At 56.0% G+C, this 57,671-nt stretch carries 48 protein-coding genes (1 of these 48 cut by a window edge); 40 read left to right on the top strand and 8 right to left on the bottom strand.

What is annotated here, in order from left to right:
* The 17 genes from K1558_RS17640 to K1558_RS17560 form a co-directional block, all read left to right on the top strand.
* Nucleotides 1–901 carry the 3' portion of an N-acetylmuramoyl-L-alanine amidase gene (locus K1558_RS17640; RefSeq protein ID WP_238652958.1) on the top strand. It extends 659 nt beyond the left edge of the window, so the window shows 901 of its 1,560 coding nt (coding positions 660–1,560); the start codon falls outside the window, past its left edge; the stop codon is at nucleotides 899–901.
* 197 nt (nucleotides 902–1,098) lie between these two features.
* Complete coding sequence (locus K1558_RS17635; RefSeq protein WP_238652957.1) at nucleotides 1,099–2,544, top strand: N-acetylmuramoyl-L-alanine amidase family protein; 1,446 nt, start codon at nucleotides 1,099–1,101, stop codon at nucleotides 2,542–2,544.
* A 107-nt stretch (nucleotides 2,545–2,651) separates the two neighbouring features.
* Nucleotides 2,652–3,296, top strand: a complete 645-nt coding sequence (locus K1558_RS17630) for a GerMN domain-containing protein (protein WP_238652956.1) — start codon at nucleotides 2,652–2,654, stop codon at nucleotides 3,294–3,296.
* An 82-nt stretch (nucleotides 3,297–3,378) separates the two neighbouring features.
* The gene (locus K1558_RS17625; RefSeq protein WP_238652955.1) at nucleotides 3,379–6,129 is read left to right on the top strand and encodes an S-layer homology domain-containing protein; all 2,751 of its coding nucleotides are present in this window, start codon (nucleotides 3,379–3,381) and stop codon (nucleotides 6,127–6,129) included.
* A gap of 209 nt (nucleotides 6,130–6,338) precedes the next feature.
* Nucleotides 6,339–7,046: an endonuclease III gene (gene nth, locus K1558_RS17620; RefSeq protein ID WP_238652954.1), complete on the top strand. Its 708-nt coding sequence runs from the start codon at nucleotides 6,339–6,341 to the stop codon at nucleotides 7,044–7,046.
* A gap of 2 nt (nucleotides 7,047–7,048) precedes the next feature.
* The gene (locus tag K1558_RS17615; RefSeq protein ID WP_238652953.1) at nucleotides 7,049–7,315 is read left to right on the top strand and encodes an NAD/NADP transhydrogenase alpha subunit; all 267 of its coding nucleotides are present in this window, start codon (nucleotides 7,049–7,051) and stop codon (nucleotides 7,313–7,315) included.
* A 299-nt stretch (nucleotides 7,316–7,614) separates the two neighbouring features.
* Nucleotides 7,615–11,289, top strand: a complete 3,675-nt coding sequence (locus tag K1558_RS17610) for a dynamin family protein (RefSeq protein ID WP_238652952.1) — start codon at nucleotides 7,615–7,617, stop codon at nucleotides 11,287–11,289.
* 149 nt (nucleotides 11,290–11,438) lie between these two features.
* Entirely contained in the window at nucleotides 11,439–12,632 is a 1,194-nt protein-coding gene (gene purT, locus K1558_RS17605) for a formate-dependent phosphoribosylglycinamide formyltransferase (protein WP_238653001.1), read from the top strand.
* A complete protein-coding gene (locus K1558_RS17600; RefSeq protein ID WP_238652951.1) occupies nucleotides 12,622–13,086 on the top strand; it encodes a GNAT family N-acetyltransferase in 465 nt (154 codons plus the stop codon). The genes purT and K1558_RS17600 overlap by 11 nt, the downstream gene beginning before the upstream one ends.
* 306 nt (nucleotides 13,087–13,392) lie before the next feature.
* Entirely contained in the window at nucleotides 13,393–15,354 is a 1,962-nt protein-coding gene (locus K1558_RS17595; RefSeq protein ID WP_238652950.1) for a WG repeat-containing protein, read from the top strand.
* A 219-nt stretch (nucleotides 15,355–15,573) separates the two neighbouring features.
* Nucleotides 15,574–16,338 carry a CAP domain-containing protein gene (locus K1558_RS17590; RefSeq protein WP_238652949.1) on the top strand — a complete coding sequence of 255 codons (765 nt, stop codon included), beginning with the start codon at nucleotides 15,574–15,576 and terminating at the stop codon, nucleotides 16,336–16,338.
* Between the two features lie 957 nt (nucleotides 16,339–17,295).
* Complete coding sequence (locus K1558_RS17585) at nucleotides 17,296–18,222, top strand: GDSL-type esterase/lipase family protein (RefSeq protein ID WP_238652948.1); 927 nt, start codon at nucleotides 17,296–17,298, stop codon at nucleotides 18,220–18,222.
* A 64-nt stretch (nucleotides 18,223–18,286) separates the two neighbouring features.
* Nucleotides 18,287–19,267 (top strand): ABC transporter ATP-binding protein, encoded by a 981-nt coding sequence (locus K1558_RS17580; RefSeq protein WP_238652947.1) that lies wholly within the window; start codon nucleotides 18,287–18,289, stop codon nucleotides 19,265–19,267.
* On the top strand, nucleotides 19,260–20,249 hold the full coding sequence (locus tag K1558_RS17575) for an ABC transporter permease (RefSeq protein WP_238652946.1): 990 nt from the start codon (nucleotides 19,260–19,262) through the stop codon (nucleotides 20,247–20,249). Before K1558_RS17580 ends, K1558_RS17575 begins: the two co-directional genes overlap by 8 nt.
* Nucleotides 20,250–20,318: 69 nt before the next feature.
* Complete coding sequence (gene parE, locus K1558_RS17570) at nucleotides 20,319–22,301, top strand: DNA topoisomerase IV subunit B (RefSeq protein WP_238652945.1); 1,983 nt, start codon at nucleotides 20,319–20,321, stop codon at nucleotides 22,299–22,301.
* Nucleotides 22,302–22,332: 31 nt separating this feature from the next.
* Nucleotides 22,333–24,774 (top strand): DNA gyrase subunit A, encoded by a 2,442-nt coding sequence (gene gyrA, locus K1558_RS17565; protein WP_238652944.1) that lies wholly within the window; start codon nucleotides 22,333–22,335, stop codon nucleotides 24,772–24,774.
* 264 nt (nucleotides 24,775–25,038) lie between these two features.
* Entirely contained in the window at nucleotides 25,039–25,482 is a 444-nt protein-coding gene (locus K1558_RS17560) for a MarR family winged helix-turn-helix transcriptional regulator (RefSeq protein WP_238652943.1), read from the top strand.
* A gap of 63 nt (nucleotides 25,483–25,545) precedes the next feature.
* Here K1558_RS17560 and K1558_RS17555 read toward each other — a convergent pair whose 3' ends face one another.
* Together K1558_RS17555 and K1558_RS17550 are read right to left on the bottom strand one after the other, a co-directional pair.
* Nucleotides 25,546–26,292, bottom strand: coding sequence for an RluA family pseudouridine synthase (locus K1558_RS17555; protein ID WP_238652942.1), 747 nt, complete (start codon nucleotides 26,290–26,292; stop codon nucleotides 25,546–25,548).
* Nucleotides 26,293–26,296: 4 nt separating this feature from the next.
* A complete protein-coding gene (locus K1558_RS17550) occupies nucleotides 26,297–27,160 on the bottom strand; it encodes a class I SAM-dependent methyltransferase (RefSeq protein WP_238653000.1) in 864 nt (287 codons plus the stop codon).
* Between the two features lie 204 nt (nucleotides 27,161–27,364).
* On the opposite strand from K1558_RS17550, the gene K1558_RS17545 reads away from it, so the two are divergent.
* From K1558_RS17545 to K1558_RS17530, 4 genes are all read left to right on the top strand, one after another.
* Nucleotides 27,365–28,180: an AraC family transcriptional regulator gene (locus K1558_RS17545; protein WP_238652941.1), complete on the top strand. Its 816-nt coding sequence runs from the start codon at nucleotides 27,365–27,367 to the stop codon at nucleotides 28,178–28,180.
* Between the two features lie 111 nt (nucleotides 28,181–28,291).
* Nucleotides 28,292–28,657: a VOC family protein gene (locus K1558_RS17540; protein WP_238652940.1), complete on the top strand. Its 366-nt coding sequence runs from the start codon at nucleotides 28,292–28,294 to the stop codon at nucleotides 28,655–28,657.
* 209 nt (nucleotides 28,658–28,866) lie between these two features.
* Nucleotides 28,867–29,319 carry a flavodoxin gene (locus tag K1558_RS17535; RefSeq protein WP_238652939.1) on the top strand — a complete coding sequence of 151 codons (453 nt, stop codon included), beginning with the start codon at nucleotides 28,867–28,869 and terminating at the stop codon, nucleotides 29,317–29,319.
* 50 nt (nucleotides 29,320–29,369) lie between these two features.
* A complete protein-coding gene (locus tag K1558_RS17530; RefSeq protein ID WP_238652938.1) occupies nucleotides 29,370–30,101 on the top strand; it encodes a hypothetical protein in 732 nt (243 codons plus the stop codon).
* A gap of 171 nt (nucleotides 30,102–30,272) precedes the next feature.
* Here the strand turns inward: K1558_RS17530 and K1558_RS17525 are convergent, their stop codons facing one another.
* Both K1558_RS17525 and K1558_RS17520 read right to left on the bottom strand, forming a co-directional pair.
* Nucleotides 30,273–31,130, bottom strand: a complete 858-nt coding sequence (locus K1558_RS17525; protein WP_238652937.1) for a GNAT family N-acetyltransferase — start codon at nucleotides 31,128–31,130, stop codon at nucleotides 30,273–30,275.
* A gap of 12 nt (nucleotides 31,131–31,142) precedes the next feature.
* Complete coding sequence (locus K1558_RS17520) at nucleotides 31,143–31,418, bottom strand: GNAT family N-acetyltransferase (protein ID WP_238652936.1); 276 nt, start codon at nucleotides 31,416–31,418, stop codon at nucleotides 31,143–31,145.
* Between the two features lie 151 nt (nucleotides 31,419–31,569).
* On the opposite strand from K1558_RS17520, the gene K1558_RS17515 reads away from it, so the two are divergent.
* From K1558_RS17515 to K1558_RS17465, 11 genes are all read left to right on the top strand, one after another.
* A complete protein-coding gene (locus tag K1558_RS17515) occupies nucleotides 31,570–32,472 on the top strand; it encodes an ArsR/SmtB family transcription factor (RefSeq protein ID WP_238652935.1) in 903 nt (300 codons plus the stop codon).
* A gap of 252 nt (nucleotides 32,473–32,724) precedes the next feature.
* Complete coding sequence (locus tag K1558_RS17510; protein WP_238652934.1) at nucleotides 32,725–34,479, top strand: ABC transporter substrate-binding protein; 1,755 nt, start codon at nucleotides 32,725–32,727, stop codon at nucleotides 34,477–34,479.
* 70 nt (nucleotides 34,480–34,549) lie between these two features.
* Nucleotides 34,550–35,503 carry an ABC transporter permease gene (locus K1558_RS17505; RefSeq protein WP_238652999.1) on the top strand — a complete coding sequence of 318 codons (954 nt, stop codon included), beginning with the start codon at nucleotides 34,550–34,552 and terminating at the stop codon, nucleotides 35,501–35,503.
* Nucleotides 35,504–35,516: 13 nt separating this feature from the next.
* Complete coding sequence (opp4C, locus tag K1558_RS17500) at nucleotides 35,517–36,440, top strand: oligopeptide ABC transporter permease (protein ID WP_238652933.1); 924 nt, start codon at nucleotides 35,517–35,519, stop codon at nucleotides 36,438–36,440.
* Between the two features lie 12 nt (nucleotides 36,441–36,452).
* Nucleotides 36,453–37,436, top strand: a complete 984-nt coding sequence (locus tag K1558_RS17495; RefSeq protein WP_238652932.1) for an ABC transporter ATP-binding protein — start codon at nucleotides 36,453–36,455, stop codon at nucleotides 37,434–37,436.
* Entirely contained in the window at nucleotides 37,429–38,394 is a 966-nt protein-coding gene (locus K1558_RS17490) for an ABC transporter ATP-binding protein (protein WP_238652931.1), read from the top strand. Before K1558_RS17495 ends, K1558_RS17490 begins: the two co-directional genes overlap by 8 nt.
* Nucleotides 38,395–38,636: 242 nt before the next feature.
* Nucleotides 38,637–39,251: a 50S ribosomal protein L25 gene (locus K1558_RS17485; protein WP_238652930.1), complete on the top strand. Its 615-nt coding sequence runs from the start codon at nucleotides 38,637–38,639 to the stop codon at nucleotides 39,249–39,251.
* A gap of 180 nt (nucleotides 39,252–39,431) precedes the next feature.
* Complete coding sequence (locus K1558_RS17480) at nucleotides 39,432–40,748, top strand: vWA domain-containing protein (RefSeq protein ID WP_238652929.1); 1,317 nt, start codon at nucleotides 39,432–39,434, stop codon at nucleotides 40,746–40,748.
* A 144-nt stretch (nucleotides 40,749–40,892) separates the two neighbouring features.
* A complete protein-coding gene (locus K1558_RS17475) occupies nucleotides 40,893–41,522 on the top strand; it encodes a DUF4004 family protein (RefSeq protein ID WP_238652928.1) in 630 nt (209 codons plus the stop codon).
* A gap of 67 nt (nucleotides 41,523–41,589) precedes the next feature.
* Nucleotides 41,590–42,276, top strand: a complete 687-nt coding sequence (locus K1558_RS17470; protein WP_238652927.1) for a cell shape determination protein CcmA — start codon at nucleotides 41,590–41,592, stop codon at nucleotides 42,274–42,276.
* Nucleotides 42,269–42,934 (top strand): hypothetical protein, encoded by a 666-nt coding sequence (locus K1558_RS17465; protein WP_238652926.1) that lies wholly within the window; start codon nucleotides 42,269–42,271, stop codon nucleotides 42,932–42,934. Before K1558_RS17470 ends, K1558_RS17465 begins: the two co-directional genes overlap by 8 nt.
* Nucleotides 42,935–42,936: 2 nt before the next feature.
* Here the strand turns inward: K1558_RS17465 and K1558_RS17460 are convergent, their stop codons facing one another.
* Nucleotides 42,937–43,584 (bottom strand): GyrI-like domain-containing protein, encoded by a 648-nt coding sequence (locus K1558_RS17460; protein ID WP_238652925.1) that lies wholly within the window; start codon nucleotides 43,582–43,584, stop codon nucleotides 42,937–42,939.
* Nucleotides 43,585–43,864: 280 nt separating this feature from the next.
* Between K1558_RS17460 and K1558_RS17455 the strand changes: the two genes are divergently transcribed.
* Nucleotides 43,865–44,779 carry a sensor histidine kinase gene (locus tag K1558_RS17455; RefSeq protein WP_238652924.1) on the top strand — a complete coding sequence of 305 codons (915 nt, stop codon included), beginning with the start codon at nucleotides 43,865–43,867 and terminating at the stop codon, nucleotides 44,777–44,779.
* Complete coding sequence (locus K1558_RS17450; protein ID WP_238652923.1) at nucleotides 44,772–46,178, top strand: response regulator transcription factor; 1,407 nt, start codon at nucleotides 44,772–44,774, stop codon at nucleotides 46,176–46,178. Before K1558_RS17455 ends, K1558_RS17450 begins: the two co-directional genes overlap by 8 nt.
* Nucleotides 46,179–46,192: 14 nt before the next feature.
* Here the strand turns inward: K1558_RS17450 and K1558_RS17445 are convergent, their stop codons facing one another.
* Nucleotides 46,193–46,636 (bottom strand): MarR family winged helix-turn-helix transcriptional regulator, encoded by a 444-nt coding sequence (locus tag K1558_RS17445; RefSeq protein ID WP_238652922.1) that lies wholly within the window; start codon nucleotides 46,634–46,636, stop codon nucleotides 46,193–46,195.
* Between the two features lie 169 nt (nucleotides 46,637–46,805).
* Between K1558_RS17445 and K1558_RS17440 the strand changes: the two genes are divergently transcribed.
* The 3 genes from K1558_RS17440 to K1558_RS17430 all read left to right on the top strand — a co-directional run bounded on the left by K1558_RS17440 (nucleotide 46,806) and on the right by K1558_RS17430 (nucleotide 49,824).
* Nucleotides 46,806–48,260, top strand: a complete 1,455-nt coding sequence (locus tag K1558_RS17440; RefSeq protein ID WP_238652921.1) for an MFS transporter — start codon at nucleotides 46,806–46,808, stop codon at nucleotides 48,258–48,260.
* A gap of 122 nt (nucleotides 48,261–48,382) precedes the next feature.
* Nucleotides 48,383–48,829 carry a carboxymuconolactone decarboxylase family protein gene (locus tag K1558_RS17435; RefSeq protein ID WP_238652920.1) on the top strand — a complete coding sequence of 149 codons (447 nt, stop codon included), beginning with the start codon at nucleotides 48,383–48,385 and terminating at the stop codon, nucleotides 48,827–48,829.
* 41 nt (nucleotides 48,830–48,870) lie between these two features.
* Nucleotides 48,871–49,824, top strand: coding sequence for a sigma-70 family RNA polymerase sigma factor (locus K1558_RS17430; RefSeq protein WP_420800442.1), 954 nt, complete (start codon nucleotides 48,871–48,873; stop codon nucleotides 49,822–49,824).
* 90 nt (nucleotides 49,825–49,914) lie between these two features.
* On the opposite strand, the gene K1558_RS17425 is transcribed toward K1558_RS17430, so the two are convergent.
* Both K1558_RS17425 and K1558_RS17420 read right to left on the bottom strand, forming a co-directional pair.
* Nucleotides 49,915–51,273: a PFL family protein gene (locus K1558_RS17425; RefSeq protein ID WP_238652919.1), complete on the bottom strand. Its 1,359-nt coding sequence runs from the start codon at nucleotides 51,271–51,273 to the stop codon at nucleotides 49,915–49,917.
* 25 nt (nucleotides 51,274–51,298) lie between these two features.
* The gene (locus K1558_RS17420; RefSeq protein WP_238652918.1) at nucleotides 51,299–51,568 is read right to left on the bottom strand and encodes an ACT domain-containing protein; all 270 of its coding nucleotides are present in this window, start codon (nucleotides 51,566–51,568) and stop codon (nucleotides 51,299–51,301) included.
* 238 nt (nucleotides 51,569–51,806) lie between these two features.
* Between K1558_RS17420 and K1558_RS17415 the strand changes: the two genes are divergently transcribed.
* The 3 genes from K1558_RS17415 to K1558_RS17405 are packed head-to-tail and all read left to right on the top strand — an operon-like array spanning nucleotide 51,807 to nucleotide 57,118.
* Nucleotides 51,807–53,435 carry a diguanylate cyclase gene (locus K1558_RS17415; protein WP_238652917.1) on the top strand — a complete coding sequence of 543 codons (1,629 nt, stop codon included), beginning with the start codon at nucleotides 51,807–51,809 and terminating at the stop codon, nucleotides 53,433–53,435.
* A 46-nt stretch (nucleotides 53,436–53,481) separates the two neighbouring features.
* A complete protein-coding gene (locus K1558_RS17410; protein WP_238652916.1) occupies nucleotides 53,482–53,856 on the top strand; it encodes a response regulator in 375 nt (124 codons plus the stop codon).
* Nucleotides 53,843–57,118, top strand: coding sequence for an ATP-binding protein (locus tag K1558_RS17405; RefSeq protein ID WP_238652915.1), 3,276 nt, complete (start codon nucleotides 53,843–53,845; stop codon nucleotides 57,116–57,118). The genes K1558_RS17410 and K1558_RS17405 overlap by 14 nt, the downstream gene beginning before the upstream one ends.
* The last annotated feature ends 553 nt before the right edge of the window (nucleotides 57,119–57,671 follow it).

Genomic DNA, 57,671 nt, shown 5'->3' with positions numbered 1-57,671 from the left:
TATCGCCGCAGCCGGAGGCGCTAAGCCTACAATTTCGAGGGCTACCAGTCCGGACCGTATTATCATTGATTTTCAGGGAGCGGTGTTTGCCCCTGATTTCAGCGGAAGCTTCCCCGGAGTATCGACAGGGGGCAGTCCTCAAGGCAAGCTGGACACAACGGGCTACCCGCTAGTCTCAGAGATCCGTTATGCTCTGTTCACAGGCGGTCCTTCGGCGGTCCGCTTCGTTATTCAGACGGCCGGCCACCAGAATTATGAGCTGATTACGGATGATATCACAGGACTGGTCACTATTGATCTCAACGCGCTAAGCAGCGGAACGGAAATGCCTGTGAATACAGGAGTGACAGGAAGACCGGTTATTGCGCTTGACGCCGGTCATGGAGGCAAACAATCGGGAGCGGTAAGCCTGACCGGCAAGCTGGAGAAAACCTTCAATCTGGCCGTGATCCTCAAGGCGGGAGCGATCCTGGAGCAGGAGGGCTGGGCGGATGTCGTCTACACGCGTACTACGGATGTTACGCTGGGACTGCAGGACCGTGTGAAGATTGCCCAGGCGGCAAACGCTACATTGTTTGTCTCGCTGCATGCGAACTCGCTTGATAAGGACTATCCGAACCGTGACAAAATCAACGGCAGCGAAACCTATTACTCGCGGAGCGAGAGCCTTCCGCTTGCCCAGATTATGCAGAAGCATCTGGTGGCAGGCACGGGCTTCAAGGATAATGGTGTCCGGTCGAAGAGCCTGCATGTGACAAGAGAAACCAAGATGCCTGCGATTCTGCTCGAAGCCGGTTACCTGACCAACGCAGGGAATGATGCGGCCCTGTTCAGCGAACAACTGCAGGATAATCTGGCCCGTGAGATCGTAGCCGGAATCAAGGAATATCTCGGGTTATAATCCTGCGGCAGGCCAAATGTCTGTTACAGCGTACATATAGTCAGACATGTAATTAACACAGACATTTCCATCAGGTTTGGTATTTATTCGCAACTTTTGAGGACTCCGGGCGTCTAAACTATGTCGAAGGCTGTCAGCAGGGAATGCCATCAAGAACGCTCAGGTAGGGCGGAATACTAGAGTCTTAGAGGTGAAGAATGAAGAAATTTGCTTTTATGCTGTTGTTGCTGCTCCTGGTTGTAGTATTGCCGGGACATGGACAGGCCGCTTCCGCGCAGCCGCAGAGCAAGATCTTCCTGGATGGTCAGGAACTGACTGCTGGACAAGGTGTCCAGGTGGAGAATGTGAACAACTCTATCATGGTGCCGCTAAGAATGATTGCTGAGAATCTTGGATACAAGGTAGACTGGGATCAGCCCAGTAAGACCGTCAAGATTGAACAGCAAGGGAAGACGATACAATTGATCGTGGACCAGACGGCCGCATCCGTTGACGGCAAGACGGTAATTCTGACTACAGCGCCGCTGCTGAAGAATAACACGACGCTTGTGCCCATCCGCTTCATCGGGGAGCAGTTCGGCCTTACAGTCAAATGGGATAATGTGAAGAAGGTTGTAGACCTTATTACCCCGCAGATTCCCGAGCCTAACACGGATGACAGCGGAAGCAGCGGCAACGGGGGAACCGTAGTAGTGCCGCCTGGAGAAGATGCAAGCGGCCTAAGCATGGTCAACGGCATTAGCTTCAATGACAACAGGTTTATCATAGCCATGGAGGGCAATAGCCAGCCCGTTGTCTCCAAAGTGGGCAGTCCCGACCGGATCGTAGTCGACCTGCCAAACGCGACCTTCTCCGACTTGTTCGGTACAGGCCAGCAGCTGGACCCGGATCTTAACGGGAAGCTTGCCATTACGGATTATCCGGATGTATCTGGCATCCGCTATTCCCTGTACAGCAGCGATCCGTACACTGTCCGTTTTGTCATTGATCTTAATACTCCCAAGAATTATAGCGTTGAGGTCTCCGGAGATTCCTCCAAGCTAATCGTGATTGATCTGAATGCGCAAGCTTCGGGAGATACTACAACTCAGCCCGGCAACAACGGGCGGAAGCTCGTAGTGCTGGACGCCGGACACGGCGCCAAGGATTCCGGGGCTGTCGGGGTAACCGGCAAATATGAGAAGAACTTCAATCTGGCCGTTATTCTGAAAGCGGCAGAGCTGCTCAAGCAGGAGAACAAAATCGATGTGGTGCTGACGCGCAGCGATGACACCTTCCTTGAGCTGAAGGAACGGGCGGCCATCGCCAATAATCTCAAGGCCGACTTGTTCGTATCCGTCCATGCCAACAGCAGCGGATCTTCAGCAGCCAGCGGAACAGAGACCTATTATCAGCGCGAGGCCAGCAAGGCGCTGGCGAATGTGATGCACAAATATCTTGTTCAGGCTACCGGACTCAGCAACCGGGGGGTAAGGTACGGTAACTTCCATGTGATACGGGAAACGAAGATGCCGGCAGTATTGCTTGAAGTTGGCTATCTCAGCAACAAAAATGATGAGGCGCTGCTCTTCACCGAATCGCTGCAGAACAGTGTAGCGGCAGGAATAGCCAAGGGAATTAAGGAATATCTCGGGGTGCAATAACAACGGGCGGCAGCAGGGGCTGCAGAGTCGGATTTGGGCCATAAACTCAGGTCACAAGGACTTTGCGGCCCCGTCCTGCCCGTATTCATCTGAAGGGGGTTATCGAAATGAATAAGAAATTGACATATGCAGGTATTGCAGCGATGCTGCTCCTCGTTATTTCAGGGTGCGGAGATAAGCCTACAGCTGCACCGGCGGGAACTGCGACTCCAGATTCAACTTCGGTGTCCGGCGGAGCCGGTGGTAATGATTCAGGCAGCGCCACCGCTACACCACAGGCGACGAGCACTCCTGAGCCTACGGCAACAGCAGCTCCGGAAGCGACAGCCAAGCCGGATGCTCCTGAGAAGCAGAGCCTGAGCATCAAAGTCTTCTATACGGATCCGCAGCAGATGGATCTGGTTCCGGGAGAAGCTACAATTGCCTTCAAGGATACGAAGGAGAAGTATACTGAGGTCTTCAAGGCGCTGCAGAACAGCAGCAAGGCTGATCAGATCCCGCTCTGGAACAAAATTGAGCTGAAATCGCTGGAGTTCTCCAATGGACAGGTTGTGATGGATATCCATAAACCGGACGAGGCTCAGCTGGGTGCCGGCGGCGAGGCACTGGCGATCAGCGCACTATCCCAGACCTTTTTCCAGTTCGATGAAGTCAAGAATATTGATGTGCTGGTGGATGGCGAGCAAGTAGAGAGTCTTATGGGACATGTGGATCTGGTGCATCCGATTACCCGCGAGAACAACGGACTGTAAGCTGAAAGCAGGAAACAGGCAAACAACTGGCGAAACACCAACATAACAAGTTCAGACGAGCCACAGAGAGGGGAATACCGAATTGTCCGGTCCAAAAAAACTTAAGCGTACGGTGCAATCCTATTCTGCAAAAGCGGTATCTGCCTTTCTGGCGGGTACGATGGTTCTGGGCGGGGCTGGAGCTGCATTTGCGGACAACACCCCAACCGGGACAGGGGCTGCTGCGGCTACACCTAATCAATCGGCGGTAACAGCCTCCGGAATATTCAGTGATGTCAAGGCAGGCTTCTGGGCCGAGAAACATATCTACAAGCTGGCAGGGCAAGGAATCGTGGTCGGCAATAACGGCCTGTTCCGTCCGGGCGACTCGGTAACCCAGCAGGAAGCCGTGCTGATGGCGCTGCGCTTCATGAAGCTGCAAGGCAATGTGAACACCAATACCGACGTAGCGCTTCCGAATGATTTCCTTGTCACGAATTATTACAAGCCCTATGTGATTCTCGCCTTCCAGCATGGGCTGTTGGATAAGTCCACCGAGATGGCGGCAGATAATCTGAAGACCTCATGGGGAGAACGCAAGGCCAGCCGGGAGTGGGTCGCAGAGCTGCTGATCCGGGCACTGGGCAAGAATGCAGGGGGATCCAGCGGGCCGACCAGTTTCGCTGATGATGCCAAGATTTCTGCGAACAAACGCGGTTATGTGAATACAGCTGTTGAGCTGGGGCTGGCGAATGGCCTGACGGGCAACCGCTTTGACCCGCAAGGGGCGGTTACCCGCGCCCAGCTGGCGACCTTCTTCAGCCGCGCTGAGGCGCACAACACCCTGGAATATGACAACACATTCAAAGGGTCAGTAAGCGCACTGAAAGACGGCAAGCTGGCATTGTACACCAATGGCGGCACACTGGATTTTACACTGAACGCGAACACCGCCTATTTCACAAGCGCGTCCGAGAACCGGATTACCTTGAATGAAATTCAGCCTTACACGAAGGTCACTGTTATTGGAGCAACCTATAATGCTGCTTATGTAGAGCTGACCGACCCTACGCTTCAAGTGGAGCAGGCAGAGGGGGTATTCACCAAGCTGTCACCTGGTGTAGTCTGGGTGGATTCTGCCAACGGATATGATCAATATCCCTATGACGCAGCCACCACGTTCCTGGATGTGAATGGGGCGGTTATTCAGCCTTCCTCCATCACAGCCGGCAGCAAAATTACGATTCTGCGCGAGACCTTCAGCGGTTCCCGCAAGGTAGTCAAGATCCAGGTCAGCTCGGGCATTGTCAACAAGACAGCCAAGGGTACTGTTCAGACAATCGATACTGCGGCCAAAAGCATAACCTTCAAGAACGAGGACGGCACAGCGGAGAGCTTCAAGTGGGAAGAAGGAACAACCTTGTTCAGCTCCCAGAATGCAATTATTCAGCCTGCAGAGCTGAAAACCGGTGCTGCCGTCTCTTATACCATCAAGGATAATGTGATTCGCTCAGTGGAGGTAACTTCGGGGGTAGAGCGCATAGTGAAGGGCTTCATCTATGAGCTGACGGATTCGACGATTGTCTATCAGAAGAGTGACGGCAGCCGTGAGGTCAAGCTGTTAGCCACCAAACCGGCGATTGTCATTCCTAATAACGTCAGCCCGGTGATGAGCGACCTGATTGCCGACAAGACAGGCGGCGACAATGTGCAGCTTACGCTGAACAGCAGCGACCAGGTCACCAAGATCGAAGTGCTCAGCCGTCAGATTGAACAATATGTTGCTGCGACGGTGGTGGATTATAATGCCAAAACCCAGTACCTGACCTTCACAGACAGCAGCGGCAAGGCTCATGTGGTTAAGCTGGACGAGAAGACCAAGATGGCTTACGGCGGTATGTTAACTACTTCGCTGACGACCATGGGGGCTAGATTGTCAGAGAACCGCAAGGTTGATGTCACATCGATTAAAGAGCGTGCACTGTCTGTAGAGCTGTCCACCAAATACACTGGCGTTCTGACAGAAGTGAATACGAATGCCAGAAACATAGTAATGAAGCTGAGTAACGGGCAATCGGTAACATTACCTTATCCTCAGGCAGTGGACATGTTCGGTAAAAGCTCTCCGGCTATCACCGATGTTCCGCTGAATGTTCCGGTTACCGCCGTACTCGCCAGCAACCAGGAGATTATCTCCGTGCTGCGGGTCAGCGGAACGGCCCAGTTCGAGATAGCAACCGTGGATGCCAATCTGAACAAGATGACCGTGAAGCTGGATAACGGGTCCAAAAGCAGCGAACTGAACTTGGTTTCTGTGCCGCTTACCAATGAAGCAGGCCAGAAGGCCGCGCTCAGCGAGCTGAAGTCCGGGGATTTCGTCAATCTGGTCTTTGAGGGGTCTTCGCCGATCTCCCTGCAGTCCGTGAAGCAATATGCCGGACAGGTCTCGGCATTGGATGCAGCCGCAGGTACGCTTACGGTGAAGGATTACTCGGGAACCTCCCAGAATATCGCTGCCGGCAGCGGTGTGAGAATTGTCCGGGACGGAGTTACCTCGAACGCACTAAGCAGTCTCAGCACAGCAGACCGTGTATTGGTTCGTAAGGATGCCAGCGGTGTGGCAATCATATCAGTCCTCAGCCAGCAGAGCCGGACCTTCTCCCGTTACGAGAGTGCGACGAATCAAGTGGTCACCAAGCGTGCCAGCTTGAGTGAGAATTATCAGTTCTCACTTGCGCCGAATGCATATATTCATCAAGGTGACACGACTTTATCCGTGCAATCTCTCAAAGAAAATGATAATATTATATTGTATTTCAACAATGACAAGATTGTAGAAATTGTGAAACAATAATTGCTATGGTGCTTTTCCGTGTGAAACACCGTCTTGAGCCCGGGCTTCGCCCGGGATCAAGACGTTTTTTTTGAAATATAAGAGCCAGGCGTTCGCTTGAACGCTGCGAACGTATACGATATAATGTATATTTGCTTATATTTCACCAGACTAGAGATCATATGCCCGTCATACTCCAGCGGGTATAAGGACTCCGTGGAGGGGACGCCATGAAAGCTGCAGAGGTCCGCCACATCCTGGATACCATCGGCGGCATGTTCCCTGACGCGCATTGCGAGCTGAATCACAGCAACGCCTTCGAGCTTACGATCGCCGTGCTGCTCTCTGCCCAATGCACGGATGCTACAGTGAACAAGGTTACGGAAGATTTGTTTCAGAAGTACAAGACTCCGGCCGATTACATTTCAGTGCCGCTGGAGGAGCTGGAGCAGGATATCCGGAGGATTGGGTTGTTCCGCAACAAGGCCAAGCACATTCAGAACCTCTGCTCGATTCTGATTGAGCAATACGGAGGGGAAGTGCCCCAGGCCCATGATGAACTGGTCACCTTGCCCGGTGTCGGACGCAAGACGGCCAATGTCGTTGTGTCCAATGCCTTTGGAATTCCGGCAATTGCTGTCGATACCCATGTGGAACGTGTAGCCAAACGGCTTGCACTCGCAGGCTGGAAAGATTCCGTGCTTGAAGTGGAGAAGAAGCTGATGAAGGCGGTGCCGCGTGAGGAATGGACGCTGACGCACCACCGGCTGATCTTCTTCGGACGCTATCACTGCAAGGCCCAGAGTCCGATGTGCCAGGTCTGCCCGTTGCTGGATGTGTGCCGGGAGGGCAAAAAACGTATGAAAACGGCGGTAATCAGGAAAGATAAGGTTCATACGAAGCCTAACAAAGAATTAGAGAAGAAGAGGATGGGATAGGGATGAAATGCATTTCTGTATACACCGATAATTTTGAAGCGTTCTCCGATATTTTTGACCGTGTGGTAGACAGCCCGATGGAAGAGAATGAAGAGCAGGAAGTGGAGGGCATCACGATCAGCCATTCCGGCGATGTGCCTGAGCATTACCTGGAGCGTATGTCTGCTAAGCCGGAGGTTGTCGTAATGAAGGACAAGTCCCGCGGTCTTACCATTCTGCAGCACGGTAAAGTGTTTGAAATTCTGCTTCCTGTACTGGAAACAGCTTAATTCTACAGCAATATTCAGAGGGGTTGTCCCGCAGCCGGAAAGTGGCTGCCGGGACAGCCCCTCTGTTTTTTTGTTGCTGCGGGAGCTTACAGGGTATGTTAGGGGTCTGGTAGGCTGCGAAGTCTGGTTTTTCGTGAAGGATTATAGCTGTTTTTGTAAAACGCGATATTTGATTTGTGACGATCTGATGATAAAATGGTATTATTCTATTCTTGCAGTGAAATAAATCATACAAATGTAGAAATTATGAATTTAATGTGCTGAATTTCATTATAGATCGCAGCGGAGGCGGGGATGTCGTGGGAGCAGAACGGGAAAGAGTGGAACAGGTGACGACCGGATCATCAGCGCTTATGCTGCTGGAGAAGCAGCTGAGGGAATGGGGAGAACTGGAGAGCGCGCAAGTTATTGCGGATCTCAAAATCAAGGAGCAGGCGGATGAGCTGACGCTGGCCTTTTGCGGGCATTTCTCAGCGGGCAAGTCGAGCATGATCAATGCGCTCTGCGGCAAGCCGGTGTTGCCGTCGGGACCGGTTCCGACCAGCGCCAACATCGTATCGATCCGCAGCGGAGCACCGAAAGTGCTGCTTCATCCGCAAGCAGGCGGGGCCCGGGCCCAGCGGCCTGTGATTCAGACTACCCCTGACCGGCTGCAGGATTACTGCCGCCAGGGTACAGAATATGCAGCGATTGAGGTCTGGGAGGAGATACCGCTGCTGGGCAGCCACGGTGTGCTGATGGACACTCCCGGGGTGGATTCCACCGATGAAGGCCATCAGGCTGCGACCCGGTCTGCACTGCATCTGGCAGATGCCGTGTTCTATGTCATGGATTACAACCATGTGCAGTCCGAGAATAATCTGGCATTCGCCAAGAGTCTCAGCGACTGGGGGAAGCCGCTTTATCTCATCATTAATCAGATTGACAAGCACCGGCAGCACGAAATTCCGATAGCAGAATACCGGCAGCAAGTAGAAAGCGCTTTCCGGGAATGGGGGATTCATTCCGCAGGGCTGCTGTTTACCTCGCTTAAGGTGCAGGCGCATCCGCTTAATCAGTGGCAGGCCCTCCTTGGCGTGATTAATGGCCTGCTGGAGCAGCGGAGGGAGCTGGTGGATTACAGCTTGTCCCGCTCGGTTCATCATACTGCCGATGAGGTGCTGGCCGCATACCGCGAAGGCCAGGAGGAGGAGCGCGGGCAGCTTCTGGAAGCGGCGGGCGGCAGCGGGGAAGCGGCCGTCCAGGAAGAGCTGCGGGAGCTTAAGCAGGAGGAGGCGCTGCTGGAGCGATTGCCTGAGCAGTCCCGCCAGGACCTGCGCAGCCGGCTGGACGCACTGCTGGGCAACACCAACCTGATGCCGGCTGACCTAAGGGATGCAGCGGGCGCTTACATCGAGAGCCTGCAGCCGGGCTTCCGGCGCGGACTGCTCTTCACCGCTGCGAAGCGGGAGAAGGAGCAAGGGACGCGCCTTGCGCACTGGCATAGCCTGCAGACCAGAGAGATCACGGCCCAGCTGGAGTGGCATACTCTCCAGCTGGTGCGCGACTGGGCTGAAGGGCTGGAGCTGTGGCAGGAGGGGGCGGAGCCGCTGCTGAAGCAGGCTTTTCCGGCGGTGAGCCCCGGGTGGCTTGCGGCTCAGGTGAAGCCGGGAACCGGGGCCTCAGGCGAGGCGCTGCTGAACTTCTGCCGCTCCCTGGCGGCAGAGATTAAGGCAGGCTTCCGCCGCGCGGTCCTGGCCTTCGGCGAGCAGCTGCTGGACGCGCTGCCGCCGCTTGCGGCCGAGCGCCAAGCCTCGCTGGCGGGCCGCTCGGCTTCGCTGCACAGCCAGCTCCGCGCCCACGCCGCGCTGGCTGCGCTGGACCGCGCGGCTGCCGCCCGCGCGGACGAACTCGCGGCGCTGCTGCCGCCGCGCCGCAGCCTCACCTCCGGCGCGCTGCCGGAGGTGCCGCCCCTGGCGGCTGGCGCGCTGAGCGCCGCCAGCCCGGAGTCGCCGCAGCGCAGCAGCGCGGCGGCAAGCCCCGCCGCCACGGAGTGGGCGGCGGAGACGGCCCAGCCGGCGGGCGGACGCCGCCGGCTGACTGAGGCCGCCGCCGTGCTGCGCGAGGCGGCGGGGGTGCTGCGCGCCGAGCCGGCTATGGCCTCGGCGGCGCGCGCGCTGGCGGCGCGGTCGGAGGATCTCGCCGGCGGCCGCTTTACCCTGGCGCTGTTCGGAGCGTTCAGCGCCGGCAAATCCTCCTTCGCCAACGCCCTGCTGGGCGAGGATGTGCTGCCCGTGTCGCCGCATCCGGCGACGGCGGCCGTCGGGCGCATTCTGGCGCCGGAGGGCGGCTTCGCTAACCGGACGGCGTTCATCACGATGAAGCGGGCGGAGGATTTCTGGGAGGATATCCTCCACTCCTTCAGCGTGCTTCAGCTTCCGCCGCCGCAGCGGGAGCGCTGGACCGCAGCGGTGGACCGGCTGCAGGGAAGCGGGCTGCACCCGTCTGCGCTGCCGCATATCGGCTTCCTGCGGGCCGCCGCAGCGGGATGGGCCGAATCCGGCCCGCTGCTCGGCACCGAGCGGACGGTCAGCCTGGAGGAATACCGCACCCTGGTCGCCGATGAGAAGCGGGCCTGCTTCATTCAGAGCACAGACCTGTATGTAGACAGCCCGCTGACCCGCAGCGGTATCGTGCTTGTGGATACCCCGGGGGCGGATTCCCTGCACGCCCGGCATACCGGCGTAACCTTTGGCTACATGAAGAATGCGGATGCGATCTGCTTCGTGACGTATTATAACCATGCCTTCTCCAAGGCAGACCGCAGCCTCCTGGCCCAGCTTGGACGGATCAAGGACAGCTTCGCGCTCGACAAAATGTTCTTCATCATCAATGCCTCCGACCTCGCCGCGGATGAGGCGGAACTTGCGGAAGTGAAGGCGCATGTCGCGCAGAATCTGCGGGCCGGGGGACTGACCTCGCCGCGGATCTACAGCGTCTCCAGCCTGCTGGCGCTGGAGGGCAAATCCCGCCGCAGCCGGGAAGCGTATGAAGCCTCCGGGTTCGGCAGCTTTGAAGCGGCGCTCTCGGCGTTCGCGGGTGATGAGCTTCCGAGACTGTCGCTGGCAGCAGCCAGGGACAGTCTCGGCTCGGTCCGCCTCCGCGCAGAGGAATGGCAGCGGCTGGCGCGGATGGAAGCCGGCCAGCGGGAGGAAGGAATGAAGCGGCTGCAGGAGCAGCGTGAAGCCGCACGTCAGCGGCTGGCGGAGCTGGAGCGTGAAGAACGCCCGCTCCGGGATCTGCGCCGCGAGGGGGAGGAACTCCTCTATCATGTCCGGCAGCGGCTCGCCTTCTCCTTCGGACGTTCCTTCCAGGAATCGTTCCACCCCTCGGTGCTTAGGGAGGATGGCGGGAACCTGAAGGATATCTTCACTGCCTGCGGGCGGGAGCTGGAGCGATCCATCCGGCGGGAGCTGGAGCAGGAGCTGTGGGCAACCACCCTGCGGCTGGAGTCGGCAGGACGCAGATTCGTTACGGCCGCCGCAGCTGCAGCCGCCCGGGAGCTGGACTTCCCGGAGCAGGAGCTGCAGCTTCTGGAGAATGCGGAGGAGCGCTGGCCGGCTCCGGCGAAGCTGGATTGCCTGCTGGCGCCGCTGGACTGGAGCAGCCTGTGGGGACGCTTCAAGTCCCCGCGCCATTTCTTCGAGGGACCGGGCCGGGCCGAGATCCGCGCGGCTGCGGAGCCGTGGTGCAAAGAAGCGGTGGCCGCCGCTGCGGAGGCCCAGGAGCAGGAGTTGTTAACCTTCTACACCAATGCGGCCGCAGAATCATTATTCCGTGCCGCAGGGCGGCTCCGCGAGGCACTGGCCGAGCGGGAGGCCGCCATGGCGGAGCTGCTGAAGGGAGGTGATTCCGCGCAGCATTGGGCCGGTATCGCCGGTGAATTGCAGCGGCTGGAGCAGGCGGTTGCCGACCGGGTGAACAGCGATCTGTGAAGTTTGTAGGAAAATGTCGAAGAACACTTGCAATCTGCCGGGCGATGGAAGAAAATAAAGAAGCCTGAAAATTTACAAAGAAAACTGCGACATTTTACAGAAACATAGAAGTCAGCAGACAAATTTGCGAAAAGAGGTTGGAGTCGACAATGTGGGGAGCTCCTTTATCAGCCCGGAGCAAGAAGCTGCTGCTGCTCGGCAGCGGCGAACTGGGGAAGGAAGTCATTATCGAAGCTCAACGCCTTGGCGTAGAGACCGTAGCTGTGGACCGTTATGAAGCTGCACCCGCGATGGGCGTGGCCCACCGCTCTTATGTACTGGACATGCTGGATGCCGAGGCACTGAAGCAGCTGATCCGTACAGAGAAGCCAGATTTGATTGTACCCGAGATTGAAGCGATTGCGACCGGAGCGCTGGCTGAGCTGGAGGAAGAAGGCTTCCTGGTCATTCCTACGGCCCGCGCTGCCCGGTTGACCATGGACCGTGAGGGCATCCGCCGCCTGGCGGCAGAGGAGCTGGGCCTGCCGACTGCGGCTTACCGGTTCGCGGACAGCCTGGAGGAGCTGCAGCAGGCTGTGCAGGAGCTGGGAACCCCTTGTGTGGTCAAGCCGATTATGAGCTCCTCCGGCAAAGGGCAGAGCATCTGCCGGCGGCCGGAGGATGCCGAAGCCTGCTGGAACACGGCGCTGGAGGGCGCCCGCGCCAAGGGAACGCGCGTGATTGTTGAAGCTTTTGTGACCTTTGAGAGCGAGATTACCCTGCTTACGGTCCGTTCCGTCAGCGGCACGATCTTCTGCCCGCCAATCGGTCACATTCAGCAGGATGGCGATTATGTGGAGTCCTGGCAGCCGCACCCGATGAGCGCGGCACAGCTGGAGGAATCGCAGGCTATCGCTAAGGCAGTCACTGATCAGCTTGGAGGTTACGGAATTTTTGGTGTGGAGCTGTTCCTCACCGCGGACGGGGTGCTGTTCAGTGAAGTGTCTCCCCGCCCGCATGACACAGGTATGGTTACAATGGTTACGCAGGATTTGTCTGAATTTGCTCTGCATGTCAGAGCCATTCTTGGATTTCCGCTGGAGGCGGTACATCTGCTGACACCGGGAGCTTCAGCTACACTGAAGGCCCGGGAAGGCACAGGACAAGCCTTTGTCATTACCGGCATGGAAGCGGCGCTGGCCCTTCCCCGTACACAGATCCGTGTATTCGGCAAGCCGGAGATTCGCCCGGGACGGCGTATGGCCGTCGCACTCAGTTCAGCGGAAGAGGTTGAAATCGCGCGGACAGCGGCCAAGCAGGCGGCGTCTAAGCTACAAGTGGAGGTATACGGGGATGAACAGTAGTACTCAGGAGCAGGTACTGCAGATCCGCAAATGCGGCATGAATGATCTGGAGAGAGTCACAGCCCTTTTGCGGGAATTCGGTTATCCGACAACGCTTAGCGTGATGAAAGAGAGAATGGAAGGCATGGAGCATGATCCTTATCACTGCACCATGGTTGCAGAGCTTAATAATGAAGTTGTGGGAATGATCGGATTGCGCCAGGTGAAATCCTACTACAAGCATGCCGATTGTATCACGGAGATTACCGCGCTGATCGTAGCGGAGGAGCTTAGAGGACAAGGCCTTGGCAAAAGACTTGTTGCAGCAGCAGAAGACTGGGCACGCCATCAGGGCTGCTGCCAGCTGTTTCTGCGGAGCGGCAACCGCGTCGAGCGTGCGCCGGCTCATGCCTTCTACCGCCATATCGGCTTTGAGAAGGATGCGGGCTACCGCTTCAACAAAGCACTTTTATAATCCTATACGATTCACCGAACATCCCCATCCCGGCGTCAACGGGATGGTTTTTTTTGAAATATAAGAATTTACATGTTGCACACGATAACTTATCCTTATATTTCTCGCTGAAACGGGTGCCGTCCTTAAACAGGACGGCATAGCCGTTTCCACTTGGCCTTGTCTGGCGCAGCCTTTTGTATATAACCCTCGATTGGACCTGTTGAATCACTTCCGGGCGGTATCCCGGGTCCCCCGCATACACACCTTTTCCGCCCCTGTCTCATATTCTATAGGCAAATGCCTTTTGTAAGGGAGAGCGACAGCATGCTGAGAATTAGGCTGAATGAGCTGGGACAAGGGAACGACAACGGTCTGATTCAGACCGAGGTATGGCGGTGGGACGGAATTGGCTGGAACGAATGCATTCCGCAGCAGGAGGAGGATTTCATCCGCGCAGATGATGACCTGTACGTGACGATCCCGGCAGAGGCGGGGTTATACCGCGTAGATTACGCTAAGAAGCCGCTGGATGCGCTTATTGTGCTTCCTGAAGACGGGGGCGGGCTGCGGGCGGAGCTGCTGCATCCGGCTCCGTTTAAGACGAAAGACGGGACGCTGTGGGGATACATCAACAATGAAGGGCGGACGGTGATCGAGCCGCGATATGATTATGCTGAGGAATTTCAACGAAGCGGCCTGGCGGTAGTCCAGAAGGGGAATATAAGCGGCCTGATCGACAGCGCCGGGCGGGAGAAGGTGAAGCCGGTCTATTCTTTCATCGGCCCCTTCTCGGAAGGGCGGGCGGTGGTATCGGATGCCAAGGGCTACACGTTCATCAACGAGCAGGGCAAAGAGGTCACAGCGTCGCGTTATGATTATCTGAATTCGCTACATGACGGGCGGGCGCTGTACTCGAAGCAGAATACCTCCGGGGGGCCTTCGCTGTACGGCTATCTGGATGCCCAGGGCAAGGAGGTGCTGCCTGCCGTCTATCTGGACGCCGGTGATTTCTCGGACGGCACAGCACTGGTCAAAACCGCCGAAGGCGAATATGCGCTGATTGACCCGGCGGGCCAGGTGCTGCATACGTACAAATATCCTTTTGTCGGCTATCCGGGGGATGGTCTGCTGGCCTTCCAGGCTGTGGAGAATGGAAAATACGGCTATCTGCGTACCGACGGAACGGTTGCGATCCCGCCGCAGTTCACTGCCGCCTTACCGTTCTCCGGTGGCCGTGCGGTGATTAACACTGCCGAGAACTACGGCAATGCCTACGGTCTGATCGACAAGCAGGGGAAGCTGATTATTCCGGCGACATATTATGAAGTGCAGCAGCTTGGAGAGAACCGCGTCGCGCTGGGAACCCCGCTGTATGCTGACCAGCCCTACAGGGGCTCCAGCTATGTCATTGCCGATGCGCTTACGGGACGGATTCTGAGCACCCATCCGCTGCTTGGGGTGAACAATTACGAGAACGGGCTGGCGTCGGTCTACGATGCCAAGGACACTTATTTTATCGATACCAGCGGCAAAAAAGCAGCCCAGCCCCCTGTATTGCCCGGCTCCGGCACCTTATCCTTCAGCGGAAACCTGATCCGGGCGGATATAGATCTGCGTACGTCGTATTATGACCGCAGAGGGAAGCAGGTCTGGCGGCAGAACGGGGTCATACCGCTCAGACCGCCTTACTCCGTGCTGGAGAAGAAATATAAGCCGAATCGTGATTATCTGGTCTACTATCCGGTAGTGGAGGGCATTGCCATGGTAGATGTGGCGAAGTCAGTCAATGACCGGCTGCGCAGCCTGTCTCTGGCCGAGGGCGCCGGACCGGGAGGGGCAAGCCAGGATTTCAGCTATACCGGTGATTTCGCAGTCTCCTTCTTCCGTAAGAACCTGCTGGTGCTGGAGCTGGATGGATACAAGTTTCCGTTCGGGGCCGCTCATGGGATGCCTACCAGGATCTATGAGCATATCAACCTGCGCACCGGCAGATTCTATACCCTCAGTGATCTGTTCAAGCCCGGCAGCAAATATGTCCAGAAGCTCAGTGACATTGTCGGCAAGCAGATTGCGAATGACCCGCAGTATTCTTATGTTTTTCCGGATACCTATAAAGGGATTACTGCTGATCAGCCGTTCTATGTTGACGGAGAAGCACTATATCTTTATTTCGCTCCTTACGAAATTGCCCCGTATGCAGCAGGCTTCCCCACCTTCCGCATTCCTTATGCCGAGATTATGGGCCTGATCTCAACGGAAGGCGACTTCTGGCAGTCCTATCATTAAAATAGGCACGCGAAGCGCCGATATATAAGTAAGACCGGGAACCGTCCTGATCCAGGGCGGTTTCTTGTGAATCATACTCTATCAATTTTTACATAATTTAGAAGAGCACAGCTGATAGTTTTGTGTTACAATGGCTTAGGAACAGATTACAACTTTGTAACAATTCACTCAGGCCAAGGCAACAGGATTGGACTACAACCAGAACAAGGAGATGGCAGAATGAAAAGCAAGACATTAAGAGCAATGATTGGTGGAAGCGTAGCCGCTGTTATGGCGCTTGGTATTTCTCTTCCATTGCAGGCAAATGCAGCGGCTGGCACTGAAGCAGCCGGATCAAATATGGATTTCAAGCAATTCATTGAATACTTCTCCCAGCAGAATCCGAAATCCTTCGTATGGGATGGTAACACATTCACCTTCACTAAGACGATTGTCTATAAGGCACCTGCTGCGGGTACCCCGCAGGCAGCACAGCCTGCTGCAACAGCGAAGCCGGTAGTAACAGCACAGCCGGTCGCTACACCAGCCCCTGTGGCTACTGCGGCTCCAGCCCCTACGGCTAAGCCGGCAGTGACTCCAGCCCCTACTTCCGTAGCTGCAGCTCCCTCCAGCGCATCGAGCTACACCCAGCAGGTGGTAGCCCTGGTGAACAAAGAGCGTGCTGCTGCCGGACTGGCTCCGGTGTCCGCACTGGACAGCCTGAACAAAGTAGCTGCGGCTAAGGCGACAGATATGCGGGTGAACAATTATTTCTCGCATACCTCACCTACCTACGGATCACCATTTGATATGATGAAATCCTTCGGCATCACTTATAATGCCGCAGGAGAGAACATCGCGATGGGCCAGAAGACACCGCAGGAGGTTATGACCGCCTGGATGAACAGCCCGGGCCACAAGGCCAATATCCTGAGCGCGAATTTCAATTACATCGGCGTTGGCTTCGACAATAACTACTGGGTCCAGGAATTCATCGGCAAATAATGGCTGCACTTCGCCCTCCGGCTTAGCCGGGGGGCGTTTTTGTGCGCTGAAAGGACCGTGACCAAATGTAATCGAAAAACCGGTCACATTCGGCCGCAGCTAAGTTAATAATAATCTGCTATAAATGCCGCATTCTCAGGCCGGGAGCGTATTCGGCGTGGTATAGTAAGAGAGATGGGCTATCAGATTGCCAAAATAGTTTGGAGTATGCTCAGATTAGAGGGGCGCTGATAGAATGGCGAACGTAGAATAGTTGGATTTTGCACACTTGTTGGGGAGAGAAGTAGGCGCATCCGGGCAACAGTTGGAGTAACAGCACTTATTTAGACAAATTTTCTTTTAAGTATCAATTTCCTCTGCTTTAGATGCTGTTTTTCCACCTGCTTAAGTTAATCGCCCGGAATTCAAGAGATTAAGACACATATTTCCACCTGCTTTTTTTGTGGGTAGTTTTTCCCGGATTGGGTTGGTCCTTCTCTTTTATTTTTGCTTTTTGCTCTTGCTTTTACGCTTTTAGCCTTTTATGTTTTTAGCCTTTACGCTATTAGCTTTTACGCTTTTACGCTTATTGCTTTTATGCTTTTGCTTTTGGCTCTTTGCTTTTTTCACTTGTGCACTATCAGCGCAGCGCTATAGTGCCGCTTTACTACTTACACCGTTTAGGCGGAAAGTGGCGGAGGGGATTTTGGAACTGTAGGAGCGGTAGCGTCCGCCTTTGTCTCCGGATGTTATCTGCTGCAAGCCATATAATCAACAACATCTGGAGACAACAGCGGCCGGAAGTCCAAAATCACCGCAGCCGCACCGTCCGCCGGAACATCCCGCAGCCGCGCCCATCACCTAAACTCCCCTCTTCGTTTGCAAATTCTGCAAAGAAGAATTATGTTTATCTACATAGTTAACAAATTAAGAATTGGTGAATCATGGAGAAATAGCACGGATGATGGAGGGATAGCCTTGAATGATTCCAAATGGACCTGGCGGGCAGTAGGCCTTTCGTCCATCCTGGCCACTGCACTATTGATTACAGGATTCGTATACGCGGCTGGCGATATTCTGTACCCGAAGGGGGAGCAATTCCTGTCCTCCCTGCCGCAGGAGACGACCGCGCCGGCAGCCGCAGCAACCGATGAATACAGGATTCTGGCGCTTGGCGATTCACTGGCCAAAGGGACCGGGGACAACGCCGGGGAAGGCTTCGTCCAGCGGACGCTGAAGGCCTTGGGTGCTAACGGCGGCAAGGCGGAGCTGATGGGGAATATGGGCATTAACGGCCTGACCACGGCTGCGCTCCAGAGCAAGCTGGAGGAAGAAGGCGTGCAGTATGCCCTGCGCCAGGCGAACATCATACTGATCTCGATCGGCGGCAACGACCTGTTCCGCGGCTCGAATATTCTGGGTACCGGCAACAGCGGACAGGCCGCTTCGTCAGCGGATACAGCGCAGCACACGGATGGAGCCGCAACGCCTGCGACTGAAGGCCCAGCGGACCAGAAGGTCGAAGGCTCCACTGCAGTGCCGACAGCCTCAGCCGATGATCTGACCCCCGAATCGCTGCTCTCCGCCCTGCCGCAGGCCTCGGAGCGGCTGGGGCAGATTCTGAAGACGGTATCCGAGGTGAATCCGCAGGCGCGGATCTTCTATGTGGGCCTGTATAATCCCTTCGGTGATATCCCGGACCTGCTCGTTCCGGGCAATCAGGCAGTGACCGAGTGGAACAATGCCGCCATGGATATTATCAATACCCACAGCAACATGACGCTGGTTCCAACCTTTGACCTGTTTAACGGACATCTGGACAAGTATCTCTCCAGTGACCATTTTCACCCGAACGGGGACGGGTATCAGCGGATGAGCGAACGGATCGTACAGGCAGTCAGATAGACTGTGCAACCGGCGTACAACTTGAGTGTGGAAGCAGAATTGATGTGCAAGGAGCTGGATACAGATGGCGAGACCAACATACGAGGAGCCCGGCGGGGTAGTCCTGTCAGCCCGGGCAGTCCGCAAAAAGATCGGCCGCAAGTGGATTATTGATGATGTAACGTTTGATGTGAAGGAAGGGGAGATCTTCGGCTTTCTCGGCCCGAACGGAGCCGGCAAAACCACAACCATCCGCATGCTGGTAGATCTAATCCGGCCCACAGAGGGCAGCATCACGGTCTGCGGTTATAATGTGAACAAGAATCCGGAGCAGGCGCTGCAATATGTCGGCTCAATCGTCGAGAATCCTGAGGTGTATACCTATCTGACGGGCTGGGAGAACCTGCAGCATTTCGCACGGATGCAGCCTGGGATAGACGAGGCAAGAATTGCTGAAGTCGTGGATATTGTCCGTCTGGACCAGCGTATTCACGACAAGGTCAGCACGTACTCGCTCGGGATGCGCCAGCGGCTGGGGATTGCCCAGGCACTGCTGGGCCGGCCGCGGCTGCTGATTCTGGATGAACCGACGAACGGTCTCGACCCCAAGGGAATCAAAGAGCTGCGCGAATTCATCCGCAAGCTTGCGGACGAAGGTCTGGCCGTGTTCGTCTCCAGCCATCTGCTGAGCGAGATTCAGCTGCTGTGTGACCGGGTGGCGATTATCAGCAAAGGCCGTGTACTCGCTGTAGGCGGGGTGGACGAGCTGGTTGCCCGTAATTCTCCTTATGTGCTGTGGGAACTCGAGCCGCTGGAGCGGGCCAGAGAGATCATGGCGGCCCGGCCGGATATTACGCTGCTGGAGCTGGATGAGGTCACGCTGGATGATTCGGTGATCGCAGGCATGGGGGCGAACTCCCAGATCACTGCGATGGAAGAGGATTTGATCCCGGAGATTGTGGCCGTGCTGGTTACGGAAGAGGTAGAAATCCGGGCGGTGCATAAAATCAACCCAACACTGGAACAGCTATTCTTGAAGCTAACGGAAGGTGAATCTATTGACTAACCTGCTGCCGCTCATCCGTAATGAGTGTCTGAAGATCATCAAAAAGAAACGTTTCTATGTCATCCTGCTTATACTGCTGGTACTGGTGCCGATGTTCACCTACGCCCAGATGCGCGTTGCGGAACGCAGCCGTGACAAATTCAATTCGGACTGGAGGCTGGAGATCCAGCAGCGGATTACCGATAACCAGAATTCGCTCGGCAGCGACCGGATTCCGGAGGAGTGGAAGTCGTACCGGCGGATTTTTGTCCAGCAGCTGCAATATTATCTGGATCATGATGTCAATCCGAACGAGCCGAGCGGGGTTACGTTTACCCGGGAATTTCTCAGCAATTCGGTCTCGCTGTTCATTCCGCTGCTGATTATGGCGGTCGCCTCCGACCTGGTGTCCGGGGAGCGGACGACAGGCACGATCAAGATGCTGCTGACCCGTCCGGTCCGGCGCTGGAAGGTGCTGCTTAGCAAAATGGCCGCCCTCCTGATGTTCGTGTCGCTGATCGTCCTGGCGGCGTATGTGATCAGTTATCTGATCTCAGGGCTTGCTTTTGGCTATAAAGGATTCAATGTTCCCGTCTTCACCGGCTTCCAGATCAGCGGGGATACGGTAGATATGTCCACCGTTCATGCAGTGCCGCAGTGGCAGTACCTGCTGATGCAGGGCGGGCTGGTCTGGTTCGTGAGCGTTGTAGTAGCTCTGCTCGCCTTCATGGTGTCGGTGCTGGTGCGGAGCACGGCGGCAAGCATTGTCGTGATGATGGCGGCGCTGATTGCCGGAACGATTCTGACCAATATGGCTTCCGCCTGGACAGCGGCCAAATATTTATTTATGGTCAACATGGAGCTGACCCGGTACTTAGCCGGAACCCCCGCCCCGATTGAGGGCATGACACTCGGCTTTTCGATGGCGGTTCTGGGCGTTTGGGGGCTTGCCGCCGTAATCATTTCATTCGCCGTCTTTACGAAACGGGATATTTTGAATTAGAATGTACAAAGTAACCAAAACGTTTGTTTGCATTTTAGAGAGAGTAAGACAAGAGAAGGAGGAGCATGAATGCTCGAACAGATCGATATGTTTGCAAAAGTCTCCAAGAACGCCGGTGCCGGCGGGTCTGGATACGATGCTGACGACATTCAGGTGCTCGAAGGTCTGGTTGCAGTCCGCAAACGGCCCGGCATGTATATTGGCAGTACGAGTTCCTCGGGTCTGCACCATTTGGTATGGGAAATAGTTGATAATGCCGTAGATGAGCATTTAGCGAAGTTTTGCACGAAGATTGAAATTACAATGCGTAAGGACGGATCGGTGACGGTCATTGACAACGGGCGGGGGATTCCGACCGGAATGCATAAGACCGGCGTGCCGACCCCGCAGGTGGTATTCACGATTCTCCACGCCGGGGGCAAGTTCGGCGGCTCCGGCTACAAGAAATCGGGCGGTCTGCACGGCGTCGGCGCTTCGGTAACCAATGCACTGTCCGAGTGGCTTGAGGTGGAGATCTACCGTGAGGGCAAAACCCACCGCCAGCGCTTTGAATACTGGGTCGATGAGAAAGGCAAAGAGCATGTCGGCGAACCTGTAACGGGGCTTGAGATTCTCGGCAATACGAACAAGACCGGTACGAAGATTACCTTCAAGCCGGATATTCGCGTCTTCACCGCCGGCATCTCGCTCAATTATGATACGCTGGCTGAACGGGTGCAGGAGATTGCCTTCCTGAACTCCGGGCTGCGGATCATTCTGAGTGATGAGCGGAGCGGACGCCAGGATGAATTCTTCTACGAAGGAGGTGCCAGCCAGTTCGTCCAGTTCCTGAACGAGGGCAAGGATGTCCTGCATGATGTCATCCATTTCAGCTCCGAGAAGGACGATATCGAAGTGGAGATTGCGCTGCAATATAATGCGGGGTATACAGAGACCATCGCGTCCTTCGTGAACTCTATCCCCACCCGCAGCGGGGGAACGCATGAGACCGGCTTCAAGACTGCTTATACCCGGGTGCTGAACGAATATGCCCGCCGGACCCAGCTCCTGAAGGAGAAGGATAAGAATCTGGAGGGTAATGACCTGCGCGAAGGCATGATGGCGGTCATCAGCGTGAAGATGTCGGATGTGGAGTTCGTCGGACAGACGAAGGACCAGCTCGGCAGCGCTTCCGCGCGAAGCGCCGTAGACTTCATTGTCTCCGAGCGGATGGCGCGCTTCCTGGAGGAGAATCCCCAGGTTGCGCAGAGCCTGCTGAAGAAGTCGATTCAGGCGTCCAAGGCCCGCGAAGCGGCCCGTAAGGCGCGTGATGAGATCCGCAGCGGCAAGAAGCGCAGCGAGAGCTCGAACCTTGGCGGCAAGCTGTCGCCTGCCCAGTCGAAGGATGTGTCGCGCACCGAGATTTTCATCGTGGAAGGGGACTCTGCCGGAGGCTCGGCGAAGCAGGGCCGTGATTCCAAGCTTCAGGCCATTCTGCCGCTGAAGGGCAAGCCGATGAACCCGGAGAAGGCCAAGCTGCTGGACATCTTGAAGAATGACGAATACAAGGCGATTATCTCGGCCATCGGCGCGGGAATCGGCCCTGATTTCACCGTCGAGGACAGCAATTATTCCAAAATCATCATTATGACCGATGCCGACACGGACGGAGCGCACATCCAGGTGCTGCTGCTGACCTTCTTCTACCGCTACATGAAGCCGCTGATCGATGCCGGCAAGGTCTACATTGCCCAGCCTCCGCTCTATAAGCTGACGCGCAAATCCGGGAAGCTGGAGACGGTCCGCTATGCCTGGAGCGATGAGCAATTGCAGAATTACCTGAAGGAATTCGGCAAGAATTTCGAGCTGCAGCGGTACAAAGGGCTGGGCGAGATGAATCCGGAGCAGCTGTGGGAGACGACCATGAACCCGGATACCCGTACACTTCTGCAGGTACAGATCGAAGATGCGGCTAAGGCGGAACGCCGTGTATCCACACTGATGGGTGACAAGGTAGATCCGCGCAAGCGCTGGATTGTCGAGAACGTCGATTTCACGGAGATCGTGGAGTAAGACAGATTGAGGAACAGAAGGTGAATAGTCAATGAGCAGTTTGTCAGAGCAATTTATGCCGGCTTTTCTGGAAGAGGTCGTAGGCGACCGGTTCGGCCGGTATTCCAAATATATTATTCAGGACCGGGCGATTCCCGATGTCCGTGACGGGCTAAAGCCTGTGCAGCGCCGGATTCTGTATGCCATGTACGATTCAGGCAATACGCCGGATAAGCCCTACCGCAAGTCTGCCAAAACGGTCGGGGACGTCATGGGGAACTACCATCCCCACGGGGATTCCTCGATCTACGACGGCATGGTGCGGATGGCCCAGCCCTGGAAGATGGGGCATGTCCTGGTAGACGGGCACGGCAACTGGGGATCGATGGATGACGATCCGGCGGCGGCGATGCGTTATACCGAAGCGCGCCTGTCTCCAATCGCCATGGAGATGATGCGGGACATTGAGAAGCGCACAGTGCTCTTCAAGGATAACTTCGACAATACGGCCAAGGAGCCGGTGGTCGTTCCTTCCCGTTACCCGAATCTGCTGGTGAATGGAACAAGCGGAATCTCCGCCGGGTTCGCCACCGAGATCCCCCCGCATAACCTGCGTGAAGTCATCGACGCCTGCATTGCCGTGATGCAGAAGCCGGATATTGCCCTGGAGGACATCATGACCTTCATCAAGGGGCCGGATTTCCCTACAGGGGGAACGATTATGGGCGGAGAAGGCATTATGGATGCCTACCGCAGCGGCAAAGGACGCATCTATCTGCGGTCCAAGACGGACATTGAGAATCTGCGCGGCGGCAAGCAGCAGATCGTCATTACCGAGGTGCCGTTCCAGGTTGTGAAGTCACGGCTGGTAACCGCCATGGAGAATATCCGCCTGGAGAAGAAGATTGAAGGGATTGCCGAAGTCCGCGATGAGAGCGGGCGCGAAGGTCTGCGGATTGTCGTCGAGCTGAAGAAGGAAGCGGATGCGAACGGCATTCTGGCCTATCTGCTCAAAAAGACCGATCTGCAGATCACCTACAACTTTAACATGGTCGCGATTGTCAACAAGGCGCCGCAGCAGCTCGGCCTGAAGGCCATTCTGGAAGCTTACATCGCCCACCAGCGTGAGGTGGTTACGCATCGTACCCGGTTCGATCTGGAACGGGCCGAGGACCGGGCCCATGTCCTGGAGGGACTGGTCAAGGCGCTGAACATTCTGGATGAAGTCATCGCTGCCATCAAGGCCTCGAAGAACCGACAGGATGCACAGAATAATCTGGTCTGGATGTTCGGCTTCAGCGAACGCCAGGCGGACTCCATTCTAACACTGCAGCTCTACCGCCTGACGAATCTGGAGATTCATTCGCTGCAGAAGGAGCTGGATGAGACCCTGGCGCGGATTGCCGTGCTGCAGGGCATCCTGGACAGCGATAAGAAGCTGATTGCCGTCATCCGTAAGGAACTGCTGGAGATCCGCGACAAATACGGCATCGAGCGCCGTTCCCTGATCCAGGGAGAGGTTGAGGAGCTTAAGGTCAACATGGAGGTGCTGGTGAACGCCGAGGATGTGCTGGTGGCATTGTCTGCCGACGGCTATATCAAGCGGACAGGCATGCTGTCCTTCACCCGCTCCGGAGGGGAACGCCATGCCTCAGGCGTTAAGGAAGGCGACCATATCCTTAAGCTGCTGGACCTGAATACCCGGGACAGCCTGCTCGTGTTCACCCGCAAGGGCCAATACTTCCTGCTGCCGGTGCATCAGATTCCGGAATTCAAGTGGAAGGAGCCCGGTACGGCTATTGTCAACGTCATCAGTCTGGCTAAGGGAGATGGCGTCATCAGCGTGCTGCCGGTCGGTAATCTGGACGATCCTAAGTCCAGTCTGGTCTTCGTCACCCGCAAGGGGCAGGTGAAGCGCACCGAGCTCAAGGAATACTCCACCAGCCGTTCAGGAGCCGTGGCTGCGTGCAAGGTTGCGGAAGGGGATGAGATCCTAAACGTATCCCTAAGCACCGGCGACAAGGATATCGTACTGGTTACCCGTGAGGGCATGAGCATCCGCTTCAAGGAGAGCGAAGTGAATCCGATGGGCCGGGTGGCCAGCGGCGTCCGGGGGATTCAGCTCAGAGAAGGGGACGAAGTGGTCTCCTGCTTCTGGCTCAGTGAGGATGAGGGCGAATTGCTCGCTGTAACCGACATCGGCTACGCCAAGCGCTCGCTGATGGTCGATTATCCTTCCCAGAGCCGCGGCGGCAAAGGGATGCCAACCTTTGAATTCAAGGAAGGCAAGCGTGTCCGCCCGAATGGCAGCAGGCTGGCAGGCGCCTTCTACTGCAAGGAACCGCTGGAGCTGACCGCGATTACCCAGAGCGGGGCCGTGTACTCCTTCTCCTCGGAGGCAGCGCCGATCGGGGAGCGCCGCTCCACCGGGAAGCAGATGATGGCCATCGAGAAGAAGGATGAGATCACTATGATGTTTCCGGCAGTGAAATAAAGAACAGATAAGCTACAGCTTCGCATGGAACGGCGCGGGCAGCCCTGGAAGACCGGGCGGCCTGCGCCGTTTGTATGTTTCCGCAGGAAGAAATTAAAGGGTGAGCGAAGACTTTATTTTTTTCGCTTGCAGGAAATGGAAGTTTTCTCGCGAACAAGTAAGTATACCGGATAGAGATCCGCAAAATAACTCCACAAAGTCAGGTACTTTGCGGGGACCCCAAAACAAATAAATTCTTATCTATCAGGAAAGGAAGGAATAAGTGTGCACTCCACTGAATTCAGTAAAATCTGGCATAAGATACTAAAGGACTATAAGTTACATATGGACAGCAAGCTTGCCCCTACACTGACTGATGCCCAGCTCACTGTGCTGGAATTGCTGCAGGAACGTGACGCGATGAAGCCTTCTGATTTGGCTCCTCATCTGGCAACCAGCCCGGCGGCTGTGACCATGCTGCTGGACCGGATGGAGAAGCATAATCTGATTGTCCGCGAACGGGACGCTTCGGACCGCAGAATTGTCTGGGTGAGCATTACCGAGACAGGCAAGCAGGAGACCCAGCGCGGGCTGAAGATCCGCAGTGATTTTTTTGCGGAAGCGCTTGATCCGATCTCCTCGCATAACCAGCAGCTGCTGCTCTATCTTATGGGGAAGATGGCCGTAGCACCGGCAGTTGAGGAAGCGACTTCGGTCCAGTCCGTATAACCATTATCCATCTGATCTTAAGCCAGAACCTTAGTGTTTTCGCACCAAAAAGCAGGCTGTCCGTTATAGGACAGCCTGCTTTTGAACTTTCACGGGCCATAGATTCCAGGGATATTCCCGGGGAGGCAGAGAGAGGAGTTCCACCTCTTCTCTGGTGACCGGATGCGGAAAGCGGGTGAGCGCCGACCAGAGGGCAATCTGCTGCCCCGGCCGGTTCACGGCTGCTCCGTATTTCTGGTCGCCATAGAGCGGACAGCCGACATCACTGAGCTGAACGCGGATCTGGTGCGGGCGGCCGGTCAGCAGCTCGATCTTCACCAGGGAGTAGTTCTCTTCACTGCCAATAACCGTATAATCGAGAATGGCGTTCTTGCCGCCTGGTGTGCCCTCACGGACCACCCGGACCGTGTTGCTCTTAGGGTCCTTCAGCAGCGTATGCTCAAGGCGTGCTTCTGCACCCGGGAGCTGTCCGTGGATGACAGCCAGGTAGACCTTCTGGAAGGCATGGGTACGGATGCTCTCGGACAGCCGGGAGGCGGCCTTCGACGTCTTGGCGAAGATCATCGCACCGCCGACGGGCCGGTCCAGCCGGTGAACCAGGCCCATGAACACATTCCCGGGCTTGGCATAGCGTTCCTTCACATCTTCCTTCAGGAGGGTCAGCAGATCCTTGTCGCCTGTAGCGTCCTCCTGGACCGGAATATTGACCGGCTTCACGATGCCCAGCAGGTGGTTGTCCTCATACAGAATTTCGAACCGGGACTCTCTGCCGCCGGTATGTCCGGCGGCTACTTCATGCTGATCGGACATAAGCTTACGCCTCCCAGCGGCCCAGAATCCCGCAAGGCAGATTCATGCCGGAGGCTGTAATCGGCAGGCCGATCTCACCGGAGTTCAGCTTGCCGCCGTAGCGCTTGCCCATGGTCATCGCCAGCATATTGCGCAGCACGGTAGGTGAGATTCCGGTCGTGTAGGAGTTGATGAGCATGAACAACGGCCGCTCGCTCATAATCTCCATACAGCTCTCCAGGAACGGATAGAGGCTGGCCTCCAGCTTCCACATCTCACCGCCCGGCCCTCTTCCGTAGGAAGGAGGGTCCATAATAATGGCATCGTATTTGCTGCCGCGCCGCTGTTCACGCTGGACGAACTTGAACACATCGTCCGTGATGAAGCGGACCGGCTTGTCAGCCAGACCGGATAGTGCTACGTTCTCCTTGGCCCACTGCACCATGCCCTTGGCTGCATCTACATGCACCACGGAAGCCCCGGCACTTGCCGCAGCAACGGTTGCACCTCCAGTATACGCGAACAGGTTAAGCACGGAGATCGGCCGGTTAGCTGCGGCAATCTTGTCCATCATCCAGCGCCAGTTGGCCGCCTGCTCGGGGAACAGGCCGGTGTGCTTGAAGTTCGTCGGGCGGAGGTGGAATTTCAGCTTGCCGTAGCTGATTTTCCAGTCTTCGGGGATTGGCTTCTTCATCTCCCATTGTCCGCCTCCGGCAGAGCTGCGGTGATAATGCCCGTGCACATCACGCCATTTGGCGTTCTCTCCGGCCAGCGGCCAGATGATCTGCGGATCCGGGCGGCGCAGCACAATATCCCCCCAGCGCTCCAGCTTCTCCCCGCCTCCGGTGTCCAGCACTTCATAGTCCTTCCAGTCACTCGCTATATACATCATTAATCCATCCTTCAAAAAGTCATTTAGCCTATATTGTACAACATTTCCGGCTGCTCCTACAAACAAAATGGCTGCAAAGCTGCAACTATTCTAAGTCTATCCAAGAAGCAGGCAGAGCATCATCCAATGTGGCGCTTTCTGCAGGGATTGTGTATGATCAGATTACTATTGTTCACCAAGCGGTAGGGGAGGAGGAAGGCTATGTATAATCTGTCGGAGCTGTATTATCCGATTACGGCAAACCCTGCCGGAGGCGGCGAATATCTGCCCTGCAGGCCGCTCCTGCCCTATATCCGCTGCTTCTGGGAATCTGCGTCAGAGCCGAGTGAGCGTCAGGCGCAGATTATCATCCCGGACAGCTGTATGGACATTATTTGGGAGTGGGATGAAGAGACCGGGGAGTCCAGCGGTATTTTTTGCGGCATTAACGATACTCCGTTTGAAGCCGGAGCGGCTGTTCAACTGGTCCCGAAGCAGCGGTTCGCCATCCGCTTTCATTTCTGGGCGGTTCACTTGTTCGCGGACGAGCCTATGACGGATGTGCTCAATGTTCATGTGCCCGTGGAGCATTATTTCCGTACCTTTCGCCGGGAGCTTGGGGAGCGTCTTCAGCTTAGCCGGACGATGGCTGAGCGGATTGCTGCGGCTGAAGCTTTCCTTCTGCGGAGACTTGCGCGTGCAGGCCGCAGCAGCGACGGAATGATGAATGCAGTGTATAAGCTGCTTCAGTCTAAGGGAAGGGTAAGCCCAGGCATGCTGGAGGGCACCTCCGGTGTCAGCAGCCGCCAGCTGGAACGGCTGTTCCGCCGCCATATCGGTCTTCCGCCCAAGAAGGTGGCAGACCTGATCCGCTTCCAGAATGTCTGGCTTGATCTGTACCGGTCCCCGCAGCGGCCGGGAGTCATGCAGGATCTGGTGTACGCCTACGGTTACAGCCACCAGTCACATCTGATCAACAGTTTCAAGAAATTTGCAGGCAGAACGCCGCTGGAGGCGCTGGTGAAGGCCCGGAGCTGAATGGGTCGTTTTTTTGCAATACAAGCTGAACCGTCCCGGATACAATGAGCATAGACAGGCTGATGACGGCCTGCTTCACCTATTACAAGCCATGAAGGGAAGGATACAATTATGATTACATCGTTTGACGGCATTAATCTGTACAGCAAGAATCCGGAGGCATTGGCCGCCTTCTATTCGGAGGTGCTTGGCATTCCGGTTCCCTTCGAGGGCTACGGGGAGTATGACGGGTCGAAGATTGCCTTTGAACGCACCCAGCCAGGGATAATCATCTGGAACGCGGCCAAGTGGGAGAACCTGACGACAGGAACCGTCAATCTCGTTTTCTCCTGTGGCAGTCTGGACGAGACGTATGAGCAGCTGAAGGCGAAGGGACTTGATTGCCAGCCCCCTTCAACGATGGAGTACGGCGGCAAAGAAATGAATTTCCGTGATCCGGACGGCAATGGCATTACCTTGCTGGAAGGCGGATACTGATCGTCTAGCTCCACCACAACTAACGAACTGAACAGCGGCAGCTCCTGGAGTTCAATAACTCCCGGGGACTGCCGTTGTTTGTGTTTGCGTCTATACTTGTTGACAATGATAATCATTATCAAATAGAATGGGTATAGCAATACTTTTTACTTAGAGTTTATTTTGGGAATTTGCTTTAGAATACAGAATGACCCCGGAGGGATAGAGTGATGGCCAAGGTGTTAGTGGCATATGCCAGCTTGACAGGCAATACAGAGGAAATCGCTGAATTGATCGTGGAAGGTATTCGCGAGGCAGGGGGAGAGGCCGTGCTGAAATCGGTCACCGACTGCAATGCTAGTGAGATACAGGCATACGAGGCTGTGCTGCTGGGTGCTTATACCTGGGGTGACGGGGAGCTGCCGGATGAATTCCTTGATTTCTATGAGGAGATGGATGAGCTGGACCTGACCAACTGTAAGGCGGCAGCCTTCGGAAGCGGGGACACGGGATATCAGATCTACTGCGGGGCCGTGGACGAGATTGAGAATAAGCTGAAGGAGCGCGGGGCTGAGATTGTTCAGGCCAGCCTGAAGATTGAATACGGGCCGAATGCCGCCGAGAAAGAGGACTGCCGCAGCTTCGGCCGTCAGTTCATCGGGGCCTGCGCAGCGGTCTCCTGATCATGGGCGCTGCGGCAGGGGCTTGTACAGGAAGGAACCCGGCAGGAGGGTTGACCGGTTACAGGCGGCTTCATGATTACCGCATGGAGCATATTATGCTGGGCGGAGCAGAGATCAGCGGCAGCGGGGCACCGTCTACCGGACTTCCCCGCTGGCGGCAGCAGGTCCAGTATGCGGTCGGGCATACGCTTAATGACTTCTATGGTATGCCGCCGGAGGTACGCCGGGAGACCCCGGTCCAGTTCCTGCTGGAGCGCCGCTGGCCGCCGAAAGGCGGGGCTTTTCCTTCCCTGATGCAGTACTGGGATGTGAAGCAGGCGGTGGCCGATGAACTGATCCGTATTGTGGCCGGCAATCATCCCGGCGAGCTTCCGGTGATGCGTTATGAACAGTGGCATGTCCCGGTTCCCGAGCTGTCGGTCGAGCTGTCAGTGATCTTCCAGCTGGCCTGGGCTTCGCGGCAGAAGGGACGGAGCCTGAATATCCAGAAATTCATGGTACACAGCAACGAAGAAGTCATCTCCGGCTTCCTGCATATGGCGAACCTATTCTGTCATATGGCCTATGGAGAACCGGCGGACACCATCGAAATCTATTCGCTGCTGGACGGGGGCAGGCATAGCGTGGACGGGGCCGAGCTGCCGCTGCAGGAATCACTTGATTATGTGCGGCTGCTGTCTGTCTTCCTGGAGCGTGAAGAACAGGCAGCAGGCTGCGTGAAATGCAGCAACCGCCGCAGCGACCGGGATGAAGCCCAGGTGCGGGGCTACGGGCTAATGTAGAAGCAGACGATGACTTAAGAGACTACGTCCAAAAAGCATCTCCCTCAGGGTATTTGACCGTGAGGGGATGCTTTTTGGGTTGTTAAGGAATTGTAGGCGAAAACAGCCTACATTGTGCTCGCACGCAGGCATGTGGGCCCATTGATGCCTCTTGAAAATACCGTTGCCAGGCTATCTGTTCAATGGATAGGTGTAGTAATCCTGCTGGCTCTGAATAACAAAGCCGCAGCTCTCGTAGAGGCTGAGCGCATTCGGATTATCCAGCGCGACCTCCAGGCTCACTCCATTATGATGGCGCTGCTCGCGTTCAATGGTCTGCATCAGCGCACTCCGCCCGATGCCAAGCCCCCGCAGCTTCTTGTCTACGACGAACCCGTAAATCCAGGTCTCGTTGTTCTCAGACCACAGCCGCAGCTTGCCGGCAGGCTGTCCGTCCAGCTCAATGATAATATGCTCCTGGGAGCCTTCCTGTTCATGCTGTACATACATTTCGGCGGCGTCTTCCTCCGTCATCTGGAACCCGTCGCAGTCCAAGGCGATTAACAGTGGAGTCTCCTCAGGGCGTGCGGGCCGGAGCATCACTTGGCCTGAGGCTGAGCTGGCATCGGCGGCAAGGCTGCTTCCGGTGGCCCCGTTCCACTTCATCTGGTATTCCGAATGGCTGAATGCCACCGGCAGGGTCTGCAGATAAGCAGTTCCTGAGGCGGAGGCGGCAGGTGTATTCAGCAGCAGCGTCTTCACCTTACCCCCGCGGATGATGGTCTCTGCCTGCTTCCAGAGGGCACTGAAGATGCCCCGGCGGCGGTAGCCCGGCCGGACCATGCCGCAGACCTCCATATCTCCGCCAATGCCGTACAGGCCGATGAATCCGACCAACTGCTCCTCTTCATAGGTTACCAGGTATTTGGCCCCGCCTGCTTCTCCAGGATGCCGGAGCATGTCCCAGTTCAGCTTCAGGGCAATGCCCTCATATTGCTCGCAGCGCTGCTGCAGTTCTTCAATGTGTTTCAGAGTATCTGTATTCGTCAAACGGTCTTCCTCCTATTTGAGCACATCCTTGTATTCTGTGTGCTTCTCGAATTGATGGGCCGCATACGGGCACACCGGTTCAATCTTGACCTTCTGCTCACGGGCCAGGTCAACGACCGCCCGCACAAGCTTTTCTCCAGCCCCCTGGCCGCGCAGATCTTCCGAGACAAAGGTATGGTCAATCACCAGATTCCCAGTGTTCTCTTCGGTTCTGTATGTAATCTCGGCCAGGTCTTTTCCGTCACCAGCGATATAGAAACGTCCTTCTCCCTTTGTAATGTTCTCCATCTTATAACCTCACTCCATTCCGGTAATGTGCCTTTATTTTACTACCCTGTCCGGCAAAAAGCGAGAAAGCGAAAGAAGGATCAGGGAATAATATGATATGATTATGGCACTAACGCTGTAAAGACAAGAAGTTGCATCAGGGGGTATAGACATGGATTATAAGGCAGAGGTTCTTTTTCATCCGGTATACGAATTAATAAGCAGCATACATACGTTCATCTGCAAGAAGGGGAGTAAAAAGATCGATCTCGGCATGTCCTGGGCAGCGGAGGTGTCAGGCCGTTTGAGCCCGGAGCTGCTGGAAGCATTAGAGGAGACGGAGCTGGATAATGATTGGAAGCTGTTTAATCTGCTCATCCATCTGTGTCCTGACAAACAAAGTGTAGGCAGTGTGCTGGACTGGCTGGACGGCTTGTCCGTTGGGGAGATGTATGAGACTCTTGGCAGTCATGTCAGTCAGTTTCCTGTCCAAATGGAGCTCTACCGCAGCCGCATGGTCTTCCTGCTGTCGGAGTGGAACCGGCAATACTTCAGCAGCTGCAATCCGGTGATCTTGGACAAGCTGCAGCAGCATACGGAGGAGCGGAGGGGGATGCTGAAGGGGAGCCCGGTTGCCGAATTTGTGAACCAGACCACGAACGGATTTTATTTCTTGCCGGGCAGCGGTCTGCGCAGGCTGGTGCTGATTCCGCAGTTTCATTTTCAGCCGATCAATATCCTGTACAGCTATGGTGACCTGACGATATGTCATTATGCCGCAAGAATCCAGGTGCCGGAAGAAGAGATTTCACCCGCTATGCACCGGACACTCCGCAGTCTGGGCGAGAAGAGCCGGCTCCGGATTCTCAAATCGCTGGGCGGTGAACGCAAATCCTTCACGGAGATTGCCAGGCAGGCAGGTCTGTCCAAAGGGATTGTGCATGACCATATTACCAGCCTGCGGAGTGCCGGTCTGCTGAATGCTTTTATCGAGGGGGAGAATGTCACGGCGTACAGTCTGCGGCTGGAGGGCATTCAGCAGATGAATGAGCAGCTGTCAGCATATCTGAAATAACAGCGCACACCGTTTAGATTCTCAGCCTTACTTGAACGTTTAACCGGAAGTCAAAGTCTTCTCCGCGAAAGAGAAGATTTTGGCTTTTTTGCTGTGATTCACTAGTTTTATTCTGCTGTCGGAGAATTTTTTTGTAGTTCTCTATTTACAGAACTGAGTTTACTTTCTATAATGTGAACTACCGGTCTTTATTCATACTTAGTGGGTAGGAATTATTAGAATTTATTAAATTGTGAGAAAAGAGATGATGTTATGAGAAAAAGTACGTTCGTGTTGTCCTCCTTATTCCTGGCAGCTTCGCTGCTATTGTCCGCCTGCTCTGATAACAGTAGCCCGGAAGCGGCGTCCACAGGCACTCCTGCAGCTTCTGCTCCGGATGCTTCAGCTAATGCAGCAGCCTCTGCGTCCCCGGCGGTTGTGCCTGCCGGTGCCCTTAGTGAGCCTTTTACGGCAACCGATCTTACGAAGCTGCCGGCAGCCGCGCAGAAACGCACCGATACCATCATCGTAGGCCTTACCGATCCCAGCGGGGCCTTCACGCCTTATTTCCAGGAAAGCGGTTATGACGGGAATGTCTCCTCATTGCTCTATGCATCGCTGGTAACAGTGGATGACAAAGGGGTGCCAACACCGGAGCTGGCCGAGAGCTGGGAGGTGTCGGACGATCAGCTTACATATACGTTCCATCTGCGCAAGGATCTGAAGTTCAGCGACGGCTCGCCGCTCACTGCGGAGGATGTGGCGTTCACCTGGACCCTCCAGTACGACAAAGCCTATGACGGAGGCTCTTCGCTTCCCTCGCTGAAGGTGAAGGGCGGGGAGGCTTACAAGGCCGGAACGGCCAAGACGGTGGAGGGCATCCGGATTATCGATCCGCAGACCCTTTCCGTTACACTGGAGCAGCCCAATGCCACGGCGCTGGTGACACTAGGCTCCAACGTGCTGTCTAAGGCCTACTATGGCAAGGACTACAAATTCGGCCAGCTCGAATATATCAAGAAGCTGCATGAGAAGCCGCTGGGCGATGGCCCGTATACGCTGGAGAAGTTCATTCCCGGGCAGGAGGTCCGGCTGGTTGCCAACCCGAATTACTTCAAGGGCAAGCCTAAGACAGAGCATTTTATCTACAAAACCACCTCAGGGGATGCTTGGCAGTTCCTTGAGACGGGTGAGGTAGACTATGCCTCTTTTCCTGCGACTGAAGAAAATATCACGAAGCTGAAGCAGCTCGGTTATGTCAATATTCTCCCGTATACCCCAAGCACTTATGGTTATATGCAGGTTAACCTGAAGCATGAGCAGCTCAAGGATAAGCGGGTCAGACAAGCGATTGTCTACGGGCTGGACCGGCAGAGCATCTATGTGGACGCGGCCGAAGGTGCGGGGGCAATAGCCAACATTCCTGCTTCTCCGATCTCCTGGTCCTACACTGAGGAGGGCATTAACCCTTACAAATATGATCCTGAGCAGGCGAAGAAGCTGCTGGATGAAGCCGGCTGGACGGTAGGGGCAGGCGGTATCCGCGAGAAGGACGGCAAGCCGCTCAGCATCCATTATCTGGCCAGCAAAAGCAAGAGCTCAGACATCTTCATAGCGGTCGCCAAAGAGAACTTCGCGGCGCTCGGCATCGACTTCCAGCCGGAGATCTTCGCCGACTTCAATTCGCTGGTCTCGAAGACGGAGAGCGGGGACTATGATCTTGTCTCCTTCTCCACCAGTATGCTGACCGATCCGGCGGATGGCTTCATGCAGTTCTTCGACGGTGAGATCACGGACTATGACAACCCGAAGTTCACTGAGCTGTACAACAAAGCGCTGGCTACGACGGATATTGAACAGCGCAAAGCAGTCTATAAAGAGCTGTATCAGCTATTCAACGACGAGCTGCCGGTCATTTTTACCAATTACAAAAAAACGGTATACGCCTATAACGGCCGCATTGAGAATCTCTCGGTCAGCCCGTTCATCGGTCTTGCCGGCAGTCTGCCTAACTGGACTCTGAAATAACGAATTGTTCATCTCCTGTCTGCGTCACAAGGTCGGTGCAGGCAGGAGGATGAATCCTAAGGAGCCATTCATGAGCGCTTATCTGACTAAAAGAATGCTGTATATGCTGATCATCCTCTTTGCGGCTTCGCTGCTGATCTTTTGTCTCTATGCCCTTACGCCGGGGGATTTCATTACCGGAAACATCAAGCTGACGGCAGAACGCAAAGCGGAGCTGCGGGAGATCTACGGCCTGAACAAGCCGGTGCTGGAACGCTACTGGACCTGGATGAGCAATGCCTTCCACGGGGATTTCGGATATTCACTTGCCCAGCAGAAGCCGGTGCTTAAGCTGTTCAGTGATTATATCTGGAATTCTTTTTTGCTGGCGGCTGTCTCTACCTTCCTCACTTGGCTTATCGCGGTAATTATCGGTGTGATCTCTGCTTATAAGCAATATTCCTGGTTCGACACGCTGGTGATGATTGCGATCTTCGCGGCCATGTCCTTGCCGTCCTTCTTCATCGGCCTGTTCCTGATCAAGATAATGGCTGTCGATCTGAAGTGGCTGCCGCCGGGCGGGATGACGACTACGGGCAGCACCGCGGCAGGCTTCGCCTACTTCAAGGAAGTGGTGCAGCATATGACGCTGCCGGTCATTGTAATGACGCTGCTTGGACTGGGTTCATTAACCCGCTACTTCCGCAGTAATATGATCGATGTGCTCAAGCAGGACTACATCCGGACAGCCCGTGCAAAAGGGCTCAAGGAGCGAAAGGTGCTGTTCTCGCATGCGCTGCGCAATGCGCTTTTGCCGGCGATTACGCTGGTTGGCTTCGAGCTGCCCGCCCTGTTCGGAGGCTCGATTATTATCGAGCAGATCTTCAATTGGCCGGGGATCGGGCAATTGTATATGAAGTCGTTCGGGTTAAGGGATTATCCCTTGCTGATGGGCTTTACCATGTTTCTGGCTATTCTGACCGTCACCGGGACCCTGCTATCGGATATTCTGTACCGGGTGGCTGATCCGCGTGTCCGGTTATAGGAGGGGAGTTCTCATGGCAACTGATCTCAGAGTAAAAGAAATGGAGGGACCCCGCCCCGGCCTGCGCAAATCCTCCCTGCTGAGGCAATCCTTGCGGAGGCTTAGGCATAATAAGCTGGCTGTTGCCGGGTTCGCGGTGGTTGTCTTTATGTTTGTGTTATGCTTCATCGGTCCGTTCTTCTCGCCTTATACAGATAACAAAATCAACATGGCATTCATGAACAAAGCTCCGAGTCTGAAGCATTGGTTGGGCACCGATGCGCTGGGCAGGGATATTCTGACCCGGGTGATGCAGGCCGGACGCATCTCCCTGACCGTAGGTCTTGCTTCCATGCTGCTGTCGGTATTTCTCGGAGCGCTGCTGGGGGCGATTGCCGGTTATTACGGGGGGCTGCTGGATCAGATCATTATGCGGATTGCCGATCTGCTGATGACCATTCCCGGTCTGCCGCTGCTGTTCATCTTCGGTGCATTGCTCTCGGAATGGAAGATTCCGACGGACTACCGGATGTATATCGTCATGCTGATGCTGAGTATTGTGAATTGGCCGGGGCTGGCAAGAATGGTGCGGGGCCAGATGCTGAGCCTGCGGGAACGCGAATTCATGCAGGCGGCCGTGGTGCTGGGGCTGCGTGACCGCAGGAAGCTGGTGCACCATCTGCTGCCTAATATTGTTCCGCTGCTGATCGTTATGGCTACGCTGAATATCGGGGGCGCCATTCTCAGTGAGTCGGTGCTGAGCTTCTTCGGCCTGGGGGTTATGCCTCCTACTCCGACCTGGGGCAATATGATTGACGCAGCGAACAATATTCTTGATTTCCAGAACCGGCCATGGCTGTGGATTCCGCCGGGACTGTCGATTTTTGCCACGGTGATTGCGATTAATATCTTTGGTGACGGCCTCAGAGACGTCCTTGATCCTAAACAGAAGAGGTAGGTGGCCATATCGATGGAGCCTGTAATGAATATAGACGGTCTAAGCACCGAATTCTTCACGGAAGAAGGCACTGTAAGGGCGGTGGATAACGTCAGCTTCAAGATCGGCAGAGGCGAAACGGTCTGCATTGTCGGTGAATCCGGCTGCGGGAAAAGCGTCACGGCCATGTCGGTTATGGGCCTTGTAGAGGAGCCAGGCGGTAAAGTCACCGGAGGGCGTATCGGCTTCCAGGGAGAGGATCTGCTGCGCCTGGACAAAAATGCACTGCGCAGCATCCGCGGCCATGAGATTGCGATGATTTTTCAGGAGCCGATGTCCTCCCTTAATCCGGTCATGAGAATTGGCGAGCAGATTATGGAGCCGCTGTCTGTTCATCTCCGAATGAACAAGAAGCAGGCCCGGGCCCGTGCGCTTGAGCTGATCACCCAGGTCGGGATATCCCGCCCGGAACAGATTATGGCGAGCTACCCGCATGAGCTGAGCGGCGGTATGCTCCAGCGGATTATGATTGCCATAGCGGTCTCCTGCAGCCCCAAGCTGCTGATTGCCGATGAGCCGACCACGGCGCTGGATGTGACGATTCAGGCGCAGATTCTGGACCTGCTGCGCAGCCTCAAGGAAGATTCCGGGATGTCGATCCTGCTGATTACGCATGACTTAGGGGTTGTGGCCGAGATGGCGGATTATGTGATCGTCATGTACTCCGGGCAGATCGTGGAAGAGGGTGGAGTGGTGGAGCTGTTCCAGAATCCGCAGCATCCGTATACACGCGGGCTGCTGAAGTCGAAGCCTGTGATGGGCCAGCGCCTGGAGGAGCTCTATTCCATTCCCGGGCAGGTGCCAAGCCCGCTTGCGCTTGCCCCGTCCTGCTATTTCCATGACCGGTGCGGGCATTGTATGCCGGTCTGCCGGTCCCGGCAGCCGATGCTGAAGGAGACCGGCCACGGGCAGAAGGTCTCCTGCTGGCTGTATGAGGAGGCGGAAGTCTATGTCTGAAGCGCTGCTGGAAGTGAAGCATCTGAAGAAGTATTTTCCGGTGAAGCAGGGCCTGCTCGGCCGCGCGACCGGACAGGTGAAGGCTGTAGATGATGTCAGCATCACACTCCGGCCGGGCGAGACCTTCGGCCTGGTCGGGGAATCCGGCAGCGGCAAAAGCACCGTAGGGCGGACCATTCTGCGCTTGACGGACAAGACAGACGGGGAGGTCCGGTTCAAGGGCACAGACATTCACAGCCTGTCTCCTGCGGAGATGCGGCTGATCCGGCCGCAGATGCAGCTGATTTTCCAGGACCCGTACAGTGCGCTTAATCCACGGATTAGAGTGGGCGACGCCATAGGCGAAGCGCTGCTGGACCATGGGCTATGCACGAAGGCCGAGGTCAGAAGCCTGGTGCTGGAGGCGCTGGAGGCCTGCGGGTTATCCGCGTATCATATCGACCGCTTTCCGCATGAATTCTCCGGCGGCCAGCGCCAGCGGATCGGAATTGCCCGGGCGCTGATCCTGAATCCCGACCTGATTGTTGCGGATGAGCCGGTGTCGGCTCTGGATGTGTCGATTCAGGCGCAGATTATCAACCTGTTCAGCAAGCTGCAGCAGAGCAGAGGACTGGCGTACTTATTCATCTCCCATGATCTTAGCGTGGTGGAGCATTTATGCAACCGAATAGGTGTGATGTATCTTGGATCCATCGTGGAGACTGCAACAAGGGATGAGCTATTCCGGCATCCGCTCCATCCTTATACGAAGGCGCTTTTGTCCGCTGTTCCGGTGCCGGTTCCCCGGCTGAAGCGGGAACGCATCGTACTGACAGGAGATATTCCAAGCCCCGCAAACCCTCCTTCAGGCTGCAAGTTTCATACCCGCTGTCCCTTTGCTCTGGAGGTCTGCAAAGCGGAGATTCCGCTGTTCCGGGATGCCGGCGGTGGCCATTTTGTAGCCTGTCATTTAGTATAATGACTGATAAATTTGGTTTGGATTTGAAGATTACCCTATTTTGACTTGCCGTCTTCCCGGTGCTATACTGATTCCAAAGCAGGCAGATATGGTTAATAAGAGACTGATTAGACTTAAGACATCTAATTGGTCTTTGTTTTTTTGCAGCAATGCTGACACTACTTGGCCTGTGCCTGCGGGGCGGCTTGCCTGCTTCCCCGGATAATAGGTGCAGTGCTAAAAAACCATTAGGAGGAAATATCATGAATACCACAGTACGCTTGACAGAAAGATCCGGCTCGGCTTCTTCCCAGCGCCGCCAAGGTTTCGTACCCGTCGTTGTCTACGGTGCAGGTTCAGATACCCAGTCCTTTTCAGCAGATGCCAAAACCTTAAATGAGATTCTCAGCAAAAACCCCCGTGCGATCCTGAAGGTAGAGCTGCCGGGTGCAGGCTCCAAGAATGCCGTAATTCACGAATTCCAGCGCCAGCCGTTGTCCCGTACCTTGCTGCATGTTGACTTTCAGCAGATTGATATGAAGGCGGAGCTCGACACCAAGGTTGCCTTCCATTTCACCGGAGATCCGGTCGGAGTGAAGAGCGGCGGCGTCCAGCAGGTTGAGCTGTATGAGCTGGATATCCGTACCCTGCCGGACAAGCTGGAGCCGACGTTTGAAGTAGATATCAGCGGGCTGGATATCGGCGATCAATTGCTCGTATCGGATCTGCCGAAGCATGAAGGCTGGGAGATCCTGACCCCGGAAGATACGCTGATTGTGCGGATCTCGCCACCTCTTGTGATGGAAGAGCCGGAGGCTGGAGACACTGCCGCGCCTGCAGCAGAGGAGTCCGCCGAAGAAGCCAAGCCGGAAGAATAAGCTTCAGTTCCCGTGCGTTGACGTCTTATATAACCGTAAGCTCGCCTGTTAGGGAGCCATAATCTTGTTGAAGCAGGAGCAGACATATCCTTGGTGGAGGAATTGTCTGCTCTTTTTGCAGATGAAGGCGTTATACGAATCTATGTCATTCAATAATTGAGAGTGTAGGAGTGTGCAATCATGAATCCAAATATCATTAGGCTTGTAAGCGGTTCGAATGCCAAGCTGGATGAGGCGGCTGCACAGGCGACTGTCAAAATATCGTGCAGCAGCTCCCCTGCGGTTCTGGACATCAGCTGCTTCATGGTAGGGGAGAACGGGAAGGTGGCGTCTGATGATTTTTTTGTATTCTATAATCAGACTTCCGATCCTGAGCGGATGGTGGTGTTCAATTCAATCGACAAATACAGCGGAGAATTCGTGATCGATCTGAATGCACTACAGAGATCAGCGGTTGCCAAATGTGTCTTCGCGGCGACACTGGATGGACCGGGAACCTTCGCTGACGTCAGGGGCGCAAGAATCAGCGCGGCCGGCAACGGGACGGAGCTGGTCTATGAGATCAGTGAAGCCAATGCTGAGACCTCGCTGGTGCTGGCCGAGCTGTACCGCCACGGCGGAGGCTTCAAGCTCAGAGCGGTTGGCCGGGGCTTCCATGGCGGATTGAAGCCGCTGGCAGAGGCCCATGGGGTAGAGGTAGAGGAGGATGATGGAGCAGCAGCAGAGCCGGCAGCGGGCCATAAGGAAGCTGCTGCCGCATTCAGCGGTGCTTCAGCAGAAGCCGTACATAATACTGCGCCAAAGCCGGCTCTGAACCTGACGAAGATCGATCTCCTGAAGCAAAAGGTGAGCATTTCGCTGCGCAAGAAGAACCTGGACCAGGAGAAGGCGAGGGTGGCAGTGGTGTTCGATGCGTCCGGCTCAATGTCGGGGCTGTATGCGAAGGGTGTGGTGCAGCGGGCCTTTGAACGGGTACTGGCCGTGGCAGCCAGCATGGACGATGACGGAGAGATGGACGTCTGGTTCTTCGCCACCAAATGCAAGCGGATGCCGAGCGTGAATGAACACGGCTATGAAGATTATGTGAAGAACACATACCCGGGACCGAAGATGTTCGGCGGCCTGGGCATCGGGAACAATGAGCCGGTGGTTATGGCGGATCTGATCAAGAAATATACGAAGGAGGAGCCGGGGCCCCTGCCGGTATATGTCGTGTTCTTCAGCGACGGCGGCATCTATGAGACGCCGAAGATCTCCAAGCTGCTGGTCGAAAGCTCGAAGCATAATATCTTCTGGCAGTTTGTCGGTATCGGCAACGCTGATTACGGTGTTCTCCGCGAGCTCGACGACCTGCGCGGGCGTGTAGTGGACAATGCCGACTTCTTCGCGCTCGATGATATGGATGAAGTCAGCGACGAGGAGCTGTACGACCGTCTGTTCAACGAATATCCCAAATGGCTGCGCGAAGCCCGGCAAAAGGGAATTGTGCGTTCTTAGAACAGAGCGGGCTGAATTCAGGGCAGGCCCGGAAGCTAAACTATGGCTGCCGGGCCTGCCCTGGTCTGGTTGCGCAAGCAGTCAGTCCGTTTATCATTTACAACGTAACAGTGTTATGTTACGATGAATCCGGGGAGTGATGATATGGAAGAGGATTTGATCTCCAAGAAGGATCTGCTGGATGAGACGGGGATTTCCTACGGGCAATTATACCGGTGGAAGCGGAAGCAGCTGATCCCGGAGGACTGGTTCATCCGCAAATCGACGTTTACCGGACAGGAGACCTTTTTTCCGCGGGCGAGAATTCTGGCGAGGGTGCAGCATATTTTACAGAAGAAGGATGACCTGTCACTCGATGAATTAGCCGGTGCGTTGACAGAGCCTGCCTCCTTGCCCAAGGCCGGGCTAAGCGTAACACAATTAAGAGAACGTAACATTGTTTCGAATGCGTGTCTGGAACGGTTTGGGAGACCGGACTGTGAGGAACGGATGCTGACCTTTGAGCAAATTCTGAGCTTGTATGCTGCCGACCAGCTGCTTAGCAGGGGCGAGTTGAACTGGGAGGAGGCGGACCGGCTCTATCAGACGCTTGAGGCTCAGGCGCTGGGGTATGGGGATAAGGGCTGGGAGCTGTTTTTTGTGCGGAAGATGGGTGTGAGCTTCTGTATAATGGCCTATCCCGGAGCCGGGCTATCATTCGATGAGGGAGTCCGGCTGGTGAGCAGGCTCAGCTATGCCGATCTGGCAGAGCAGTTATCGGTGCGTATCGGTTAGAGTCGGCCCCTGCACAGGGGCCGGTCATGCGGAAATGATGGATCAGTATAACCCGGGAGGATGGATCATGGAGAAGAAGGAACTGCCGGATCTGTTGATGGATGGAGTCCATACAGCCGCCGGAGGCAGGTACAATAAGGTGAATATTAATGGTGTCAGCAAGATTAACGGTGCGCTGGAGGCTCGGACCTGCAAGTGTGACGGTGTACTCAAGGTGAACGGCGATCTTACAGCGGAAGAAATTGAACTGAACGGGAATGTGAGCGTGAAGGGCAGCCTGCATACTGGTGTAATGAAGCTGGAGGGAGTCTTGTCCGGAGAAGGCGGCCTTCGCGGTGAGCGCTGTGAGCTGGACGGCATGTTGAAGCTGAAGGGCAGCTGTGAGCTGGAGGAGCTGACCGGCGAAGGAGTATTCACCATCGGGGGATTACTCAGTGCCGGACGGATTGATTTCGGTCTTCACGGACGGGCGGAGGCCGGGGAGATCGGCGTAGAGAGCCTGAGAATCCGCAAACAAGGCAGCTCTGCCTGGGGCAGGCTGCTGGGCGGAATCATTCCCAAGCTCAAAATCGAGCTGCGGGCCAAGGTGATTGAAGGCGACGATCTCGATCTGGAATACACGAGTGCAGAGGTTGTCCGGGGCGGCAAGGTGAGCATCGGTCCCGGCTGTAATATAGGCCTGGTGGAATACCGGACGCATCTGAGTGTGCATCCCGGAGCCCATGTGCTGAAGGAGGAGAAGACGGGTGAATGAGGCTGTTGTGCGCAATGATCTGAAGATTCTGGGGACATCCAGCTCATTGGGCGGAATCTTCAAGGATGTCAAAGTAACCGGAGAATGTGTGTTTGACGGGGACGTGGACTGCCTGGGGTTCAACCTGACCGGCGAAGCTGACATCAGCGGCAACCTGAGGGTGCATACGATGAAGCTGCTTGGCGAATGCACTGTTAAAGGACGTGTGGACGGCAATGGTCTGCGCGGGCAAGGCCAGATCACTGCGGGGAAGGGGCTGCGGGTGGAGGATGTCCGGTATAACGGCGGTATGATTGTCACTGGTGACTGCGAAGCAGAGAAGGTGCAGCTTACGGGAGTCATTGAAGTGAGCGGACTGCTGAATGCAGAGGCTCTGGAGCTGACGCTGCTGGGTCCCTGCAGGGCGGATGCGGTAGGCGGCGGCACAATTACCGTCAAGCGCAGCCGCACCGGAGCCTTGCTGAGGCCTGGGAAGAGAATCAGCTTCGAGACCCGGCTCATTGAAGGGGACCGGATTGAGCTGCAGCATACACAGGCGCAGATCGTCCGGGGCGGTAAGGTCATCATTGGTCCCGGCTGCGAGATTGATACCGTGGAATACAGGGACCTGCTGGAGATTCATGCAAGCTCAACCGTCAGGAACCCTGTACAATTATAGCGTTAACTGTGCTGCCGTGACACCTTGAACCGCAGCACGGTTCTTAGCTTCTCCGGTTTGACGCGCCGGGCATCCGAGAGATAGATCTCGCGGTGAAGCTTCGATTCCCGCCGCAGTCCCGCTCCAGCACAGAATTGTTCCATTCTGGCGAAGCTGGCCGGCTCCTCATCGTAGGGGCCGGTATGCAGCATCTGTACACTGAGGCCGTCCTCCACTTTGCCGAAGGCGGCCTGCTCCAGCAGCGGATGCGGCTTGCTGGTCTTCACCTTGTGGAGAATCTCCGCTGCGAGCTCAGGAGTGACAAAGTCCGGCTGCCGGATCATGATGGTGTACACCAGCTCAACCTTATCCAGAGCAGCTTTGCTGCGCCCGGCTTCACTGAGGTCCCATATCCCTTCCAGGGGGTAGATGGTGTAGTCGTAGTAGCCTTCTGGGGCCGGGCCGTTTCTAGGCAGCATCTTAACCGTATAGGATAACGAATATAGCACTCCGACCGCTTCCCTGAAGGCAGGAGCATTCGGGTTGCCTTCTCCCTTCAGGAGGAAATACGGATAGGCCGGAACCTCAATCAGCGCCGGCAGAGCCGCCGGGAGATAGATGGCTTTATCGTGTTTTTTCCATTCCACTTTCATTAGGTTCACCTCAGTCACAGGATTCACTTCCTCTCCACATTACCATGCGAACCGGACAGGTGTATGTCATGTTCGTAGCGGGCCGTATCGCATAATTCCAGCATGTAACCGGAAAACCGAGATATTGGCGGTAACGTATCACCAGTACCGAATGTAAATGTAAGCATGGAACAGGAAATAGCTCACCAGAATGCCCGGGCGTGGCGCTTAGGGCTTCATTCTTGTTTTCACAATAAACAAATTCTGGTATTATATCAATATATTGAAACGCTTCCATGAAGAGGAGATGTCTGGTTCCATGTCTGGAAAAAAGCAGGCAGGCGATCCGCCGCCGAAGGTGAAAACTGCCCGCACAGCCCTGGTCATCTCTTTGTGGATCGGGGGCTTCCTGCTGCTGCTTGCCGGCTGTGCTTCGCATGTCTCGTCAGATCCGGACCGGTCCGGCCGCATTCATACCGGGATGGTCGTTGTGATGGCAGTGCTTCTTCTTCTGCTTGCCCTTGGATCCGCGCTCATTCATATCCAGCGGCTGAAGGGGCAGGTGAGCATTCTGCTGGCGGCGGCAGCTGCAAGCGAGCGGCAGATAAGCCGCCTGGAGGCGGATAAGCTGCGCAGCCAGATCAACCCGCATTTTCTGCATAACACGCTCAATACGGTCCAGTGGCTGGCCCGGCTGAACGGGCAGGAGGAGATTGACAAGCTGGTGACCCTGCTGGTGAAGATGCTGCACTATAATCTCGGCAAGCAGAGCATAATCGTAACGATCGGGGAGGAGCTTGAGTCAGTCCGTAATTATATGGAGCTGCAGCGTATCCGTTACGATAATGATTTCGAGCTGCAGGTTGAGGCTGAAGCAGAGCTGATGTCCATAGCGGTTCCCAGGTTCCTCCTCCAGCCGCTGGTGGAGAATTCGCTCTTTCACGGGCTGGGCGGTGGCGGCAGAGTAGACGTTGTGGTTGCCAGGCAGGATGCAGATGAAGTGCGGCTGATGGTCAGAGACAACGGGGCGGGCATGGGTCAGGCGCAGATAGATGAGCTGCTGGCCGGGGAGTCTGTGCCCGGGCGGGGGCTTGGCATTGGATTTGCCTATGTGCAGCGGGTGCTGCGGATGTGTTACGGCGAACGGATGAGCCTGGAGATTCTCAGCGGGGACAGCGGAACAACGGTATCAATCCTGATTCCCATCACAAGCAAGGGGGATTTCGATGATTAAGGCTGTGGTTGTAGACGATGAGCGGCTGGTCCGCAAGGGCTTCATCTCGCTGGTGGACTGGGCATCCTTCGGAGTAGTGATCACCGGTGAGGCGGGAGACGGCAAGGCGGCGCTGGAGCTGCTGGGCAGGCAGGAGATAGATCTGCTGTTCACAGATCTAATAATGCCGGGCATGAGCGGGTTCGAGCTGATCCGCGAGGTGAGGGGGCGCTACCCTCACATTAGCTGTGCGGTGCTGACCTGCCACCATGAATTCGATTATGTGCAGGAGGCGCTGCGGCTGGGAGCGGTTGATTATATTGTCAAAACCCTCCTTGAAGCAGACAACGCCGCAGTGACCATCCGCAGGCTGGTGGAACGCGTCAGGCTGGGCGGCGGGCAAAGTGGAGCACCGGCAGGCGGGGAGCGGGAGCGAATGACAGCAGATCTGGCTATGCTGTATGTACCGCACAGGCCGGAGCTTAGGGAAGAGCAGGTCTACAGGCAGTCTCCGGTGCAGACGGCCCCGCTGCTTGCACTGCAGGACATGTGGCTGGCTCCGCTCCAAGGCGGCTGTGATGCAGCGGACATTACTACAGCGCTAACGGACAGGCTTGGGCCGGGCTGGACAACAGCACTGCTGGCCGGACTGCGCGGCCAGCCGCTGCCGGAGATCGGCGCTGTGCTGGGACAGACTGTCCGGCAGGTGCTATTCTATGATTCAGGCTCAGGTGTGCTCCCGAGGCTGGTGTACGGTGAGTTGCGCGCATTGGCCGGGCAGCCCCGGCTGGCTCCGGCCAATGCCGGGGTGCTGGCTGCTGCGCAGGACCTCCGCTGGACACTGGAGCAGAGAGAGTGGGAGCTCTTCACCGGTGCGGTGCTGTCCCAGCAGCCGCGCCCGGAGGCGGTTGCCGCCTTCGGGCTGGAGCTGCTGCACTGCTGGAGCGGTCTGCTGCTGAAGCCGGAGGAAGCACTGCAGCTGGAGAAGACAGCAGGAAGCAATCAGAGCTGGGTCGACTGGAGCGGCTGGCTGCGCCGGTTCTCTGACCATGTTCAGCGGCGGACGCTTGAGCTTGGGCTGAGCAGGGAGGTCATGTTCTGCCTGTTCCGGGCAGTCCGTTACATGAGGAGCCATGCCGGGGAGAAAATCAACCAGGGACAGGTGGCCGCTGCGGTTCATCTGAGCCGCGGCTATTTCAGCCGGTGCTTCGCCCGTTTCGCCGGGCAATCCTTCGGGGATAGCCTGCGTACCATGCGGCTGGCACAGGCCAAGTCTCTGCTGCTCCATACCCACGTCCCGCTGGGCGAGATTGCCTGCATGTCCGGTTTCGAGGACGAACGGTATTTCCGCAGGCTGTTCCGGATGCATACCGGCAAGCTGCCGAGTGAATACCGGGCGGAGGGAATGCGCAGCACGTAGCTCTGATGCTCCGCTCAGAGCTGTCCGTTCAGCCGCTCTGAATTGAGGGTAACCTTATGAAGCAGGGCAATCAGCGTATCCAGCTCCTCCCCGGTCAGGCCCGCGCACAGCTGGCGGTTGAATTCGTCCAGCAGCGACTGGAGCACCGGAGCGAATCCAAGCGCCTGCTCCGTCGGATACAGCAGGGAGGAACGGCGGTCGCCGGGATCGGTCCGGCGTTCGATATAACCGGACGCCTCCAGCAGCTTGACGGAGCGGGCGGTCGTCGCTTTATCGCATTTAATGAGGCTGGTCATCTGATCCTGAGTAATCCCGGGGTGGTTCAGAACCAGCTTAAGGAAGCTGTGCTGGCCGCCGCTGCCCATACCGTAGGGCACCAGCTCTTTGGCCAGGGCTTTCTGATTCTGGCGGAACAGATGGGAGATCAGCTTGCCGATCGGTTCTTTATGAGAAGTCACAGGCGCACACCTCGCTGGAGATATTAACGGAATCTGCATACAGAAATACCGTCTTGCTCAAAGCTTACCTCAATATTGTTGCATACGCAACTAATCTGCTGTACACTAATAAGTGTTGATTGTTGCGTCTGCAACTATATTGAAAATGAAGACTAGAGGGTGTATGCAGATGAGCAGCTTAGAGGCCACCTACCAGGAGGATGCGGGGATTCAGCAGAAGCGCTGGATCATTCTGATCGTCCTCAATTTGTTTACGTTCATGTCTACCCTGGACGGAAGTATCGTGAATATCGCCCTGCCGGTGCTGGTGAAGGAGCTGGGCCTGCCGGTAGCGCAGGTGGAATGGGTAACCACCGGTTATCTGATGGCCATCTGTGCGGTGATCCTATTCTTCGGCAAGCTCGGCGATATCGCCGGGAAGATCCGGGTGTTCAAGCTGGGCATGGTGATCTTCACCATCGGCTCCCTGCTCTGCGGGTTAAGCCACAGCCTGCCGCTGCTGATTGCTTCACGGGTCATCCAGGCGGCCGGCGCTTCGATGACGATGGCCAACAGCCAGGGGATTGTTACGGACATTTTCCCGTCCACCGAACGCGGCAAGGCCCTGGGTCTGATCGGAACCTTCGTCTCCCTTGGGAGTATCGCCGGTCCGAGTCTTGGCGGTATTATTGTCTCGTCCATGGGCTGGGAATACATATTCTGGGTGAATGTTCCCATTGGCATCCTGGCCATTATTTTGGGCTGGAAGGTGCTGCCTAAGGATCTGGTCCGGGTACAAGCTAAGCTTGACCTGCCCGGCAGCGGGCTGTTCGCTGTCTTTATTGTTACGCTGTTCTCCGGACTGCTGCTCGGCCAGCAGCTTGGGTATGGGGATCAGCGGATTCTGGCTTCGCTGGCCACTGCGGCAGTTGTTTTTGCCGCCTTTCTGATTGTTGAGCTCCGCCGCCGGGAACCGCTGCTGGAGCTGAACCTGTTCAAGAATCCCTTGTTCTCTCTGAGTATCTTCTGCGCCTTCCTCGTGTTCGTCTCGAACTTCTGCTTCAATATTATCGCCCCGTTCTATGCCCAGAACATGCTGAACCTGTCTCCGTTCGATGCAGGCTTCCTGCTGATGCTCTATCCGATCTGCATGGTTGTGGTCGCGCCGCTCAGCGGAGCGTTGTCTGACAGGATCGGCTCCGAGCTGCTGACCTTCGCCGGACTGCTCGTCATGGTTGTCGCCCAATTCGGGCTGGCCCGGCTCCATGAGGGCAGCGCGGTGGTGCTGGTCGGCATCTGGATCGCCATGCTGGGCATCGGCAGCGGAATGTTCGGCTCGCCCAATAACTCGCTCATTATGTCCACGGTGCCGCGTACACAGCTTGGATCAGCGGGCAGCGTCAATTCGCTGGTGCGCAATGTGGGAATGGTGGTTGGCATCACCGTCGCCACATCGATCCTGTTCCATGTGATGAGCAGCAAGGCGGGCTACCGGGTAACCGGATTGGTGGAAGGACGCCCGGAGCTGTTCCTCTCAGGAATGCATGTGGTCTTCCTGACCTCCTCCGGCATCTGCCTGCTGTCGGCGCTGCTTACCGGCTGGAGGCTGTTCAACTCGCGCAGGGCCAAGAAGCTCGGCGTGTAAGCGAAATGTATAAACAGAGCCGGGAGTGCATTATGCCTTCCGGTTTTTTTAGAGATTCTGTCACAAAGAAGTGCCCTATATTGTCTACAGTAATGAAGAACATATATGGAGGCGTTGTTGAGATGAATCTAAGAATGAATTATCGTGAGGTTAACGGGGCGGCATTCCGCGCCATGATGGCACTGGAGCAGCACGCCGGCAGCCGCAGCAAGGATAAGGTACTGTATGAGCTGGTCAAAATCTGGGTATCGCAGATCAACGGCTGCGCCTTCTGTCTGGATATGCACGCCAAGGATCTGATGAAGCTGGGGAACTATGCCGAGCATATTCTCTTGCTCAGTGTCTGGCGGGAAGCGCCGCTGTTCACCGAGAAGGAGCGTGTGCTGCTGGAATTCGCCGAGCAAGTCACTCTGATCAGCCAGGCAGGCGTTCCGCTGGAGCTGTATGACAAGATGCTTACGCATTTCAGCGAAGAGGAGCTGGTGGACTGGATTATGGCGGTGAATACGATTAATAGCTGGAACCGGATTGCTATTACTACAGGAATGTTCCCGGGGTGCTTCAGTTAAGGCATTAGGGATGCAAAGGTAGGGAAGGAGGCTTGCAGGGAGTGGATAGAGGCGATAACTGCACAACTGAGGCTACGGCTGATCCGCCGGCTGAAGACAACACAGGGATCGAGGAGCTGTATCAGACCTACAAAGGATACGCATTCTCCATTGCTTACCGGATGTTAGGCACAGCGGCGGATGCGGAGGATGTTGTACAGGACACCTTCGCCGAGCTGCAGCTCCGCGGCCGGGGCGGAATTCAGCATATCCGGGCTTATATCGCCAAAGGGGTAACTAACCGCTGCCTCAATCTGATGAATACGGCCCGCAGCCGCAGAGAGACGTACATCGGGGAATGGCTGCCTGAGCCGGTCAGCAGGGTGGACGAGGGGCCGGAGGCAGCGGCGGAGCGCAGGGACAGCCTGTCGTACGCGTTCCTGGTGCTGATGGAGCGGCTGACTCCGGCAGAGCGGGCTGTATTCGTTCTGCGGGAGGCCTTCCAGTATGACTATGCTGCGATCGCTGAGATGACCGGCAAGACGGAGAGCAACTGCCGCCAGCTGTTCAGCCGGGCGAAGCGCGTCCTGCAGTCGGAGCCGTCCTCCCGCAAGCCCTCCTCCTCCGGTTATGGGCCTGTCAACGGGAAGCTGCTGGCGCGCTTCACGGCTGCCTTCACGGCCTATGACGTGGACGGTATGCTGAAGCTGCTTGGCGATCATCCGGTTCTTGTGGCCGACGGCGGCGGCCGGGAGGTGCACACGATTCTGCGGCCGATGGCAGGCCGCAAGGGAGTGACGGCGCTGCTGACCTCGCGCAGGGTGATGCATCATCTTCACGAATGGGAGCTTACGGCCGGGCCGGTGAATGGAGAACCGGCTCTGATCTTTACCTGCGAGGGTGAAGTTAAGGCGGTGCTTCTCCTAAGCCCGGACCGAAGCGGAGAGCGGGTCGGGCAGCTCTATCTCCTGATGGACCCGGCGAAGCTGACCCGGATCGCCTTGCCGGCGGACTGATGATAGGCATCACCAAAAGACACGTTGTCCGTCCCTTAGGGGGAGGCAACGTGTCTTTGCATTAGGGCCGGACCTTAGACGCTAAGCCGCTTAATTCTTGAAGCTGTGAATCGGCGCCGGTATCCGTCCGCCGCGGTTGACGAAGCCGGCACAGTTGAACGGATTGACTGCCATGACCGGCGCGTAGCCGAGCAGACCGCCGAACTCCACCATCTCGCCAACATCTTTGCCGATGACCGGAATCACGCGGATGGCGGTGGTCTTGTTGTTAACCATGCCGATAGCCGCTTCATCCGCGATAATGCCGGACAGGGTCTCCTTGCTGGTGCTGCCCGGGATGGCAATCATATCAAGGCCTACGGAGCAGACGCAGGTCATCGCTTCGAGCTTCTCCAGGGTTAGCGCTCCGCGCTGGACGGCCTGGATCATGCCGTGGTCTTCGCTGACCGGGATGAAGGCTCCGCTTAAGCCGCCTACGTAGGAGGAGGCCATGACGCCGCCCTTCTTCACATTGTCGTTCAGGATCGCCAGTGCGGCCGTTGTCCCCGGTGCTCCGGCTTCCTCCAGGCCCATGACCTGGAAGATCTCAGCGATGGAATCGCCGATCTCGGGCGTTGGTGCCAGCGACAGGTCGATGATGCCGAACGGCACATTCAGCCGCTTCGAGGCCTCCTGGGCTACGAGCTGCCCGACCCGGGTCACCTTGAAGGCTGTCCGCTTGATCGTCTCGCACAGCGTCTCGAAGTCCTGCCCCTTCACTTCCTCCAGTGCACGCTTGATGACGCCGGGCCCGCTTACGCCCACATTGATGACGCATTCCCGCTCCCCGACGCCATGGAAGGCCCCGGCCATGAACGGGTTGTCCTCCACGGCATTGCAGAAGACGACCAGCTTGGCACAGCCGATGGAATCACGGTCCTTCGTACGCTCGGCGGTCTGCAGAATAATGTCGCCCATCAGCTTCACAGCGTCCATATTAATGCCGCTGCGCGAGGAGCCGACATTGACGGAGGAGCAGACCCGTTCGGTGACCGCCAGCGCTTCGGGGATACTGTCGATCAGAATCCGGTCGCCGGTGGTGCAGCCCTTCTGCACAAGCGCGGAATAGCCGCCGATGAAGTTGACACCGACCTCCTTGGCTGCCTTGTCCAGTGTCTGGGCGACAGGTACATAAGTGTCGGTATGCACGGCACCCGCAGCAATGGATATCGGGGTGACGGAGATCCGCTTGTTAACAATCGGCACGCCGAACTGGCGCTCCAGGTCTTCACCCGTCTTGACGAGCTTCTCGGCGCAGCGGGTGATTTTGTCATACACCTTCTGGTTGAAAATCTTCATGTCTGCATGAGCGCAGTCCATCAGGCTGATTCCCATTGTGATGGTGCGGACGTCCAGGTTCATCTCCCGGATCATTTTGTTGGTCTCCTGAACTTCTACAAGTGAGATCATTCGGTCTTCCTCCTCTCTCTGCCGGTTAAATCCGGTGCATAATGTTGAAGATATCTTCGTGCTGCAGCTTGATCTCCACGCCGATATCCTTGCCGACCTGCTGAAGATCCTCCACGATCTCCTCGAAGGACTTGGTGGGGGCGGAGATGTCCACAATCATCATCATGTTGAAGTAATCCTGCACGATCGTCTGCGAGATATCCAGGATGTTCAGATTGTTCTCTGCGAGGTATGTACATACTTTGGCGATAATTCCTACTTTGTCTTTTCCCAGTACCGTAATAATCCCCTTCACTTATAAAGCCTCCCGTTCCGTTATATGCTCTATATTCTTCGCTCACTGCCGCTTTAACGGAATGAACGATTTCAATTATTATGTCAAATGAGAGGCCAGTTATCAACCAAAGCTTTTGTGTCGGGGCGGACACAGATTTGAGCTTGCTTTTCGGGGAGTATATAATAATGTTGACACGATATGTAAAATATGATTTATTGAAGGTTTGAACGATACGGAACCGATTAAGGAGCTATTTATGACAACGGGAAAATATAAAGAGCTGATTAAAGAGCGCACGCGGGAAACGCTGCAGAGATGGGCCGGTCAGCCGGAGGTCATGGAAAAGGAGATTTACCGGTTCCTGCATAATCTGAAGGGCACCTCAGGCACCGTTGGACTTCAGGCTGTGGAGGCATTCTCCGCTAACGCGCTGCTCTATTTCTCGGAGGATCATGACCGGAGCTGGACAGAAGCCGAGTGGGGGGATTATCTGTATCCTCTGCTGGGTTTATTTGACGAGCCTGAAAGGAAGGGTGCACTGCCTGATTCAGAGAATGCGCTGTCCCCTGGAAGGATAGAGCCGCAATACGAGATTCTGATCATTGATGATGATGTAGAGCTGGTTGCTTATCTGCGGGAGGCTCTGGAGCGGAGCACCTACTATGTAAGCATCGCGTTGTCTGCCAGCCGCGGGCTGAAGCTGTTCTATGAGAACAAGCCGGACCTGATTCTGCTCGATATTATGCTGCCTGACCGCAGCGGGATCGATGTGCTGCACCAGATTATCGGTAAGGCTAAGAAGGAGCGCATTCCGATCCTCATCATCAGCGGGGAAACCTCCAGAGAGGTGCAGAAGCACGCATACTCCCTGGGGGTGATGGATTACGTACAGAAGCCGGTGGATACCGATCTGTTCCTGGCCCTGATCAAGAACCGGTTCGAGCTGAAACGGGAGTGGCAGGAGTCCATTATCGTGGATGAGCTGACCGGGGCGTTCAACCGCAAATATTTCAATCAGACGATGAAGCAGCTCATCTCGGATTACAAGCGGACCGGCCGGATCTTCTCGCTCGCGCTGCTGGATCTGGATTATTTCAAGCGGGTCAATGATACGTACGGCCATCTGACGGGAGATGAGGTGCTGCTGGCCTTCTCAGAGCTGGTCAGGCAGTCGATCCGCACCGAGGACACCTTCTGCCGCTATGGCGGCGAGGAATTCGCTCTGTTCATGCCGAATACCCCGCCGGAGCAGGCGCTGCTGGTGATGGAACGGATTCAGGAGTGCTTCGCCGCCAGGGAATTCCGGGCAAGACGCGACAGCTTCCATCTGACGTTCTCCTGCGGGGTTACCGGGATCAGCGGAGCGGAGCAGGATGCGGAAGCGCTGGTCGGGGAGGCCGATCAGGCGCTCTACTACAGCAAGTCTAACGGAAGAAATCAGACCACGGTATATGCAGTGGAGATTATGCAGGGGCAAAGGGATACCCGGCTTAATGTAATCATTGTGGATGATGACCCGCTGATCCGCCGGATTGTCACCGGCAATCTCTCTCTGTGGGAGCCGGAGAATATTGGCGGAATCAGGGTCACCAGCTATCCTGACGGTGCGCAATTCCTGAATTCGGACTGGTATGCCCCGGAGGAGAAATACATTATTCTGCTGGATGGCGTCATGCCCGGACTCGACGGGCTTGAGGTGCTGGAGAAGCTGCGCGCCGGTTACCCTGAGGCTGATATCCTGGTCGTTATGCTGACCGGCCGCAATGATCAGCGCGATATTATCCATGCCCTGCAGATGGGAGCGGACGATTATGTGATTAAGCCGTTCCATCTGCCGGAGCTGCTGAGCCGGATCGAGCGGCTGGCCCACAGGTTTCTGTTCTGAATGAAGTGCATCCCGGGAAGGGATAGGCGAAAGGTGAGAGTGTGCAATGAGGCAAAAGATATTGATTGTGGATGACGAAGACGTGCTGCGGATGCTGATCGAGGATACGCTGGAGGAGCTGGAGGATGTAGAGATCCATACCGCCGAGAATGGCATAGAAGCCCTCACACGGCTTGCAGCGGAGTCGTATGATCTGGTGATACTGGATTATATGATGCCGGAGATGACCGGGATTGAGGTGCTGAGCGAGCTGGACGCTGAACTGAAGCAGCGCACCAGGGTTATGATGCTGACAGCCAAGGCCCAGGAAACGGACCGTACCCGGGCAAGGGAGGCGGGGGCCCGCTACTTCATGCCGAAGCCGTTCAGCCCGATGGAGCTGCTGCAGCTCGTGGAGGACATCCTCAGTGAAACGCCGTAACCCCTCTGATCTCAGCATCAAAACGAAGTATATACGGACGATTCTCGCCTTGTTCGCCGCCGTTATGGCCGTCGGGATCGGGTTGTTCTTCTACATCAGTGTGCAGCAGGAGAAGCTGGAGCAAGACCGCAAGGAGCTGGTGCACAAGACGGAGGTCATTAACGATCTGGCAGCGATGCTGAGCGAGCTGTTCTTCCGGGCCAGAGGTTATGCGGCCACCCAGAGCGGAAGTGAGCTGAAGCTGCTGAATACTGCCGTGGAAGGGCTTGACGGTGTGCTGGAGAGATATTCCCTGCTTAAGCTGTCTCCTGAAGAGATCCAGTACGGGGATAACCTGAAGCTGTTCTATAGCCAGTACAAAAGCGAGACTCTGCCAGAGGTGATCCGTCTGGTGGAGAACAATGATTATGCGGGAATCCGCAAATTGTCCGAGAGCGGCGGTACCCGGGCTGTGAATGATTATCTGAGGTATACGAAGCAATTCTTAGCGGATTCGGATGCACAGCTCAAGGATATGACCTCCCGCTCGATCAGACAGGCGGATCTGTTCACGCTCACTGCATTTCTTTTTAGCGGCGTCCTGCTGTTATTCTTCACCCTGCTGGTCTGGCGGATGCTCCGCACGATTGTTGATCCGGTGGTGAGGCTGGAGGAAGCAACGAATTCGCTAGCGGCCGGTGAGGCTGTTCTGCTGGGTAAGCTCCATAAACGGGATGAGATCGGCCGGCTCTATGAAGCCTTCTTGAATATGGCGAGGAGCATCCAGGACAAGGAAGAAGAGCTGACGATGCAGAATGAGGAGCTGCATGCCCAGCAGGATGAGCTGCAGGATCAGCAATTCAGGCTGGAGCGGTCGCTTAGTGAGATCGGGAGCATGATGAAGGCGCTGGATCAGACCTCGGCCGTGGGCATTTTGTCAGACAAAGGCGTATTTACGTATGCCAATGATAACCTGAGCCTGTATACCGGTTATAAGAACGCTGAGATTCTCGGATACACCTTCCGTCTGTTCGAGCTGCATAATATTACGGAGCTTCAGGTGGAAGCAATGATCCGCAAGCTGTCAACCGGCGGCGTCTGGAGCGGGGAGACGCAGCTTACAGCGAAGGACGGGACGCCGCTCTGGCTGCAGCTGACCATTATGCCGTATCTGAATGATGAAGGCCGGATCTACCAGTATATTCTGATTGCCAACAACATCACCTCCATGAAAAGCGTGCAGCAGGAGCTGGCCGAGACACTGAAGAGCACTGAGCAGACGACAATCATGCTGGAGCTGAACAATCAGCTCAACCATGAAATTACCTATACGCTGGACAAGCAGGAATTCGCCGAGAAGTTCAACCGGTTCATGAACCGGCTGTATTCGTTCGATTCGAGCTTTTTCCTGCTGGTTAAGGATAAGATCGCAGTTGTCAAAGGGGTGCCGCAGGAGAATGTGGAGCGGTATCTGGACGGGAACAGCCAGGAGATGCTGTACCGGCTCAGCCAGGAGAAGTCCTATATTGTGAAGCGCATAGGCACGCCCAGCGAGCAGGGGATTGCTGCCAAGGAGGTCTATTGCTATGACTTCTACACAACGGTCGTCAATGCAGAGGACGAGATTCTGGCAGTCTTCAGCGGAACGCGCATCGGGCACACCTTCACGGACGAGGAGAACAGTGAAATCCAGGGCATCATGATCCGGGTGGCGCTGGCGATTGAACGCCTGTTCATGTACGAGGAAATTGAGAATGGCCGCGAGCTGAACCACGATATCGTCAACAATGTCAATGAGGGTATCCAGTTTGTGAACACGGAGGGAGTCATTCAGCATATCAACAAGGCGCTCAGCCAAATGTTCTGTTATGAGGACTGGGAGGAGGGCATGCTGATTCCGCAGGAGCGCTGGATGGACCACTTCACGGAGCAGGTGAATGAATCGGAGGAGCTGAGAAGCTTTTACCAGATTGCGATGTCGGAGCGCACGATGGATTCCAGCACGATGAAATATTCGCTTGGCCAGGAGAACATGAAGCATGTGGATGCGTATGCCATTCCGGTCTTCCGCCGGGAGGTCCGAGTCGGGACGCTGTTCGTCCACCGTGACATCACCCGCGAGTATGAGCTGGATCTGATGAAGTCCGAGCTGGTGAGCACGGTCAGCCATGAGCTGCGCACCCCGCTGTCCAGTGTGCTGGGCTTTACCGAGCTGCTGCTGTCCAGAACGATGAAGCCGGAGAAGCAGCTGAAGTATCTGGAGACGATCCACAAGGAGGCCAAACGCCTGACCGAGCTGATTAATGACTTCCTGGATCTGCAGCGGATGGAGTCGGGCACCCAGCTCTACAATGTGGAGAAGGTTAACCTTAGCGAGACGGTCCTCAGCGTAATTGACCAGTATAAGCTAAGCGGAACCCATCATATCCTGCTGGAGGACGCGGCGCTGAATGCTGAGGTTGAGGTGGACAAGGACAAGATTATCCAGGTGCTGACTAACCTGCTGAGCAATGCCATCAAGTTCTCCCCCGGCAGCAATGAGATCAAGGTGATGCTTCATAATGAGCCGGACTCGGTCGTAGTGCGGGTTCAGGATCACGGGCTGGGGATCCCGAAGAACCAGATCGGGCAGCTGTTCCAGAAGTTCCGCAGGGTGGATAACAGCGCCTCGAAGCGGATCGGCGGAACGGGACTCGGGCTGGCCATCTGCAAGGAGATTATTGAGAAGCAGCGGGGTACGATCGGGATTGAATCGGTGGAAGGCGAAGGTTCGACCGTCTGGTTCCGTCTTCCGGTGCTGAATGGGCAGAGCGGCCATTCCGAGGACGAGCATACCCATCGATGGGGGAGCGGCAAGGCGCATAAGCCGGATGTCATGATCGTTGAAGATGATTACAGCCTGTCGCTGCTGCTCTCCGAGGAGCTGAAGGGCAAGGGCTTCCGGGTTACCCACCATTATCATCCGCAGAGAGCCTTTGACCAGGCGCTCAAGACCCCTTTTGTTGCTATTATTGTAGATTTGATGCTGGGGGACGAGCTGGATGGCTGGGATCTGATCTCGATGCTGAAGAACGATCCGCGCACGGAGAAGGTACCGATTGTGATCTCCTCCGCGCTGGATAAGGATGACAAGAGCATGATGGCTAATGTGCAAAAATATCTGACCAAGCCATATCCGCCGGGCGAGCTGTCGGGCACGCTGCAGGAGATCGTGGATATCCAGCTGAAGACGGGCGAGGTGCTGGTCCCGGATGACGGGGAGAGCGGGCACGGATGCATGTGAGAAACCGAACACAAAATGACTGGTGTGGGCGCGCGGGCCAAATGTAATCGGAAAACCGATCACAATCGGAGCTGCGTGGGCGCGCGGGTCAAATGTAATCGGAAAACCGATCACAATTGGAGCAGCGTGGGCGTGCGGGCCAAATGTAATCGGAAAACCGATCACAATTGGAGCTGCGAGGGCGCGCGGGTCAAATGTAATCGGAAAACCGATCACAATCGGAGCTGCGTGGGCGCGCGGGCCAAATGTAATCGGAAAACCGATCACAATTGGAGCTGCGTGGGCGCGCGGGCCAAATGTAATCGGAAAACCGATTACAATCGGAGCTGCGTGGGCGCGCGCGCCAAATGTAATCGGAAAACCGATAACAATCGGAGCAGCGTGGGCGCGCGGGCCAAATGTAATCGGAAAACCGATCACAATTGGAGCTGCGTTGGCGCGCGGGCCAAATGTAATCGGAAAACCGATCACAATCGGAGCAGCGTGGGCGCGCGGGCCAAATGTAATCGGAAAACCGATCACAATCGGAGCAGCGTGGGCGCGCGGGCCAAAT

It is taken from the genome of Paenibacillus piscarius (genome assembly GCF_022234545.1).
Classification (GTDB): domain Bacteria; phylum Bacillota; class Bacilli; order Paenibacillales; family Paenibacillaceae; genus Paenibacillus_AQ; species Paenibacillus_AQ piscarius.
This window is presented reverse-complemented; position numbering and strand designations above follow the sequence as displayed.

Bases quoted from the DNA above. Each gene is read 5' to 3' on its own strand.
- K1558_RS17495 (WP_238652932.1), top strand. From the start codon at position 36,453: ATGGAGCCTGTAATGAATATAGACGGTCTAAGCACCGAATTCTTCACG.
- gyrA (WP_238652944.1), top strand. From the start codon at position 22,333: ATGAGCAGTTTGTCAGAGCAATTTATGCCGGCTTTTCTGGAAGAGGTC.
- K1558_RS17440 (WP_238652921.1), top strand. From the start codon at position 46,806: ATGAGCAGCTTAGAGGCCACCTACCAGGAGGATGCGGGGATTCAGCAG.
- K1558_RS17480 (WP_238652929.1), top strand. From the start codon at position 39,432: ATGAATCCAAATATCATTAGGCTTGTAAGCGGTTCGAATGCCAAGCTG.
- K1558_RS17485 (WP_238652930.1), top strand. From the start codon at position 38,637: ATGAATACCACAGTACGCTTGACAGAAAGATCCGGCTCGGCTTCTTCC.
- K1558_RS17520 (WP_238652936.1), bottom strand. From the start codon at position 31,418: ATGGAGAACATTACAAAGGGAGAAGGACGTTTCTATATCGCTGGTGAC.
- K1558_RS17600 (WP_238652951.1), top strand. From the start codon at position 12,622: ATGAACAGTAGTACTCAGGAGCAGGTACTGCAGATCCGCAAATGCGGC.
- K1558_RS17615 (WP_238652953.1), top strand. From the start codon at position 7,049: ATGAAATGCATTTCTGTATACACCGATAATTTTGAAGCGTTCTCCGAT.
- K1558_RS17545 (WP_238652941.1), top strand. From the start codon at position 27,365: ATGTATAATCTGTCGGAGCTGTATTATCCGATTACGGCAAACCCTGCC.
- parE (WP_238652945.1), top strand. From the start codon at position 20,319: ATGCTCGAACAGATCGATATGTTTGCAAAAGTCTCCAAGAACGCCGGT.
- K1558_RS17630 (WP_238652956.1), top strand. From the start codon at position 2,652: ATGAATAAGAAATTGACATATGCAGGTATTGCAGCGATGCTGCTCCTC.
- K1558_RS17515 (WP_238652935.1), top strand. From the start codon at position 31,570: ATGGATTATAAGGCAGAGGTTCTTTTTCATCCGGTATACGAATTAATA.
- K1558_RS17540 (WP_238652940.1), top strand. From the start codon at position 28,292: ATGATTACATCGTTTGACGGCATTAATCTGTACAGCAAGAATCCGGAG.
- K1558_RS17535 (WP_238652939.1), top strand. From the start codon at position 28,867: ATGGCCAAGGTGTTAGTGGCATATGCCAGCTTGACAGGCAATACAGAG.
- K1558_RS17580 (WP_238652947.1), top strand. From the start codon at position 18,287: ATGGCGAGACCAACATACGAGGAGCCCGGCGGGGTAGTCCTGTCAGCC.
- K1558_RS17455 (WP_238652924.1), top strand. From the start codon at position 43,865: ATGTCTGGAAAAAAGCAGGCAGGCGATCCGCCGCCGAAGGTGAAAACT.
- K1558_RS17550 (WP_238653000.1), bottom strand. From the start codon at position 27,160: ATGTATATAGCGAGTGACTGGAAGGACTATGAAGTGCTGGACACCGGA.
- K1558_RS17595 (WP_238652950.1), top strand. From the start codon at position 13,393: ATGCTGAGAATTAGGCTGAATGAGCTGGGACAAGGGAACGACAACGGT.
- K1558_RS17425 (WP_238652919.1), bottom strand. From the start codon at position 51,273: ATGATCTCACTTGTAGAAGTTCAGGAGACCAACAAAATGATCCGGGAG.
- K1558_RS17410 (WP_238652916.1), top strand. From the start codon at position 53,482: ATGAGGCAAAAGATATTGATTGTGGATGACGAAGACGTGCTGCGGATG.
- opp4C (WP_238652933.1), top strand. From the start codon at position 35,517: ATGGCAACTGATCTCAGAGTAAAAGAAATGGAGGGACCCCGCCCCGGC.
- K1558_RS17555 (WP_238652942.1), bottom strand. From the start codon at position 26,292: ATGTCCGATCAGCATGAAGTAGCCGCCGGACATACCGGCGGCAGAGAG.
- K1558_RS17470 (WP_238652927.1), top strand. From the start codon at position 41,590: ATGGAGAAGAAGGAACTGCCGGATCTGTTGATGGATGGAGTCCATACA.
- K1558_RS17635 (WP_238652957.1), top strand. From the start codon at position 1,099: ATGAAGAAATTTGCTTTTATGCTGTTGTTGCTGCTCCTGGTTGTAGTA.
- K1558_RS17450 (WP_238652923.1), top strand. From the start codon at position 44,772: ATGATTAAGGCTGTGGTTGTAGACGATGAGCGGCTGGTCCGCAAGGGC.
- K1558_RS17475 (WP_238652928.1), top strand. From the start codon at position 40,893: ATGGAAGAGGATTTGATCTCCAAGAAGGATCTGCTGGATGAGACGGGG.
- K1558_RS17510 (WP_238652934.1), top strand. From the start codon at position 32,725: ATGAGAAAAAGTACGTTCGTGTTGTCCTCCTTATTCCTGGCAGCTTCG.
- K1558_RS17435 (WP_238652920.1), top strand. From the start codon at position 48,383: ATGAATCTAAGAATGAATTATCGTGAGGTTAACGGGGCGGCATTCCGC.
- K1558_RS17505 (WP_238652999.1), top strand. From the start codon at position 34,550: ATGAGCGCTTATCTGACTAAAAGAATGCTGTATATGCTGATCATCCTC.
- K1558_RS17590 (WP_238652949.1), top strand. From the start codon at position 15,574: ATGAAAAGCAAGACATTAAGAGCAATGATTGGTGGAAGCGTAGCCGCT.
- K1558_RS17415 (WP_238652917.1), top strand. From the start codon at position 51,807: ATGACAACGGGAAAATATAAAGAGCTGATTAAAGAGCGCACGCGGGAA.
- K1558_RS17490 (WP_238652931.1), top strand. From the start codon at position 37,429: ATGTCTGAAGCGCTGCTGGAAGTGAAGCATCTGAAGAAGTATTTTCCG.
- nth (WP_238652954.1), top strand. From the start codon at position 6,339: ATGAAAGCTGCAGAGGTCCGCCACATCCTGGATACCATCGGCGGCATG.
- purT (WP_238653001.1), top strand. From the start codon at position 11,439: ATGTGGGGAGCTCCTTTATCAGCCCGGAGCAAGAAGCTGCTGCTGCTC.